This window comes from Pelomonas margarita (assembly GCF_043555875.1).
Classification (GTDB): Bacteria; Pseudomonadota; Gammaproteobacteria; order Burkholderiales; family Burkholderiaceae_C; genus Pelomonas; species Pelomonas margarita.
In genome coordinates this window covers 392,224-448,343 of the sequence record NZ_JBIGHW010000001.1, presented here as the reverse complement: position 1 = coordinate 448,343, position 56,120 = coordinate 392,224, and the positions used below count along the sequence as shown (strand labels likewise).

General features: G+C 69.2%; 49 protein-coding genes and 1 pseudogene (2 of these 50 only partly in view). 23 read left to right on the top strand and 27 right to left on the bottom strand.

Going from position 1 to position 56,120, the window contains the following annotated elements:
- From ACG0Z3_RS02065 to ACG0Z3_RS02055, 3 genes are all read right to left on the bottom strand, one after another.
- Nucleotides 1-873, bottom strand: the 5' portion of a protein-coding gene (locus ACG0Z3_RS02065; protein WP_394394832.1) for a TRAP transporter substrate-binding protein. It extends 210 nt beyond the left edge of the window; only the first 873 of its 1,083 coding nucleotides appear in the window; its start codon is at nt 871-873; the stop codon falls past the left edge of the window.
- A gap of 96 nt (nt 874-969) precedes the next feature.
- Nucleotides 970-2,337, bottom strand: a complete 1,368-nt coding sequence (pmbA, locus tag ACG0Z3_RS02060; RefSeq protein ID WP_394394831.1) for a metalloprotease PmbA — start codon at nt 2,335-2,337, stop codon at nt 970-972.
- Nucleotides 2,338-2,383: 46 nt separating this feature from the next.
- Entirely contained in the window at nt 2,384-3,856 is a 1,473-nt protein-coding gene (locus ACG0Z3_RS02055) for a serine hydrolase domain-containing protein (RefSeq protein ID WP_394394830.1), read from the bottom strand.
- 58 nt (nt 3,857-3,914) lie between these two features.
- Between ACG0Z3_RS02055 and yjgA the strand changes: the two genes are divergently transcribed.
- Both yjgA and mog read left to right on the top strand, forming a co-directional pair.
- Nucleotides 3,915-4,472 (top strand): ribosome biogenesis factor YjgA, encoded by a 558-nt coding sequence (gene yjgA, locus ACG0Z3_RS02050; RefSeq protein ID WP_394394829.1) that lies wholly within the window; start codon nt 3,915-3,917, stop codon nt 4,470-4,472.
- Nucleotides 4,465-5,025 carry a molybdopterin adenylyltransferase gene (gene mog / locus ACG0Z3_RS02045; RefSeq protein WP_394394828.1) on the top strand — a complete coding sequence of 187 codons (561 nt, stop codon included), beginning with the start codon at nt 4,465-4,467 and terminating at the stop codon, nt 5,023-5,025. The genes yjgA and mog overlap by 8 nt, the downstream gene beginning before the upstream one ends.
- Before the next feature lie 12 nt (nt 5,026-5,037).
- On the opposite strand, the gene ACG0Z3_RS02040 is transcribed toward mog, so the two are convergent.
- The 3 genes from ACG0Z3_RS02040 to ACG0Z3_RS02030 form a co-directional block, all read right to left on the bottom strand.
- On the bottom strand, nt 5,038-5,238 hold the full coding sequence (locus ACG0Z3_RS02040; RefSeq protein WP_394394826.1) for a diguanylate cyclase domain-containing protein: 201 nt from the start codon (nt 5,236-5,238) through the stop codon (nt 5,038-5,040).
- Nucleotides 5,239-5,541: 303 nt separating this feature from the next.
- Entirely contained in the window at nt 5,542-6,318 is a 777-nt protein-coding gene (cysE, locus tag ACG0Z3_RS02035; RefSeq protein ID WP_394394825.1) for a serine O-acetyltransferase, read from the bottom strand.
- Nucleotides 6,319-6,361: 43 nt separating this feature from the next.
- Complete coding sequence (locus ACG0Z3_RS02030; RefSeq protein WP_394394824.1) at nt 6,362-7,096, bottom strand: RNA methyltransferase; 735 nt, start codon at nt 7,094-7,096, stop codon at nt 6,362-6,364.
- A 108-nt stretch (nt 7,097-7,204) separates the two neighbouring features.
- Between ACG0Z3_RS02030 and ACG0Z3_RS02025 the strand changes: the two genes are divergently transcribed.
- The 10 genes from ACG0Z3_RS02025 (at nt 7,205) to ACG0Z3_RS01980 (ending at nt 17,837) form a co-directional block, all read left to right on the top strand.
- Nucleotides 7,205-8,164 carry an inositol monophosphatase family protein gene (locus ACG0Z3_RS02025; RefSeq protein WP_394394823.1) on the top strand — a complete coding sequence of 320 codons (960 nt, stop codon included), beginning with the start codon at nt 7,205-7,207 and terminating at the stop codon, nt 8,162-8,164.
- 230 nt (nt 8,165-8,394) lie between these two features.
- Nucleotides 8,395-8,709, top strand: coding sequence for an energy transducer TonB (locus tag ACG0Z3_RS02020; RefSeq protein WP_394394821.1), 315 nt, complete (start codon nt 8,395-8,397; stop codon nt 8,707-8,709).
- Nucleotides 8,710-8,849: 140 nt separating this feature from the next.
- Nucleotides 8,850-11,426, top strand: coding sequence for a DNA mismatch repair protein MutS (mutS, locus tag ACG0Z3_RS02015; RefSeq protein WP_394394819.1), 2,577 nt, complete (start codon nt 8,850-8,852; stop codon nt 11,424-11,426).
- Nucleotides 11,423-12,106 carry an alpha/beta hydrolase gene (locus ACG0Z3_RS02010; protein ID WP_394394817.1) on the top strand — a complete coding sequence of 228 codons (684 nt, stop codon included), beginning with the start codon at nt 11,423-11,425 and terminating at the stop codon, nt 12,104-12,106. Before mutS ends, ACG0Z3_RS02010 begins: the two co-directional genes overlap by 4 nt.
- A gap of 191 nt (nt 12,107-12,297) precedes the next feature.
- The gene (locus ACG0Z3_RS02005) at nt 12,298-13,947 is read left to right on the top strand and encodes a CTP synthase (protein ID WP_394394815.1); all 1,650 of its coding nucleotides are present in this window, start codon (nt 12,298-12,300) and stop codon (nt 13,945-13,947) included.
- On the top strand, nt 13,947-14,804 hold the full coding sequence (gene kdsA / locus ACG0Z3_RS02000) for a 3-deoxy-8-phosphooctulonate synthase (protein WP_394394813.1): 858 nt from the start codon (nt 13,947-13,949) through the stop codon (nt 14,802-14,804). The genes ACG0Z3_RS02005 and kdsA overlap by 1 nt, the downstream gene beginning before the upstream one ends.
- Before the next feature lie 172 nt (nt 14,805-14,976).
- Nucleotides 14,977-16,263, top strand: a complete 1,287-nt coding sequence (gene eno / locus ACG0Z3_RS01995) for a phosphopyruvate hydratase (protein WP_394394812.1) — start codon at nt 14,977-14,979, stop codon at nt 16,261-16,263.
- 145 nt (nt 16,264-16,408) lie between these two features.
- Complete coding sequence (locus ACG0Z3_RS01990; RefSeq protein WP_394394811.1) at nt 16,409-16,717, top strand: septum formation initiator family protein; 309 nt, start codon at nt 16,409-16,411, stop codon at nt 16,715-16,717.
- Nucleotides 16,717-17,328 carry a nicotinamide riboside transporter PnuC gene (pnuC, locus tag ACG0Z3_RS01985; protein ID WP_394394810.1) on the top strand — a complete coding sequence of 204 codons (612 nt, stop codon included), beginning with the start codon at nt 16,717-16,719 and terminating at the stop codon, nt 17,326-17,328. Before ACG0Z3_RS01990 ends, pnuC begins: the two co-directional genes overlap by 1 nt.
- Nucleotides 17,325-17,837, top strand: a complete 513-nt coding sequence (locus ACG0Z3_RS01980) for an AAA family ATPase (protein ID WP_394394809.1) — start codon at nt 17,325-17,327, stop codon at nt 17,835-17,837. Before pnuC ends, ACG0Z3_RS01980 begins: the two co-directional genes overlap by 4 nt.
- Here ACG0Z3_RS01980 and ACG0Z3_RS01975 read toward each other — a convergent pair.
- From ACG0Z3_RS01975 to ACG0Z3_RS01965, 3 genes are all read right to left on the bottom strand, one after another.
- On the bottom strand, nt 17,816-21,274 hold the full coding sequence (locus ACG0Z3_RS01975; RefSeq protein ID WP_394394808.1) for a hypothetical protein: 3,459 nt from the start codon (nt 21,272-21,274) through the stop codon (nt 17,816-17,818). The genes ACG0Z3_RS01980 and ACG0Z3_RS01975 overlap by 22 nt on opposite strands.
- Before the next feature lie 121 nt (nt 21,275-21,395).
- Nucleotides 21,396-22,352 carry an Hsp33 family molecular chaperone HslO gene (hslO, locus tag ACG0Z3_RS01970; protein ID WP_394394807.1) on the bottom strand — a complete coding sequence of 319 codons (957 nt, stop codon included), beginning with the start codon at nt 22,350-22,352 and terminating at the stop codon, nt 21,396-21,398.
- A complete protein-coding gene (locus ACG0Z3_RS01965) occupies nt 22,349-22,873 on the bottom strand; it encodes a gamma carbonic anhydrase family protein (RefSeq protein WP_394394806.1) in 525 nt (174 codons plus the stop codon). Before ACG0Z3_RS01965 ends, hslO begins: the two co-directional genes overlap by 4 nt.
- 41 nt (nt 22,874-22,914) lie before the next feature.
- Between ACG0Z3_RS01965 and ACG0Z3_RS01960 the strand changes: the two genes are divergently transcribed.
- The 8 genes from ACG0Z3_RS01960 (at nt 22,915) to ACG0Z3_RS01925 (ending at nt 30,530) form a co-directional block, all read left to right on the top strand.
- Nucleotides 22,915-23,697: a ferritin-like domain-containing protein gene (locus tag ACG0Z3_RS01960; protein ID WP_394394805.1), complete on the top strand. Its 783-nt coding sequence runs from the start codon at nt 22,915-22,917 to the stop codon at nt 23,695-23,697.
- Nucleotides 23,694-24,611: a DMT family transporter gene (locus tag ACG0Z3_RS01955; RefSeq protein ID WP_394394803.1), complete on the top strand. Its 918-nt coding sequence runs from the start codon at nt 23,694-23,696 to the stop codon at nt 24,609-24,611. The genes ACG0Z3_RS01960 and ACG0Z3_RS01955 overlap by 4 nt, the downstream gene beginning before the upstream one ends.
- Nucleotides 24,612-24,667: 56 nt before the next feature.
- Nucleotides 24,668-25,984: an omega-aminotransferase AptA gene (gene aptA, locus ACG0Z3_RS01950; RefSeq protein WP_394394802.1), complete on the top strand. Its 1,317-nt coding sequence runs from the start codon at nt 24,668-24,670 to the stop codon at nt 25,982-25,984.
- Between the two features lie 72 nt (nt 25,985-26,056).
- Nucleotides 26,057-27,226: an esterase-like activity of phytase family protein gene (locus ACG0Z3_RS01945; RefSeq protein ID WP_394394801.1), complete on the top strand. Its 1,170-nt coding sequence runs from the start codon at nt 26,057-26,059 to the stop codon at nt 27,224-27,226.
- Nucleotides 27,226-28,122, top strand: coding sequence for a DMT family transporter (locus ACG0Z3_RS01940; RefSeq protein ID WP_394394800.1), 897 nt, complete (start codon nt 27,226-27,228; stop codon nt 28,120-28,122). The genes ACG0Z3_RS01945 and ACG0Z3_RS01940 overlap by 1 nt, the downstream gene beginning before the upstream one ends.
- Before the next feature lie 57 nt (nt 28,123-28,179).
- The gene (locus ACG0Z3_RS01935; protein WP_394394798.1) at nt 28,180-29,163 is read left to right on the top strand and encodes a succinylglutamate desuccinylase/aspartoacylase family protein; all 984 of its coding nucleotides are present in this window, start codon (nt 28,180-28,182) and stop codon (nt 29,161-29,163) included.
- Between the two features lie 3 nt (nt 29,164-29,166).
- On the top strand, nt 29,167-30,084 hold the full coding sequence (locus ACG0Z3_RS01930) for a hypothetical protein (protein ID WP_394394796.1): 918 nt from the start codon (nt 29,167-29,169) through the stop codon (nt 30,082-30,084).
- Complete coding sequence (locus ACG0Z3_RS01925) at nt 30,084-30,530, top strand: ribosomal maturation YjgA family protein (RefSeq protein WP_394394794.1); 447 nt, start codon at nt 30,084-30,086, stop codon at nt 30,528-30,530. The genes ACG0Z3_RS01930 and ACG0Z3_RS01925 overlap by 1 nt, the downstream gene beginning before the upstream one ends.
- Here ACG0Z3_RS01925 and ACG0Z3_RS01920 read toward each other — a convergent pair.
- Nucleotides 30,457-31,086: a glutathione S-transferase family protein gene (locus ACG0Z3_RS01920; protein ID WP_394394792.1), complete on the bottom strand. Its 630-nt coding sequence runs from the start codon at nt 31,084-31,086 to the stop codon at nt 30,457-30,459. The genes ACG0Z3_RS01925 and ACG0Z3_RS01920 overlap by 74 nt on opposite strands.
- Nucleotides 31,083-31,994 (bottom strand): glutathione-dependent disulfide-bond oxidoreductase, encoded by a 912-nt coding sequence (gene yghU / locus ACG0Z3_RS01915; protein ID WP_394394790.1) that lies wholly within the window; start codon nt 31,992-31,994, stop codon nt 31,083-31,085. Before yghU ends, ACG0Z3_RS01920 begins: the two co-directional genes overlap by 4 nt.
- Nucleotides 31,995-32,110: 116 nt before the next feature.
- On the opposite strand from yghU, the gene ACG0Z3_RS01910 reads away from it, so the two are divergent.
- Both ACG0Z3_RS01910 and ACG0Z3_RS01905 read left to right on the top strand, forming a co-directional pair.
- The gene (locus ACG0Z3_RS01910) at nt 32,111-32,752 is read left to right on the top strand and encodes a DsbA family oxidoreductase (RefSeq protein WP_394394788.1); all 642 of its coding nucleotides are present in this window, start codon (nt 32,111-32,113) and stop codon (nt 32,750-32,752) included.
- 88 nt (nt 32,753-32,840) lie between these two features.
- Nucleotides 32,841-33,824 (top strand): recombination-associated protein RdgC, encoded by a 984-nt coding sequence (locus ACG0Z3_RS01905; RefSeq protein ID WP_394394786.1) that lies wholly within the window; start codon nt 32,841-32,843, stop codon nt 33,822-33,824.
- Nucleotides 33,825-33,976: 152 nt separating this feature from the next.
- Here the strand turns inward: ACG0Z3_RS01905 and ACG0Z3_RS01900 are convergent, their stop codons facing one another.
- The 15 genes and pseudogenes from ACG0Z3_RS01900 to rimP all read right to left on the bottom strand — a co-directional run.
- Nucleotides 33,977-36,943, bottom strand: coding sequence for an RCC1 domain-containing protein (locus ACG0Z3_RS01900; protein ID WP_394394785.1), 2,967 nt, complete (start codon nt 36,941-36,943; stop codon nt 33,977-33,979).
- A gap of 185 nt (nt 36,944-37,128) precedes the next feature.
- Nucleotides 37,129-37,917, bottom strand: a complete 789-nt coding sequence (locus tag ACG0Z3_RS01895; protein WP_394394784.1) for a substrate-binding periplasmic protein — start codon at nt 37,915-37,917, stop codon at nt 37,129-37,131.
- Nucleotides 37,918-37,982: 65 nt separating this feature from the next.
- Nucleotides 37,983-38,456, bottom strand: coding sequence for a CYTH domain-containing protein (locus ACG0Z3_RS01890; RefSeq protein WP_394394783.1), 474 nt, complete (start codon nt 38,454-38,456; stop codon nt 37,983-37,985).
- Nucleotides 38,446-39,696, bottom strand: coding sequence for a DEAD/DEAH box helicase (locus ACG0Z3_RS01885; RefSeq protein WP_394394782.1), 1,251 nt, complete (start codon nt 39,694-39,696; stop codon nt 38,446-38,448). The genes ACG0Z3_RS01890 and ACG0Z3_RS01885 overlap by 11 nt, the downstream gene beginning before the upstream one ends.
- Before the next feature lie 28 nt (nt 39,697-39,724).
- The gene (locus ACG0Z3_RS01880; RefSeq protein WP_394394780.1) at nt 39,725-40,354 is read right to left on the bottom strand and encodes a methylated-DNA--[protein]-cysteine S-methyltransferase; all 630 of its coding nucleotides are present in this window, start codon (nt 40,352-40,354) and stop codon (nt 39,725-39,727) included.
- Nucleotides 40,351-41,310 carry a tRNA dihydrouridine(20/20a) synthase DusA gene (dusA, locus tag ACG0Z3_RS01875; protein WP_394394779.1) on the bottom strand — a complete coding sequence of 320 codons (960 nt, stop codon included), beginning with the start codon at nt 41,308-41,310 and terminating at the stop codon, nt 40,351-40,353. Before dusA ends, ACG0Z3_RS01880 begins: the two co-directional genes overlap by 4 nt.
- A 94-nt stretch (nt 41,311-41,404) precedes the next feature.
- Entirely contained in the window at nt 41,405-43,414 is a 2,010-nt protein-coding gene (locus tag ACG0Z3_RS01870) for an acyltransferase family protein (RefSeq protein ID WP_394394777.1), read from the bottom strand.
- The gene (locus ACG0Z3_RS01865; protein WP_394394776.1) at nt 43,411-44,523 is read right to left on the bottom strand and encodes an enoyl-CoA hydratase/isomerase family protein; all 1,113 of its coding nucleotides are present in this window, start codon (nt 44,521-44,523) and stop codon (nt 43,411-43,413) included. The genes ACG0Z3_RS01870 and ACG0Z3_RS01865 overlap by 4 nt, the downstream gene beginning before the upstream one ends.
- Entirely contained in the window at nt 44,520-45,401 is an 882-nt protein-coding gene (locus ACG0Z3_RS01860; RefSeq protein WP_394394775.1) for a DMT family transporter, read from the bottom strand. The genes ACG0Z3_RS01865 and ACG0Z3_RS01860 overlap by 4 nt, the downstream gene beginning before the upstream one ends.
- 128 nt (nt 45,402-45,529) lie before the next feature.
- Nucleotides 45,530-47,353: a translational GTPase TypA gene (typA, locus tag ACG0Z3_RS01855; protein WP_394394774.1), complete on the bottom strand. Its 1,824-nt coding sequence runs from the start codon at nt 47,351-47,353 to the stop codon at nt 45,530-45,532.
- Nucleotides 47,354-47,532: 179 nt separating this feature from the next.
- Nucleotides 47,533-48,510 (bottom strand): tRNA pseudouridine(55) synthase TruB, encoded by a 978-nt coding sequence (truB, locus tag ACG0Z3_RS01850; RefSeq protein ID WP_394394772.1) that lies wholly within the window; start codon nt 48,508-48,510, stop codon nt 47,533-47,535.
- Nucleotides 48,503-48,886 (bottom strand): 30S ribosome-binding factor RbfA, encoded by a 384-nt coding sequence (rbfA, locus tag ACG0Z3_RS01845; protein ID WP_394394770.1) that lies wholly within the window; start codon nt 48,884-48,886, stop codon nt 48,503-48,505. Before rbfA ends, truB begins: the two co-directional genes overlap by 8 nt.
- A gap of 64 nt (nt 48,887-48,950) precedes the next feature.
- Complete coding sequence (gene infB / locus ACG0Z3_RS01840) at nt 48,951-51,968, bottom strand: translation initiation factor IF-2 (RefSeq protein ID WP_394394768.1); 3,018 nt, start codon at nt 51,966-51,968, stop codon at nt 48,951-48,953.
- 47 nt (nt 51,969-52,015) lie between these two features.
- Nucleotides 52,016-53,494: a transcription termination factor NusA gene (gene nusA, locus ACG0Z3_RS01835; protein WP_394394766.1), complete on the bottom strand. Its 1,479-nt coding sequence runs from the start codon at nt 53,492-53,494 to the stop codon at nt 52,016-52,018.
- A 128-nt stretch (nt 53,495-53,622) separates the two neighbouring features.
- Nucleotides 53,623-54,126 (bottom strand): annotated as a pseudogene (rimP, locus tag ACG0Z3_RS01830) (ribosome maturation factor RimP); the annotation flags it as partial.
- A 229-nt stretch (nt 54,127-54,355) separates the two neighbouring features.
- On the opposite strand from rimP, the gene fabI reads away from it, so the two are divergent.
- Nucleotides 54,356-55,138, top strand: coding sequence for an enoyl-ACP reductase FabI (gene fabI / locus ACG0Z3_RS01825; RefSeq protein ID WP_394394765.1), 783 nt, complete (start codon nt 54,356-54,358; stop codon nt 55,136-55,138).
- Nucleotides 55,139-55,266: 128 nt separating this feature from the next.
- On the opposite strand, the gene ACG0Z3_RS01820 is transcribed toward fabI, so the two are convergent.
- A protein-coding gene (locus tag ACG0Z3_RS01820) for an Orn/Lys/Arg family decarboxylase (RefSeq protein ID WP_394394764.1) crosses the window boundary here: on the bottom strand, nt 55,267-56,120 show its final stretch. 1,414 nt of this gene lie beyond the right edge of the window; 854 of the gene's 2,268 nt are visible here — the last part of the coding sequence; its start codon lies beyond the right edge, outside the window — the gene reads right to left on this strand; the stop codon is at nt 55,267-55,269.

Below are 56,120 nucleotides of genomic sequence, written 5' to 3'. Positions count from 1 at the left end.
CACCAGCTGCTTCAGCGCGGCCGGGTTCTTGGCGTCGTACTTGGCCTGCATCTCCACATGGGCCAGCGCCGAGGCTGCCTCGACGACGGCCTTGTACTCGGCCGACAGCGCGTCGAATGCCTTGCTGTTGATGAAGAAGTCCAGCTGCGGGCCACCCTCCCACCAGCCGGGGTAGTAGTAGTTGGGCGCCACCTTGTTGAAGCCCAGCTTCAAGTCGTCGTACGGTCCCACCCACTCGGCGGCGTCGATGGTGCCCTTCTCCAGCGCCGAGTAGATCTCGCCGCCGGCAATTTGCTGCGGCACCGCGCCCATGCGCTCCACCACGCGGCCGGCGAAGCCGCCGATGCGGATCTTCAGGCCCTTCATGTCGGCAACGCTCTTGATCTGCTTGCGGTACCAGCCGCCCATTTGCGCGCCGGTGTTGCCGCCGGGGAAGTTGACGATGTTGTAGTTCCGGTAGAACTCGCGCATCAGCTTCAGACCGTTGCCCTCGAACATCCAGGCCGACATCTGGCGGCTGTTCAGGCCGAAGGGGATGGCGCAGCCGATAGCGAAGGTCTCGTCCTTGCCGAAGAAGTAGTACGGCGCCGTGTGCGCGATCTCGACGGTGGCGTTCTGCACCGCGTCCACCACCTGTAGCGCGGGCACCAGTTCGCCGCCGGCATGCACCGAGATCTGGAACTTCCCGCCCGTCATTTCCGACACCTTCTTCGCGAACACGTCGGCCGCGCCGAAGATGGTGTCCAGCGACTTCGGGAAGCTCGAAGCCAGGCGCCAGCGCACCTGGGCTTGCGCCTGCACGACGGCCGGCGCAACGCCGGCAGCCAGCACGCCGGCCAGGCCGGCATGGCGAACGAAGGAACGGCGTTCCATGGTGGTCTCCTGTTTCTGGTTTGCGTAGAAAAAGCCGGGCGATTCTAGGAACGCCAAGCCGCGCCAACCGGCCAGGATTTACCCAGGACGCCGCAGTCAGTTCCCCGCCAGCTTCATCCCCGTGACAAGGAGGGAGCCCACCGTCTTGGTGCCCATCGTGTACTCGTCCGCGCCGATGCCGACGATGTTGTGCAGCATGTCTTTCAGGTTGCCAGCGATGGTCACCTCGTGGACCGGGTAGGCGATCTCGCCGTTCTCCACCCAGTAGCCGCTGGCGCCGCGCGAGTAGTCGCCGGTCACGTAGTTCACGCCCTGCCCCATCAGCTCGGTGACGAGCAGGCCGCGGCCCAGCCGGCGGATCATGGTCGGCAGGTCGTCGCCAGGCGCCGTGGCGCGGCTGGTCATGCGCAGGTTGTGCGAGCCGCCGGCATGGCCGGTGGTCTTCATGCCCAGCTTGCGGGCCGAGTAGCTGGACAGGAAGTAGCCCTGCAGCACACCGCCCCGCACCACCGAGCGGTCACGCGTGACGACGCCCTCGTCGTCGAACGGCGAGCTGCCCTTGCCCTTCTGCACATGCGGGTCCTCGGCGATGTCGATGTGCGACGCCGTGACCGGCTGGCCAAGGCTGTCCAGCAGGAAGCTGGTGCGCCGGTACAACGCGCCGCCGCTGGTGGCCTGCACCAGCCCGCCCAGCAGGCCGATGGCGACGGTGCTCTCGAACAGCACCGGCACCTCGGCCGTCGCCACCTTGCGGGCCTTCAGGCGTGACAGCGCGCGCTCGGCGGCGTAGCGGCCCACGGCCTCGGGCGAGGCCAGCTCGGCTGCGTCGCGCATGGAGCTGTACCAGGCATCGCGCTGCATGTCGTTCCCACGGCCCGCGATGGGCGCGACCGACAGCGAATGGCGCGAGCTGGCATAACCGCCCTGGAAACCGCGCGTGTTGCCCATCCAGAAGTGCGACTGCTGGGCCGACACGGCCGCGCCCTCGCTGTTGGTGATGCGCTTGTCCACGCCCAGCGCGGCGGCCTCACAGCGCAGCGCGATCTCGGCAGCCTGGGCCGCATCGACGGCCCAGGGGTGGAACAGATCCAGCTCGGGCCGCGCGGCGGCGTCCAGCGCCAGGTCGGCTGCATCGGGCAGGCCGGCAAACTCATCTTCAGCCGTGAAGCGGGCGATGTCGTACGCCGCGCGTACCGTGTCGCGAATGGCCTGCGGCGAGAAGTCGGACGTGCTGGCATTGCCGCGGCGCTGGCCCAGATAGACCGAGATGCCCAGCGACTTGTCGCGGTTGCGCTCCACGTTCTCCAGCTTGCCCAGCCGCGCCGACACCGACAGCCCGCAGCCTTCGGACACCTCGGCGCCGGCATCGCTGGCGCCCAGCTTCTTCGCCTCTGACAGGGCGTCTGCTATCCACTGCTGGAACTGCTCGGGGCTGTAAGCGAAACCGTCTTGGGCTTGGGACATGAAAGGCGCTGAATCGGGGTGGGCGGCAATCATAGGGCGCGCCCCGTCAAGGCCTGGCATCGGCCTCGCGCAAGCCCTGCTGGCCGTAGAGCTGCAACGTGACGGCGCCGTCCGCGCCGCGCTGGAAGCCGGCGCGCACGCCGCTGCCGGCGTGGATGAACTGCAGCGGCTCGGGCGCGTCGATGGGCGTCAGCCCATAGCGGTCGCCGTTGGGGAAGACCAGCGTCAGCGCCGCCTGCGCCTGCTCCACGAGCACGCGTGGCCCCGACGCCCCGAACGCGTATCGCCCGGCCAAGCCCTGGACCTCGTCCGCGGTCAAGTGAGCACGGCGCACCCGCGTGTCGTGGAACTGCCCCCAGCCATAGGTGCGCGACACCGCCACCAGCAGCTCATGGCCCAGGCCGCGGCCGCCCTCGCCGTTGGCGAGGTAGACCGCGCCGTCGCCGGTCTGCAGGTTCAGCACCAGGCCGGCGTTGTAGCCGCGCGTGCCGCCGTAGTGGACGAGCACTTGCGCGCGACCCTCGCCCACCAGGCGAAAGCCGTAGGCATGGCCGTGCACGGGCGGCGCGTCGAACAGCGCACGCAGGCTGGCCTGGCGGAACACGGCGCTGCGGCCGTGATAGCCGCGCCAGACCTCGGCGAGCAGCGTGCCCAGGTCACCCGCGTCGGACCACAGCCCCGCCGCGGCGCTCTCCGGCAGGTGCAGCCAGCCGCCCGGCACCCGCGTGCCGTCCTCGGCATGGCCCTCGGCCACATCGGCGCCTGCGGCCTGCAAGGCGAAACTGGCCGTGCGCAACCGGATCGGCTCGAACAGCCAGCGTCGCATCAGCGGCTCGAAGGCCAGGCCCTGCGTGTCCTGCAGCGCGATCTGCGCCAGCGAGTAGCCGCCGCCGGAGTAGCGCAGGTTCGCTCCCGGCACGTCCAGCACCTCGGCCCGGGGCGTGTTGCTGCCACCCGTGCCGGCGACGATGTCGGCCAGCGACGGCACCGGGCCGCCCTGCGCATAGCCCGGATAGCCCCCCGGCGTGATGCCCGCCGTGTGAGCGAACAGCTGGCGCAGCGTCACCGTATGCTCGGCGCTCTGCCGGCCCGGCGGCAGCTGCACGCTGCGCAGCTGCGTGGCGACATCGCGGTCCCAGTCCAGCCGGCCGGCATCCGCCAGGCGCAGCGCCGCCAGCAGGGTGACGGGCTTGGCCAGCGAGCCGGCCTGGAAGCGCGTGGTGCAGCCCACCGCCGGCCGGTCCGCCGCGCGCCGGCCGTAGACGGCCGACCAGTCCAGCACGCCGCCACGCAGCACCGCCACGGCCAGGCCCGGCACCCGCTGCGTGGCCATGCGCTCGGGCAGCGATTGCGCCTGCGTCTCGCCCTCGAACACGACGCTGGGCATCACGCCCTGCTCGACCGCCGCCCGCCGTTCGTCAGCGCCGGCCTGCTGCGCGCAGACACGCCCCGGCGGCGCCGCCTGGGCAGCACTCACGAACGCGGTGCAGGCGAGCAGAAGACGCAGGGGTATCGACATGAGGGCAGCCATTTCGGGGTGGGCGACAATCCTAGGCCTCGCCTGAACACGGCCCCCCATGCAAGAAGACACCCCCGACTTCGAAGCCGACGATGGCTTCGACCGCCCCAGCAAGTCCCAGATGAAGCGCGACATGACCGCGCTTCAGAAGCTGGGCGAAGACCTGCTGGCCCTGCCCGAGAGCCGCTGGGAGCCGCTGGCGCTGCCGGAGATCCTGTACGACGCGCTGAAGGCCTGCAAGAAGATCACCAACTTCGAAGGCCGCCGCCGCCAGATGCAGTACATCGGCAAGCTGATGCGCAAGATCGACCCCGAGCCCGTGCGCGAGGCCGTGGCCGCTTTCAAGCTGGGCCATGCGCAGGACAGCCTCAAGCTGCACCAGTCCGAGCGCTGGCGCGAGCGCCTGCTGGCCAGCGACGACGCGCTGCAGGAGTTCCTGAACGAGCACGCCGACGTCGACATCCAGCAGCTGCGCAACCTCGTACGCGCAGCCCGCAAGGACGCGGCCAACGAGCCCGAAAAGCGCAGCGGCCGCGCGTTCCGCGAGCTGTTCCAGTTCATCAAGGCGTCCGAAGCTCCCGAAGCATCGGAGCCCGCCGACGACGCCGATGAGTGAACCGGTCCGCATCGGCATCGTCTCGATCAGCGACCGCGCATCAACGGGCGTCTACGAGGACAAGGGCCTGCCAGCACTAAAGGACTGGCTGACGAGCGCGCTGCTGAACCCCATCGAGTTCGTGCCGCGCCTGATCCCCGACGAACAGGCTGGCATCTCGGCGACGCTGGTGGAGCTGGTCGACACCGAGGGCTGCCATCTGGTGCTGACCACCGGCGGCACTGGCCCCGCGCCGCGCGACGTGACGCCCGAGGCCACGCTGGCCGTGGCCGACCGCGAGATGCCGGGCTTCGGCGAGCAGATGCGCCAGATCTCGCTGCACTTCGTACCGACGGCCATCCTGTCGCGCCAGGTGGCCGTCATCCGCAAGCAGGCCCTCATCATCAACCTGCCGGGCCAGCCCAAGGCCATCGCCGAGACGCTGGCCGGCCATGCGCAGGCCAGTGGCATCTTCGCGGCCGTGCCCTACTGCATCGACCTGATCGGCGGGCCTTACCTCGCCACGCGCGACGAGGTCTGCAAGGCCTTCAGGCCCAAAAGCGCGCAGCGCTAGCTCAGCCGGGCTTCATCGGGCGACGACGCCAGCGCCGCAGCCACCTCGTCCAGCGGTCGGTTGCTGCCCAGGCCGCCCACCACGCGCCCACAGCACATCGCGCAGCCGCGCCCCGATCTGCACCAGCACCGCGTCCCCGGCGGCGTGGCCGTAGCGGTCATCGATGCGCTTGAAGCCGTCCACGTCCACCAGCAGGAACACGCCGTCCGCCACCACCCGCGCGCGTCGCCATGCAGTGCCTGGATGTAGTTGTCGGGCAAAGCCCCGGCGCGCTGCGCATCGGCCAGGTAGCCCTTGAAGCGGCAGCCATCCCAGCGCGACAGGCCGCCCGTGCTGCCTATCCACGGAAAGCCCTGGCCGTCCTCGGCCATCGCCGAGGCCATCGCGTTGGGCAGGCCCTGGTCCTGGCCGAAATGCTGGAAGGTCATGCCTCCCAAACAGGTGCCGCCAGCGCCCGGAGCCGCGATTCTGCTGCAGACCGGGCCGTGGCTGACAGGCGCGACGGAGGGCTTGCCGCTACTTGACCAGCCGGTTCATCTCGGCCGCGTCGAAGGCCTCGTCGCGCTGCGCATCGCAGGGCACGCAATCGCTGACTGGTTTGCCCAGCTCCGCCGACAGCTTGCACACGGCGCCCCACAGCAGCGCGATCTGGTGCTCATGGCCGGACGCGCTGTCGATGAGGCCGCGCATGGCCTGCGCCACCGGGTCGTCGCCGTGGGCCACGCCATAGGCCGAGAAGCCCATGCGGGCGGCGGCTTCCTCGCGGGCCTGGTCGCTGGCGGCCTCGATGATGCGAGCCGGGTTGCCCACGGCTGTGGCACCGGCCGGCACCGGCTTGGTGACGACGGCACCCGAGCCGATGCGCGCACCGGCCCCGACCGTGAAGCCGCCCAGCACGCAGGCATTGGCACCGACGATGACGCCCGGGCCCAAGGTCGGGTGGCGCTTGGCGCCCTTCACGAGCGACGTGCCGCCCAGCGTGACACCCTGATAGATGGTGCAGCCCTCGCCGACCTCGGCCATCTCGCCGATGACGATGCCCATGCCGTGGTCGATGAAGACCTTGCGGCCGATCTTGGCGCCAGGGTGGATCTCGATACCCGTCAGAAAGCGGCCCCAGTGCGACACCCAGCGCGCCAGCCACTTGAAGCCATGGCACCACAGCCAGTTGGCGCCGCGGTGGAACATCAGCGCATGCAGGCCCGGGTAGCAGGTCAGCACCTCCCAGGTCGACCGGGCGGCCGGGTCGCGTTGCAGTATGAGGGCGATGTCTTCGCGCAGGCGCTGGAACATGGTGTGCTGCCGGAAGGAGAAGGCGGGCCAGTCTAGGCGGCGGTCAATGGCCTGTCCGGCCTGCGGTCTTGATCATCTCGCGCGCGATGCCGCGAAGAAGGTGGACTTCCTCGTTCGTCAGGCAGGCACGGTTGAAGAGCTGATTCAGGCGCGGCATCAGCTTCTTCGGTGCGGCGGGGTCGAGATAGCCGATGTCGACCAGCGCCGTCTGCAGGTGATCGAGCAGACCTTGCACGGCGCGGGCGTCGGCGCGCTCGGGGTCAGGCGTGCGGGCTGCCACCGCAAAGCCCCCGACGGCCTGGCGCAGGTCGTAGGCCAGCAGCTGCACCGCCTGGGACAGGTTCAGCGAACCGTAGTCGGGGTGCGTCGGGATGCTCAGCACCGCGTGGCAGCGATAGACGTCCTCGTTGGCCATGCCGTAGCGCTCGGAGCCGAACACCAGCGCCAGCCGCGGCTGCGCCTCGCGCGCGGCCAGCTCGGCGAAGAGCTGGCGCGGCTCATAGGTCGGCGGGCCGAAGTCGCGCGGCGTCATCGCGGTGGCGCAGGCGTAGTCCACGCCGTCCAGCGCGTCGGCCAGCGTCGGCACGACGCGGGCGCGAGCCAGGATGTCCGCCGCGCCGCTGGCCATGGCCACGGCTTCCTCGTGACAGGCCACGTCCGGAAAGCGCGGTGCCACCAGCACCAGGTCCGAGAAGCCCATCACCTTCATCGCCCGCGCTGTCGCGCCGACGTTGCCGGCATGGCTGGTGTTGATGAGGACGAAGCGTGTGGATTCCACGGGTTTGTACGGAGTCTGCGGCTAGAATCCGGCGATTATCCGGGGCTGCCCAGGCCTCCCCGACGCTCTTTCCCCCTGTCAGCCCCTTCTACCCAGCGAGTGCCCCGCATGCAGCAGACGTCCCTCCATCCCATGCTCAATGTCGCCATCAAGGCGGCGCGCGCGGCCGGCGCCATCATGAATCGCGCCTCGCTGGATCTGGAGGCTCTGCGCATCAACACCAAGAGCCCCAACGACTTCGTCACCGAGGTCGACCACGCCTGTGAAGGGGTGATCATCGAGACGCTGCTGGGCGCCTACCCCGACCACGGCATCCTGGCCGAAGAGTCCGGCCGCACCCACGGCGCCAAGCATTCCGAGTACGTCTGGATCATCGATCCGCTGGACGGCACCACCAACTTCATCCACGGCTTCCCCGTGTACTGCGTGTCCATCGCGCTGGCGTTCCGGGGCAAGGTCGAGCAGGCCGTTGTCTACGACCCGACCCGCAACGACCTCTTCTACGCCACCAAGGGCCGCGGCGCCTTCCTCAACGACAAGCGCCTGCGCGTGTCGCGCCGCACCCGCATGAGCGACGCGCTGATCGGCACCGGCTTCCCGTTCCGCCGCGGCGACAACTTCAAGCGCTATGTGAAGATGTTCGAGGAAGTCATGCAGCAATGCGCCGGCCTGCGCCGCCCGGGCGCCGCCGCGCTGGACCTCTGCTACGTCGCGGCCGGCTACTACGACGCTTTCTTCGAGACTGGCCTGCAGCCCTGGGACGTCGCGGCTGGCTCGCTGATCGTCACCGAGGCTGGAGGCCTGGTGGGCAACTTCACCGGTGAAGCCGACTTCCTGCACCAGCGCGAAGTCGTCGCCGGCACGCCGCGCATCTACGCGCCGCTCGTGCAGACGCTGGCGCCGTACACCCGCGTGATCAAGGAGGAAGACCTCGCCGCCCCGGCAGCCGCCGCCACCGACGCGGCAGCCACCAGCCGAGCGCCGGCGCCGGCCGCCAAGAAGCGCGGCCCCGTGCGCCTCAAGAAGGACACCCCGGCCACGCCCCAGGGCGACGACGCGCCGGTCTGACCTCCGGCCGAGCCGCTCGCCGGCCCCGACACGAAGCCCTCCCCGCGAGGGCTTCGCCGTTTTCGGACGTGAATAAGTTGACGTGGATCACCGCGGGCGGCAAAGCCGCACTAACGCTCGTGACATGTGCACGGCTCGCCCCCTTACCCGAGGGGGGCAGGCTGGCCAGAATGCGAGCCAGCGCGGTGCACGACGCCGCACACAGCAACTTCAACCCAAGAAAGTCCACGATGTTCCTTCGCTCCGCTCTCGCCCTCGCCCTCGTCGCTGCCGCCACGCTGGCCCACGCCGACGTCAAGGTCCTGAAGAAGGTGCCGCCCGAGTACCCGAGCGAAGCCGTCAAGAAGAACATCAGCGCTGGCAGCGTGCGCGCCAAGATGAGCATCGCCGGCGACGGCAAGGTGTCCAACGTGGAAGTTGTCGAAGCCGAACCCAAGCGCGTGTTCGACCGCGCCGCCATCGAAGCCCTGAGCCAGTGGAAGTTCGAAGGCACGGGCGCTGCCCAGACGCACGAAGTCAAGCTGGTGTTCAAGTCTGAGGACTGAGCACGGACCGAGAACAGGCCCTGCGGCCTGTTCGACGCCTTGCGAAGGACAGCGCCATGCAGGGCGCTGACATGAAGCGCAGTAACAAGGCCCGCCATGCGGGCCTTGTGCTTTTGGAGCGCCAGATAATGCGCGGCCCCATGAAAGCCGACACCGTCCCCGACCTCGCCCCGCACACGCCGATGATGGCCCAGTATCTGGGTCTAAAGGCGGACTTCCCGGACACGCTGCTGCTGTACCGGATGGGCGATTTTTACGAGGTCTTCTACGACGATGCCCGCAAGTGCCATGCGCTGCTGGACATCACGATCACCACGCGCGGCCAGAGCGCCGGCCAGCCCGTCGTCATGGCCGGCGTGCCGGTGCATGCGCTGGAGAGCTACCTCGCCAAGCTCATCAAGCTGGGCGAGGCCGTGGCGATTGCCGAGCAGGTGGGCGAGGTCGGCGCGGGCAAGGGGCCGGTGGAGCGCAAGGTGGTGCGCGTCGTCACGCCGGGCACCATCACCGATACCGAACTGCTGGCCGACAAGCAGGACGCCGTGCTGCTGTCGGTCTCCGGCCACGGCCGTCGCCACGGCCTGGCGTGGCTGTCACTCACCCAGGGCGAGATCGTGCTGGCCGAGTGCAGCGACGTGGAGCTGCCGGCCTGGCTGGCGCGGCTGTCGCCGGCCGAGGTGCTGGTGAACCGCGAGGCCCAGCCCGCAGGCGTGATGAAGGCGCGCTTCCCGGTCACCAACCGCCCCAGCTGGCAGTTCGACGCTGCCCTGGGCCAGCGCAAGCTGTGCGAGCAGCTGGGCGTGGCCAGCCTGCAGGGCTTTAACGCGCATGAGCTGACGCTGGCCCACGCGGCCGGCAGCGCGCTGCTCGCGTTTGCCGAGCACACGCAGGGCCGTGCGCTGGCCCATGTGCGCTCGCTGCGCGTGCAGCGCAGCGGCGAGCTGCTGGACCTGCCGCCCGCGACGCAGCGCAACCTGGAGCTGGTGCAGACGCTGCGCGGCGAGTCCAGCCCCACCCTCTTCTCGCTGCTGGACACCTGCAAGAGCGGCATGGGCAGCCGCATGCTGCGCCAGTGGCTGCTGCACCCCAAACGCGACCGCGGCGAGGCCAACGCGCGGCACGACGCCATCGCGGCGCTGCAGGCCGAGGGCTACGAGCCGCTGCGCGACGCGCTGAAGTCTGTCAGCGATGTGGAGCGCATCTCGGCCCGCATCGCGCTTCGCCAGGTGCGCCCGCGCGAACTGACCGGCCTGCGCGCCACGCTGCAGGTACTGCCACAACTGCGCGGCGTGACGCCGGCCGCGCTGCGCGACGCAAATGCGGCCGCGCTGAACCCGCCGGCAGACATCCTCGAGCTGCTGGAACGCGCCATCGCGCTGGAGCCCGCGCTGCTCACGCGCGACGGCGGTGTCATCGCCGACGGTTTCGACGCAGACCTGGACGAGCTGCGCGGCATCCAGAACAACTGCGACGCCTTCCTGCTCGACTTGGAAACACGCGAGCGTGCCCGCACGGGCATCGCCAACCTGCGCGTTCAGTACAACCGTGTGCACGGCTTCTACATTGAGGTGACGCAGGGCCAGGTCGACAAGGTGCCGATGGACTACCAGCGCCGCCAGACGCTGAAAAACGCCGAGCGCTACATCACGCCGGAACTGAAGACCTTCGAGGACAAGGCGCTGTCCGCCAACGAGCGGGCGCTGGCGCGCGAGAAGCTGCTGTACGAGCAGGTGATCGACGCTCTCATGACCCGCCTCGAACCGCTGACCGCGCTGGGCCGCACGCTGGCCGGGCTGGACGCGCTGGCCGCGCTGGCCGAGCGCGCCGTGACGCTGAACTGGTGCAGGCCCGAATTCGTGGCGCAGCCCTGCCTGGAGATCACGGCCGGCCGCCACCCGGTCGTGCAGGCCCGCCTGGCCGAGACCGGCGGGGCCGAGTTCATGCCCAACGACTGCCGGCTGGACGCACGCACGCGGCTGCTCGTCATCACCGGGCCCAACATGGGTGGCAAGAGCACCTTCATGCGCCAGGTGGCGCTCATCGCGCTGCTGGCCGCCGTCGGTTCCTACGTGCCGGCCACGGCCTGCCGGCTGGGCCCGATGGACGCGATCCACACCCGCATCGGCGCGGCGGACGACCTGGCCAACGCGCAGTCCACTTTCATGCTGGAGATGACCGAGGGCGCGGCCATCCTGCATTCGGCGACCGACCAGTCGCTGGTGCTGATGGACGAGATCGGCCGCGGCACGTCCACCTTCGACGGCCTCGCGCTGGCGTCGGCCATCGCCACGCATCTGCACGACAAAACGCGCGCCTTCACGCTGTTCGCAACGCACTACTTCGAGCTGACCGAGTTCCCGGCCAAGCATCCGCTGGCGCAGAACTGGCACGTGTCGGCCGTCGAGAGCGGCGAGGACATCGTCTTCCTGCACGAATTGCAGGCCGGCCCGGCCAGCCGCAGCTACGGCGTGCAGGTGGCGCGCCTCGCCGGCATGCCCGCCAGCCTGGTGCGCCAGGCGCGCGCGACGCTGGAAGCGCTGGAAGCCCGCTCCAACGCGGCCGACGACCAGTTCGACCTCTTCGCCGCGCCGCCCGCCCCGCCGCCGCTGCCCGAACCCAGCGAGCTGCGGCAGGCGCTGGACCTGGTCGACCCGGATACGCTGTCGCCGCGCGAGGCGCTGGAAGCCCTCTACAAGCTCAAGGCCCTCGCCAAGGGATGAGCACGCTGGTCTTCAGCCACGCCAACAGCTTCCCGGCGGGCTGCTACCGCGTGCTGTTCGAACACTGGCGTGCCGCCGGCTGGCGCGTCGAGGCGCTGGACCGCTTCGGCCACGACCCGCGCTTCCCCGTCACCGGCGACTGGCGCCGGCTGCGCGACCAGCTGCTGCATTTCATCGACAACGACGTGAAGCCCGACGGGCAGATCGCGCTGGTGGGCCATTCGCTGGGCGGCATGCTGAGCCTGATGGCCGCGTGCCGCCGGCCCGAGCTGGTCAGCGGCCTGGTGATGCTGGACTCGCCACTGATCGCCGGGCTGCGCGCAGCCGGCGTGGCCGTAGCCAAGACCACCGGCCTGATGCACCGCTACCTGCCGTCCCGCATCGCCCGCGAGAGGCGGCAGAGCTGGCCCAACCGTGAGGCCGTGCGCGCCCACTTTGCCGCCAAGAAAGCCTTCGCACGCTGGGACCCGCGCGTGCTGGACGACTACGTCGCCGCCGGCTTCGAGGACGCCGAGGGCCAGGTGCGGCTGCGCTTTCACCGCGAGGTCGAGGCGCAGATCTACCGCACGCTGCCCCACCACCTGCCGCAACTGCTGCGCCTGCGCCCGCCGCACTGCCCGGTGGGCTTCGTCGGCGGCACTGAGTCGGTGGAGCTGCGCCAGGCCGGCATGGCGGCGTAGCGCGCGCTGGCCGGCGAGCGCTGGCGCTGGATGGCAGGCAGCCACCTCTACCCCTTCGAGGCGCCGGAGGCCACGGCCGCGCTGGTGCTGGAACTGCTGGCCTCGCCAGCCCGGTGACGACGAGGCCGCATCGGCCTCTCGTACAATCGCAATTTCCCACCACAGCAGGCTGTTCTGGCCTGCTGCAAGACATGACCAAATACGTCTTCGTCACCGGCGGTGTGGTGTCCTCCTTGGGCAAGGGCATCGCGTCGGCTTCTCTGGCTGCCATCCTCGAATCGCGCGGCCTCAAAGTCACCCTGATCAAGCTGGACCCGTACATCAACGTGGACCCCGGCACGATGTCGCCGTTCCAGCACGGCGAGGTCTTCGTCACCGATGACGGCGCCGAGACCGATCTGGACCTGGGCCACTACGAGCGCTTCATCACGACGCGCATGAAGAAGGCCAACAACTTCACCACCGGCCAGATCTACATGTCGGTGCTGGAGAAGGAACGCCGCGGCGACTACCTCGGCAAGACCGTGCAGGTCATCCCGCACATCACCGGCGAGATGCAGGAGTTCATCAAGCGCGGCGCAGGTCACGGCACGCCCGACGCGGTGGACGTGGCCATCGTCGAGATCGGCGGCACGGTGGGTGACATCGAGTCCCTGCCCTTCCTCGAAGCCGCGCGCCAGATGAGCCTGAAGATGGGCCCGACCAACGTCGCCTTCGTGCACCTGACCTATGTGCCGTGGATCGCCGCCGCCGGCGAGTTGAAGACCAAGCCCACGCAGCACACCGTGCAGAAGCTGCGCGAGATCGGCATCCAGCCCGACGCGCTGCTGTGCCGCGCCGACCGCCGCATTCCCGACGACGAGCGCGAGAAGATCTCGCTGTTCACGAACGTGCCCGAGTACGGCGTGATCTCGATGTGGGACGTGAACACCATCTACAAGGTGCCACGCGTGCTGCACGAGCAGGGCCTGGACCAGCTGATCTGCACCAAGCTGCAGCTCAACACCAAGGCCGCCGACCTGAAGCGCTGGGACAACCTCGTGTTCGAGGTCGAGAACCCCAAGACGCAGGTCACCATCGCGATGTGCGGCAAGTACACGGACCTGTCGGACTCGTACAAGTCGCTCAACGAGGCGCTGCGCCACGCCGGCATCCACAACCACGCCGGCGTGAAGATCGAGTACGTGGACAGCGAGACGCTGACGCCCGAGACGGTCGCCAGCCTGGGCCAGTACGACGCCATCCTGGTGCCCGGCGGCTTCGGCAAGCGTGGTGTGGAAGGCAAGATCCTGGCCGCCCAGTACGCTCGCGAGCACAAGATGCCCTACCTGGGCATCTGCCTGGGCATGCAGGTCGCCACCATCGAGTACGCCCGCCACATGGCAGGCCTGGAAGGCGCCAACTCCACCGAATTCGAGCCGGAGACGCCCCACCCCGTCATCGCGCTGATCGACGAGTGGCAGGACGCCGACGGCAGCATCCAGAAGCGTGACGCGAACAGCGACCTCGGCGGCACCATGCGCCTGGGCGCGCAGAGCTCCGATGTGAAGGCCGGCACGCTGGCGCACGACATCTACGGTCCGGTAGTCACCGAGCGGCACCGCCACCGCTACGAGGCCAACGAGCACTACCTCGACCGCCTGCAGGAGGCCGGCCTCGTCATCTCGGCCATCACGCAGCGCGAGAAGCTGACCGAGATGGTGGAGCTGCCACGCACCGTGCACCCCTGGTATGTGGGCGTGCAGTTCCACCCTGAATTCAAGTCCACGCCCTGGGGCGGCCACCCGCTGTTCGCGGCCTTCATCAAGGCCGCGCTGGACCACAAGCAAAAGGCATCCTGATGGAACTCTGCGGCTACCAAGTCGGCCTCGACCGCCCCTTCTTCCTGATCGCGGGCACCTGCTCGATCGAAGGCCTGCAGATCACGCTGGACGTCGCCGGCCGACTGAAGGAAGCCTGCGATGCGCTGGGCATTCCGCTGATCTACAAGGGATCGTTCGACAAGGCCAACCGCTCGTCGGGCACGTCCAAGCGCGGCGTCGGCATGGACGCCGGCCTGAAGATCCTGGACGAAGTGCGCCGCCAGACCGGCCTGCCCATCCTGACCGACGTGCATGACGCCTCCCAGGTGGCGGATGTCGCCGCAGTCGTCGACGTGCTGCAGACGCCCGCCTTCCTGTGCCGCCAGACCGACTTCATCCGCGCCGTGGCGCAGAGCGGCAAGCCGGTCAACATCAAGAAGGGCCAGTTCCTTGCGCCCTGGGACATGAAGAACGTCATCGACAAGGCACGCGCCGCCGCGGCGGAGGTGGGCCTGTCGGAAGACCGCTTCCTGGCCTGCGAACGCGGCGTCAGCTTCGGCTACAACAACCTCGTCGCCGACATGACCAGCCTGGCCGAGATGCGCAATTCCGGCGCACCGGTGGTGTTCGACGTGACCCACTCGGTGCAGAAGCCTGGCGGCCTGGGCGGCAGCAGCGGCGGTGCGCGCGAGATGGTGCCGGTGCTGGCCCGTGCTGGCGTGGGCGTGGGCGTGGCGGGACTCTTCATGGAGACCCATCCCAACCCGGCCGAAGCCTTCAGTGACGGCCCGAACGCCGTGCCGCTGAAGCACATGCGCACGCTGCTGGAGCAGTTGGTCGCGCTGGATCGCGTGGTCAAGCAGCAGCCGCTTCTGGAAAACGACTTCTCCTGCTAAGGAGAATCGTTTCGACGAACTGGCATGCATTGACACTTGCCTTCGTCAGAATGATTTCTCTTGCTGATGCGAAGCCGCCGCAGCACCCGTACCCGCCTGATGTTGTGACGCGGTAACGGCTGCTTGGCACACTGTCGCCGCCCCGTTTTTTTACTTTCCTGGAGACCCAAGAATGAGCGCCATCGTTGACATCGTCGGCCGAGAAATCCTCGACAGCCGCGGCAACCCCACCGTCGAATGCGACGTGCTGCTGGAGTCCGGCGTCATGGGCCGTGCGGCCGTGCCGTCGGGCGCGTCCACCGGTTCGCGCGAGGCCATCGAGCTGCGTGACGGCGACAAGAGCCGCTACCTGGGCAAGGGCGTGCTGAAGGCCGTCGAGCACATCAACACCGAGATCAGCGAAGCCGTGCTGGGCCTGGACGCCGCCGAGCAGGCCTTCCTGGACAAGACGCTGATCGACCTGGACGGCACCGAGAACAAGAGCCGCCTGGGCGCCAACGCGATGCTGGCCGTCTCGATGGCCGTGGCCCGCGCCGCTGCGGAAGAGTCCGGCCTGCCGCTGTACCGCTACTTCGGCGGCATGAACGGCAACCAGCTGCCCGTGCCGATGATGAACGTCATCAACGGCGGTGCGCACGCCAACAACAGCCTGGACCTGCAAGAGCTGATGATCATCCCCGTGGGCGCGCCGAGCTTCCGCGAAGCGCTGCGCTGGGGTGCCGAGGTCTTCCACGCGCTGAAGAAGATCCTGCACGACAAGGGCATCTCCACCGCGGTGGGTGACGAAGGCGGCTTCGCGCCCAGCGTTGAAAGCCACGAAGCAGCCATCCAGCTGATCCTGGACGCCATCGCCAAGGCCGGCTACACCGCTGGCGAGCAGATCGCTATCGGCCTGGACTGCGCCGCCAGCGAGTTCTACAAGGACGGCAAGTACGTGCTCGAAGGCGAAGGCGGCATCCAGCTGACCTCGCAGCAGTGGACAGACATGCTGGCCACCTGGGTCGACAAGTACCCCATCATCTCCATCGAAGACGGCATGGCCGAAGGCGACTGGGATGGCTGGAAGATCCTGACCGAGCGCCTGGGCAAGAACGTGCAGATCGTCGGCGACGACCTGTTCGTCACCAACACCAAGATCCTGAAGGAAGGCATCGACAAGGGCATCGCCAACTCGATCCTCATCAAGATCAACCAGATCGGCACGCTGACCGAGACCTTCGCCGCCATCGAGATGGCCAAGCGCGCCGGCTACACGGCCGTCATCTCGCACCGCTCGGGCGAGACCGAGGACAGCACCATCTCCGACATCGCCGTCGGCCTGAACGCCGGCCAGATCAAGACGGGTTCGCTGTCGCGCTCGGACCGCATGGCCAAGTACAACCAGCTGCTGCGCATCGAGGAAGACCTGGGCGACGTTGCCGTCTACCCCGGACGTGCCGCGTTCTACAACCTGAAGTGAACCTGTCGGAAGCCCTCGTCATGCAGGCCGAGCGCCGGGCTGCGCCCAAGCCGACCCGCGCTGGCGATGTGCTCGTGGCTGAACGCTGCGAGCCTCGCCATCCCCTCGCGGGACCGGCCAAGGTCGTTCTTGGACGAGGGGCTCCATGAAAGTGCTCGCCCTGGTCCTGGCGATCTTCCTGATCGCCATCCAAGCCCAGCTCTGGGTGGGCCGGGGCAGCATTCCCTACGTCGCCCACCTCCGGGAGGAGGTGGCGGCCGCGCGCGCCGACAACGACAAGGCGCGCGCGCGCAATGACCAGTTGCAGGCCGAGCTGCGCGATCTGCGCGAAGGCCTGGAGATGGTCGAAGAAAAGGCCCGCTTCGAGCTGGGCATGATCAAAGCGGACGAAGTCTTCGTGCCGCTGAGCCCGGCGCGTGGCGCGTCTGTGGCGCCCGCCGTCTCCACGCGCTGATGCTCGCCGAGCTCTGGGCCGCGCTGCTCGCGCCGGCCTTCACCGCCTTTGGCAGCCCGGCGTCCTGGCTGGAGCTGCTGGCTTTCGTGCTGGCGGTGTGGATGGTGCTCTGCAACATGCGCGTGCGATTGCTCGCCTGGCCGCTGGCCTTCGTCAGTTCGCTGCTGTACTTCGCGCTGTTCTGGGACGGCAAGCTCTACGGCGAGGCCGCGCTGCAGCTGGTGTTCGCAGCGCTGGCCGTGTGGGGCCTGTGGCAGTGGCGCTTCGGGCGCACGCGCGACGGCGAGGTACTGACCGTGCGGCGGCTGGGCCTGCGAGGCCTGCTGAAGCCCGCGCTATTGACGCTTGCCGCTTGGCCGCTGCTGGGCCTGTTCCTGGACCACGCCACCGACAGCCCCCTGCCCTACTGGGACGCCTTCCCCACGGTGGCCAGTCTGCTGGGCCAATGGCTGTTGGCGCGCAAGTACATCGAGAACTGGCCCGTGTGGATCGTCGTCAACGCAGCCAGCGTCGTGCTGTTTGGCCTGAAGGGCTACTGGCTCACCGTCGTGCTGTATGCCGGCTTCATCCCGATGAGCATGATGGGCTGGCGCGCCTGGAGGCGCGCATGATCGTCGCGCTGCTGGGTGCCGAGTGCACCGGCAAGTCCACACTGGCCGAGGCATTGGCCGCGCGCTTTGGCGCTGGCCTCGTCAGCGAGTACCTGCGCGAGTGGTGCGACACCCACGGCCGCACACCACAGCGGCACGAACAGGCGCACATCGCCGCGGAACAAGCCAGCCGGATTGAGTCAGCCCTGAGCGCTCATGACCTGGTGATCTGCGACACCACGCCGCTGCTGGTGGCTGTCTGCAGCCAGCACTACTTCGGCGACGACACGCTGCTCGACGACGCGCTCGCTTATCAGCGCCACGTCGGGCTGACCCTGCTGTGCGCGCCAGACTTGCCATGGCAAGCCGATGGTTTCATGCGTGATGGCCCCGAAGTGCGCGCGGCCATCGATGCCCGCCTGCGCACCACGATGTCGGCGCACGGCGTGCACTGGAGGGACATCTCAGGCAGCGACGACGAACGCCTGGCCGCCGCCGTCGCCGCCCTTCAACGCGCCAGCAGCAGGTAGTCGAACAACTGCGTGCCGCCCGCGCCGCCCAGCGGCACGAGCATGGCCTTGAGCAGCGGCTGCTCGAAGAACGGCGCGAACGCGCCGCGCTGCTCGCTCTCCACCTGCGTGATCAGCCGCTTGAACGGCTCCACCAGCCCGCTCAGCGGCGCCCCGCTGCCGGCCAGCCAGCGCAGGTCGGCCTGCATGGCCGCCAGTGCCTGGCGACGGCGCGTCTCGGCGGCCTGCTTGAGCAGCACCGTCAGGCCCACGAGTACGGCCACATAGAAGCTCACGCCCACGGCGATGGCCGGCGTCAGTGCCCAGTTGTCGAACAGCCGGCTGCGCGCTACCACCAGCAAGGCCAGCACGATGAAGGGCCCGATGACCAGCCGCGCGATCGGGGCGCTGAGCCGGGCCACGACCTGAACGTCCATCCAGTCGTCCAGCAGCGTGTGCATGGGGAAGCCCGTGCCGTCGCCTTGGCGGTCCTGAGGCCGGGCATTGAAGCGCTGCGCCCACAGCTGCCGGTGTTCCTCGCCGAGGGCGCCGGCGAACTGCGCCACCGTCTCTGGCGGGTAGAAGCTGCGCCCGGCGTTCAGGTGCTGCACGAAGCGCGTCAGCAGCACGGTGGCGTCCGCCACCGCCACGATCAGCAGCGGCAACAGCAGCAGCGCGGCATACAGCGTGAGGCTCACCAGGCTGCGGTGCGCTTGGCCGCGCACAGGCACCTCGGGGATGCGCCCCTCGTTCAGCCCAAAGAACAGCAGGCCCATGACTGCCAGCGTAAGCACATACCAGCCCAGCGTGCGCACGAGGCGCGGCCGTGCCTCGGCGCGCTCGCCGTACTCCACCCACAGCTGCCGCACATCGCAGCTGTGTCCCACGCCTGCCGGCCACCGCAGCACGCTGGCATGGCGCCGCCAGCCCTTCAGGAGGCTCGCCAAGCTGTCCTGGCGCTGCGGCTGCGGAAGGCGCAGCCAGCCGGCGTCCGCCTGCAGCTGCTGCTGCGTCAGCGCCCAGGCCCAGTCCAGCGTCCACAGCAGCACGCACAGCGCCAGCAGGTGAATGAGGTGCGACGGCCAGGCACTCACGCCCTCCAGCCAGACCGTGGGTTCGCAATCGGCACAGCTGCCGCCCACCCAGCGGCTGGTGGCGGGCCAGGCCTGCGCCGCCCACAACGCTACCAGCGCGGCCAACGCCAGCAGCAACCCGGCCGCCAGGCGCGGCCGCGCGCTGGCGCGCCATGCCACCAGCCCCACCAGCAGCGCGCCACCACCGGCCAGCAGGCCCATCAGCCGTGCATGGTCGAAGTCCAGCCGCCCGGGCAGCACGAACTCGGACAGGCTGGCCACGGTGCAGAACAGCAGCACCGCATGCAGCACGACGAAGGCCATTGCCGTGGCGCCCATGGGCTGCGACGTCGCGCCGCCGGGCAGCAAGGCCTGCCGCGCCTGGCGCATGGCCGGCGTGGAGGGCCAAACGAGCAACATGCCGCCGATCAGCCCTGCCAACACCAGCGCCACCAGCACCCGCCCAAGCGGCCGCTGCGCCGTGCTGGCCTCAAGCGCGTAGCCGGCCAGCGGCACCATCTGCGAGCGCCCGATTTCGTAGACGGACGTGCGGCGCAGCACCGCGTCCAGCGCCTGCGCCTCCGCCGCTTTGCAGGCCGCGCTGCGGCAACCGGCGCGCCGGGCGGCGGCGTAGGTGCTGGTCTGGTAGATGTCGCGCAGCGGGGGCGTGCCGGCCTGAAGGTCCAGGCCCCCGGCGGCTGCGGGCGCGTGAAAGGCCAGTGGCAGGCTGCTGGCCACCACCAGGTTGCGCGTGAAGGACTGCGTGCGCGGATGCAGGTAGCGAGCATCCATGTCGGTCGTGAAGAACACGCGGTCGGAGAAGGTCTCGTGCAGCGCCTGGAGCACCAGCAACTTGTCGTGCACATCGCTGGCGAAGATGCCGACCGCGCCGATAGGCAGGCGGCCTTCCTCACGCTCGCTGGCCCGCAGCGACTGGCCCAGCCGGCGCAGGTAGTCCAGCTGGTCGCGGCTCTCCGGCCACTCCAGGGTGGGCGTCTTGGCGGCGGGGGCGGCAGCGCTGCCGTCGCGCGTGGTCACGCCGTCCAGGCCCCGGAAGAAATAGACCACCCGCAAGCTCTCGCGCAACTCGTCGGACAGGCACTCCCGCAGTTGCCCCACCAGAGCCTGCGCGTAGATGGAATCGCGCTCCGCCACGACGACGATGCGCCGCTTCTGCTGCAGCCGCAGCCGCAGTTCGGCCACCAGGCCTTCTAGCAGCGCGGCGTCGTTGCCGACCGTGCGCACCATGCGCACCGGAGGCGGCTGGCCCTGCGCACGGGTCAGGCGGCTGAAGTGCTGCGTGAGGAAGGCGTCCAGCCCGTCATCCAGCCGCGTCACATCGCGCTGGTAGGGCTGCAACTCCATCAACGTGCGCTCCGGCGCGGTGGACGAGGGGTTGTAGAACTCGGCCCGCGCCAGCAGCTGATACCCGGCCAGCACATCGGCCGCCAGCCCACGGCCGACCTCCTCGCCACGGCGCGCGCAGCGCACCGCATCCTGCCGCGCCGGCCCGTCGCCCTGGGCGATGCCGGCCGTGTTGTCCAGATCGGCCGCGCAACGCAGGTCGCGCAGCGCAGTGCGCAGGGCGTCGGTGGACGACGGGCCGATGACGGCCAGCCGCGGCAGCGTGTCCTGCGCGTTGGCAAAGCGCAGCGCAGCGCGCTGCAGGGCCTGCGCCCCCATCAGCTGCTCGGTCAGCCGGGCCACGGCGTCCAGCTTGCGCAGCGGCAGCGCCGTCTCGTCCACCCACAGCAACGCGATCTGCGCATAGCGCGAGGGCGGGTTGTCGGTGTCCTCGCGGCGCAGCGACAACAGCTCGTAGGGCACCAGATAGCCCGGCCCCGCCGCCTCGGGCCGTCCCCCGCGCGCGTCCAGCAGCCGGAACTCCAGCAGGCTCAGCCGCTCGGCGTTGTCCGGCACGTAGTCCTGCGCCAGCAGGCCGGCCAGCGTCGCGTAGCGAATGCGCCGCCGCGCCTCCTCGGCGCCGACGAAATCGGCGCCCGGCATCAGCGCCAGCACGACGAGCGTGTCGTCGATCCGGCGGTTCTGGTCGGCGTCCAGACGGGCCAGCAGCTGCTGCGGGTCGCGCAACTGGGGCGTCTGCCGCCCGCAATCGCCGCCCCCCTCCTGTCCGGCCTTGCGCTGGCGCTCACAGCGCTCGGCGCGTTCCAGCTCGTGGCGGCGCAGCGCGGCGAACGGGTCTTCCCACAGCCGCGCGTTGATCTCCAGCACCTCGTCCAGCGGCGCCTGCGCGCGCGCCTTCTCGGCGGGACGCAGGGCCTCGAAGGCCTGCGGCACCAGCTGCGTGCTCGCGACGAAGGCCACCAGCACGGCGACACTGGCCCAGGGAAAGCTGCCCAATACGCCGCCCTTCGCGTCCGCCATCCGCCGCCCCTCGCCCGCTCAAGACATGGCGGGCCACAGCGCGACCGTCTCAGCTGGGCCGGGCGGCGTCAATCACTAGCCGCGGGTTCATCCACAGGAGTGCCTACTCCCGCGCGGCGCGCTACTGCAGCGTGGACGACGCGCCTGCCGCTGGGCCCTGCTCGGTGAACAACGCGCCCACGTCCACTGCGTCGAAGCGGTAGTGGCGGCCGCAGAAATCGCAGCCGATCTCCACATCGCCGCGCTCGGCCAGAACGCTGTCCACCTCCTCGCGGCCCAGGCCGCGCAGCATCTGCGAGACGCGCTCGCGCGAGCAGGTGCAGGCAAAGCGCGGCGCCTGGGGTTCGAAGCGAGTCACCGTCTCCTCCCAGAACAGGCGGCGCAGGATGGTGTCGGCGTCCAGCGTCAGCAACTCCTCCGAGGTGAGCGTGCCGGCCAGGATGCTGATGCGGTTGAACGCATCCGACAGGCCGATGTCGTCCTCGTTCTTGCGGCCCTCCAGGTTGCCCTCGCCCTCCACCGGCAAGCGCTGGATCAGCAGGCCGGCGGCGATGTCACCGTTGGCCGCCAGCACCAGCCTGGTGTCCAGCTGTTCGGACTGCAGCATGTAGTGCTCCAGCACCTCGCTGACCTTTTGCAGCGGCTCGCGCTGGTCGCCATGCAGCGGCACCACACCCTGGTAGGGCTGCTGGCCGGGCAGCCGGTCCTTCGGGTCCAGCGTGATGGCGCAGCGACCCTGGCCGTTGACGTTCACCATGCCCTCCAGCGTCGCGCCGGGTTCCACGGTGCCCACGCACTTGGCCGTGGTGCGGAAGGCCAGGTCGGGCTGCACCTCGGCCACGGCCAGCTTGACCGGGCCGTCGCCGAAGATCTGCAGCACCACGGCGCCGTTGAACTTGATGTTGGCCTGCATCAGCACAGCCGCAGCGCTCATCTGGCCCAGCAGGTCGCGCAACTCGGGCGGGTAGTCCTGGCCGGGCTCGCGCCGCGCCAGCACCTCGCGCCAGGCGTCGGTCAGGCGCACCAGCATGCCGCGCACCGGCAGGCCGTCGAACAGGAATTTGTGGAGTTCACTCATCGGATTCTTTTCAGGCCGGCACCGTAGCGGCGGCCGTTGTTGACGTAATGGGCGGCACTGGCCTTGAGCCCGGCAATCTGCGCCTCGGTCAGCTCGCGCACCGCCTTGGCGGGCGCGCCGACGATCAACGAGCCGTCGGGAAACTCCTTGCCCTCGGTCACCAGCGCGCCGGCACCGACGATGCAGTGACGGCCGATGCGGGCGCCGTTCAGCACCACGGCGCCGATGCCGATCAGGCTCTCGTCGCCCACCGTGCAGCCATGCAGCATGACCTGGTGGCCCACCGTCACACGCTCGCCGATCACCAGCGGGAAGCCGGTGTCGGCATGCAGCACCGAGCCGTCCTGGATGTTGCTGCCGGCGCCGATGCTGAGCGCCTCGGTGTCGCCGCGCAGCACGGCGTTGAACCACACGCTCACGTCCTCGCCCAGCGTCACGCGGCCGATGACCTCAGCGCTGTCGGCCACGAAGGCCGTGTCGGCCACGTCGGGGATGTGCTCGTCGAGCTGGTAGATCGCCATCGCGGGCCTCCCATCAAAAGACGGATTCTAAAATTGCCGCGATGTCCGACCTCCGCCTGGCCACGCTCGGCCCCCTGCTCACCGCCGATGCGCCCGCCAAGGCTGCCGCCACGCTGGCGCTGTCCACCGACCTGCCGGTGGACACCGAAGCCGTCATCCCGGCGCCTCACGGCGTTCCCGGCCGACCGGCCCGGCCGCAACTGGTCGAGCACATCCGTCTCAAGCCACCGTCCATGCGCACGCCCGCCGGCATCGCCGCGCTGGTGCACAGCATCGCCCACATCGAGCTCAATGCCATCGACCTGGCGCTGGACATCTGCTGGCGCTTTCCCGGCATGCCCGAGGCCTTCTACCGCGACTGGCTGCGCATCGCACAGGAGGAGGCCACGCACTTCACGCTGCTGCGCAACCACCTGCTGAAGCTGGGCTTCGACTACGGCGACTTCGACGCCCACAACGCGCTGTGGGACATGGCCGAGCGAACGAAACACGACCTGCTGGCCCGCATCGCGCTGGTGCCGCGCACGCTGGAGGCCCGCGGCCTGGACGCCTCTCCCGGCGTGCGCGCCAAGCTCATTGGCGCGGGCGACCACGCCGCCGGCGCCATCCTGGACATCATCCTGCGCGACGAGATCGGCCACGTGGCCGCGGGCAACCGCTGGTACCGTTTCCTGTGCGAGCAGCACGGACTGGACCCCATCGCCACCTACGCCGAGCTGGCCACGCGCCACCAGGCCCCCCGGCTGCGCGCGCCCTTCAACCTGGAGGCGCGCCGCGCCGCCGGCTTCGACGACGCGGAACTCGCCGCGCTGACCGCCCCATGAGCCGCATCCAGGCCAACCTGCTCCTCACCCTGGTCGCGCTGATCTGGGGCTCGGCCTTCGTCGCACAGAACCAGGCCATGGCCCACATGGGCCCGTTGCTGTTCACCGGCGTGCGCTTCCTGGTGGGCTCGCTGGTCGTGCTGCCGCTGGCCGTCATGGAATGGCGCCGTCTGGGCCGCGCCGGCCAGCCGCTGTCGCGCGGCGACGGCGGGCACATCGCGGTGCTGGGCGGCCTGATGACGCTGGGCGCCGTCATGCAGCAGGTGGGCATCCAGTTCACCAGCGTCACCAACGCCGGCTTCCTGACCGCGCTGTATGTGCCGCTGGTGCCGGTGCTGGGCTGGCTGCTGCTGCGCCAGGGGGCGCACTGGTCGGTGTGGCCGGCCGCGTTCGGCTGCCTGGCAGGCGCCTTCCTGCTGTCGGGCGCGCACACGCTGAGCATCGGCCTGGGAGACCTGTGGGTGATCGGGTCCGCCATCCCATGGGCCGTGCATGTGCTGATGGTGGGCCGATGGGCGGACCGCATGGGCGCCCCCTTCCTCGTGGCCTGCGGGCAGTTCGCCGTCTGCGGCCTGCTGTCGCTGGGCGCGGCGGCCGTGATGGAGCCGCTGCGCTGGGACGGCGTGCTGGCCGCCACCGGGCCCATCCTGTACACGGGCGTGCTGTCGGTAGGCGTGGCCTTCACCGCACAGGTCGTCGCGCAGCGCTACGCCCATGCGGCCGACGCCGCCATCATCCTGTCGTCCGAAACGCTGTTCGCCGCCGCCTTCGGCTACCTGCTGCTGGGAGAGCGCCTGGCCGCCGCCGGCCTGCTGGGCTGCGCCCTGATGCTGGCCTGCATCGTGCTGGTGCAACTGCTGCCGCTGGTGGGAACCCTGAGACGTCGTCAAATTCTGACTGCTCCGTCAAATTAGCTCTTAGACTCGTTCAGCCTTGATCCCGTCCACCCCGCGCTGCACAGGAGCCCCGCATGAGCGCTGACGTTTCCAAGCTGGATGCCTACTGGATGCCGTTCACGGCCAACCGGCAGTTCAAGCAGGCGCCACGCCTGCTGACGCAGGCCGACGGCATGTTCTTCCGCGACGACAAGGGCCGCGAGGTGCTGGACGGCATCGCCGGCCTGTGGTGCGTCAATGCCGGCCACAACAGGCCACGCATCGTGCAGGCCATCCAGCAGCAGGCCGCCGAGCTGGACTTCGCTCCGCCCTTCCAGATGGGCCACCCCAAGGCCTTCGAGCTGGCCGAGCGGCTGGCGGCGTTGACGCCGGCCGGGCTGAACCGCGTTTTCTTCACCAACTCCGGCTCCGAGTCCGTCGAGACGGCGCTGAAGATGGCCATCGCCTACCACCGCGTGCGCGGCGAGGCCAGCCGCACCCGGCTGATCGGCCGCGAGCGCGGCTACCACGGCGTCAACTTCGGCGGCATTTCGGTGGGCGGCATGGTGGCCAACCGCAAGATGTTCGGCAGCCTGCTGGCCGGCGTGGACCACATCCGCCACACGCACGACCCGGCCCGCAACGCGTTCTCGGTCGGCATTCCGCCGCACGGCGCGGAGTTCGCCGACGACCTGGAGCGCCTGGTGCAGCTGCACGACGCGTCCACCATCGCGGCCGTCATCGTCGAGCCGGTGGCCGGCTCCACCGGCGTGCTGATTCCACCGGCCGGCTACCTGCAGCGCCTGCGCGACATCTGCGACAAGCACGGCATCCTGCTGATCTTCGACGAGGTCATCACCGGCTTCGGCCGCACCGGCAACCCCTTCGGCGCGCAGACCTTCGGCGTCACGCCCGACCTGATGACGGTGGCCAAGGGCATCACCAATGGCTGCGTGCCCATGGGCGCGGTCTTCGCGCAGCAGAAGATCCACGACGCCTTCATGACTGGGCCGGAGCACCTGATCGAGTTCTTCCACGGCTACACCTACTCGGCCCACCCGCTGGCCTGCGCGGCCGGCATCGCCACGCTGGACACCTACGCCGACGACAACCTGCTGACCCGCGCCGCGCGGATGCAGGACGAGTTCGCCGCCGCGCTGCACTCGCTGCGCGACGAGCCCAATGTCATCGACGTGCGCAACATCGGCCTGGTTGGTGGCGTCGAGCTCAAACCCCTGGACGGCCAGCCGGCCAAGCGGGCCTTCAACATCTTCCTAGACTGCTGGGAGCAGGGCCTGCTGATCCGCACCACGGGCGACACCATCGCGCTGTCGCCGCCGCTCATCATCGAGAGCAGCCACATCGAACGCATCATCGACACCCTCAGAGGCGCCCTGCGCCGCGCCGCCTGAGCGGGAGGGGCCGGCCACCGAGGCGCCATGCGGCGCCCTTATGCTTCGGCCCGCCCGGAATCCGCCTCTCCCATGTCCCTGCTCCGTCACGCCCTTCCCCTTGCCCTCGCCCTGCTGGGCGCCCTGCCCGCCCAGGCCCAGAAGCTCTCCTACCTCGGCCAACAGATCGTGCCCTCGTCGGCCATGTTCGGCGGCTTGCCACTAGGCGGCCTGTCCAGCATCGACCGCGTGGCCGCCACCGGCCACTACCTGGCCATCAGCGACGACCGCAGCGACCGGGCGCCGGCACGCTTCTACGAGCTGGCGCTGGACCTGGACCAGTTCCGCCGCAGCGCCGACCCCGGCCATGCGGGCGTGCGGTGGATCGCCATGACCACGTTGCAAGACAACAACGGCCAGCCCTTTGCGCGCAACGCGGTCGACCCGGAGAGCCTGCGCCTGGACGCCAGCCGCCAGTTGCTCTACTGGGCCAACGAAGGCCAGCGCAGCAACGCCGGTATGCAGAACCCGACGCTGCGCCGCGCCCATCTGGACGGGCGCCCAGCCGGCGAGTTCGCGGTGCCGGCCTACTTCAACCCGACCGGCAGCGTGGGCGGCCTGGCCGAGGGCGACACGGGCGTGCACAACAACCTCGCCTTCGAGAGTGTGGCCCTCACGCCCGACGGCCGCACGCTGTGGACCATGGGCGAGAACGGCCTCGCACAGGACAGCCTGCCCGCCACCGTGAACCATGGCAGCCGGGCGCGCCTGCTGTCCTTTGACCTGGAGACCGGCAAGCCCGGCGCCGAGTACCTCTACGACGTCGGCCCGGTACCCTTCGCACCGGCCCGCGCCGGGGACTTCGCTACCAACGGCGTGCCGGAGATGCTGGCGCTGTCGGCCACCGAGTTCATCGTCGTCGAGCGCGCCTACGCGGTCGGCGCGCAGACGCCCGGCATCGCAGCGCTGAACGGAAAACCCACCAGCAACACCATCCGGCTCTACCGCGTCGACACCCGCGGCGCCACCGATGTGTCTGGCTGGCCCAGCATCAAGGGCCGCGACGTGGTGCCCGTCAGCCGCACGCTGCTGCTGGACCTGTCCACGCTGACGCACGACGACGGCAGCACGCTGGCGCTGGACAACATCGAGGGCATCACCTTCGGCCCGCTGCACCACGGCAAGCGCACGCTGATCCTGCTGTCGGACAACAACTTCAACCCCGCCCAGTTCACGCAGTTCATCGCTTTGACACTGGACTGATGAACCCGCTGCCCTGGCGCTCCTACCTGCTGCTGGCCACCAGCATGAGCCTGGTTGGCAGCTATGTGGGGCTGTCCAAGCTGCTGGTGGCAGCCTTCCCCATCTTCCTGCTGGCGGGGCTGCGCTTCGGCTTCGCCGCGCTGCTCATGCTGCCCTGGCTGCGCAAGCCGGCCGACGAGGCGCCGCTGGACGCGCGCTCGCGGGGCCTGCTGTTCCTAGAGTCCTTCCTCGGCAACTTCCTGTTCTCCATCTGCATGCTGTTCGGCCTACGGCACAGCTCGGCGGTGGTGGCGGGCGTCATCATGGCGGGCATCCCGGCGGCAGTCGCGCTGCTGAGCCGCGTGTTCCTGCGCGAGCAGCTCAGCCCGCGCACGCTGGCAGGCATCGCCTGCGCGGTAGGCGGCATCGCGCTGGTGGCCACCGACAAGCACGGCGGCGCCGAGACCAGCGCGCTAGGTGCGCTGCTGCTGATCGCCGCCGTGCTGTGCGAGGCCAGCTACGTCGTCATCGGCAAGCAACTCACCGCCGGCTTGAGCGCCAAACGCATCAGCGCGCTGATCAACCTGTGGGGGCTGGTGTTGGTCACGCCGCTGGCGCTCTGGCAGGCGCTGAGCTTTGACTTCGGCGCGCCGCGCCTGCAGGACTGGGGGCTGCTGGGCTACTACTCGGCCACGGCCAGCGTGTTCACGGTCTGGCTGTGGATGGCCGGGCTGCGCGGCCTGCCGGCCGCCAAGGCCGGCGTGTTCACGGTGTTCCTGCCGGTCAGCACGGCGCTCGTGGGGCTGGCGCTGGGCGAGGCGCTGTCGGGCCGGCAGGCGCTGGCCTACGGCCTGGCCTTGCTGGGCGTGCTGCTGGCCACCTGGCCCGCGAAGGCTGAAGGCGCTGCGCCTCGTTAGGATGGCGGGCGTTCCCGGATGCCGCCACGGCTCCTCACTGCTCACGCCCCGACCGCCATGTCCAGCACGCCCACCCACCTCCGCATCCATCAATACGCCGGCCTGCAGCCCGGCCCGCGCCTGCTTGTCACCAGCGCCGTGCACGGCAACGAGATCCACGGCACCCGCGCGATGGCCGAGATCATGCGGCAGCTGGACGCGGGAGAGTTGACGCTGCGGCGCGGCACGCTGACGCTGGTGCCCATCGTCAACCCGCTGGCCCACCAGCTGAACCGCCGCGAGGGCGACCGCAACCTCAACCGCAACCTGCGCCCGCCGGTCGTCGCGCAGGACTTCGAGGATCGCATCGCCCGAGTGCTGTGCCCGCTGATCGCGCAGCACAACGGCATCCTGGACCTGCACAGCTTCCAGGGCAACGGCCCGGCGTTCGCGATGATCGGCCCGCGCAACAACAGCGGCGAGCTCGAGCCCTTCGCGCAGGAAGCCACCGAGTCGGCGCTGGCCGCCGCCCTGGGCGTGACGCGCATCGTCGAGGGCTGGCTGTCGACCTACGCCCTCGGCATCGCCCGGCGCCAGCAGCGCAGCCACGATGGCTCGCGCCGCGCGTCGCTGATCTCCGACCCGCACTACGGCGTCGGCACCACGGAGTACATGCGCTCCACCGGCGGCTGGGCCATCACGCTGGAATGCGGCCAGCACCTGGATCCGAACGGCCCAGAGGTGGCGCGCCTGGCCATCCTGCGCACGCTGGTGTTCCTGGGCATGCTGGACGCCAGCGCGGTCGAACCCCACCGCCCTGCGCAGCCGCCCGAGGTGCTGCAGCTGCACGACGTCATCGACCGTGAGGACATGGGTGACCAGTTCGCCCGCGAGTGGGCCAGCTTCGACGCCATCGAAACCGGCCAGCTGATCGGCACGCGCGCCAGCGGTGAGGCGGTGCTGGCGCCGGGCGCGGGGCGCATCGTGTTCCCCAACGTCAAGTCGCAGCCGGGCACCGAGTGGTTCTACCTGGCCCGCCCCAGCGACCGCCAACTGCCCTGAGCCATGCACGCCCGGCGGCGGACATGGGCATGCGGGCTGGCGCTGCTGGCCGCGCTGGCTGATGCCGCCATGGCCGGGCTCGCCGCGCCGCCGGCGCCGCTGGTCGTCACGCTGCCCTACATGGAGCGCGAGGCGCCACACCGCGCCTATGCCGACCAGCTGCTGGCGCTGGCGCTGCACCTCTCCAGCGACCGCTACGGCCCCTACCAATTGGTGCAGCAGCGCGAGGACACCGTCATCCGCCGCCAGCTCGCCGAGCTGCAGCAGGGCCACCTGTCGGTGGCCGTTGCCATGCCCACACAGGAGTGGCTGGACGGCGCGCTGCCGGTGCGCGTGCCCATCATGCGCGGGCTGGCCAGCTTCCGCTTCTTCCTGGGCCGCGACAGCGAGCGGTCGGCCTACGCCGCGGTGCGCAACGCCCATGACCTGCGCGCGCTGAGCATCGGCCAGGGGCCCGGCTGGTCCACCGCCACGCTGCTGCAGCAAGGCGGCTTCAAAGTCGTCTACGGCGGCGCGCATGCGACGCTGATCCCCATGCTGCGCGCCGGGCGCTTCCAGCTGCTGATGCGCAGCATCTACGAGGTCGGACCCGAGCTGCAGGCCCAGAGCGCCAGCCAACCCGGCCTGTTCGTCGTAGACGACTTCGCCGTGTTCACCTACATGCCCATGTACTTCTTCGTGGCGAAGCACCAGCCACAGCTGGCCCAGCGCCTGGCCTACGGGCTGAAGAAGGCCTATGCGAACGGGCAGTTGGACCGGCTGTTCCAGCGCTTCTTCGGCGACAGCCTGAAGCTGCTGGCGAGCCGCCGGCTGCGCCTCATCCACCTGCCCAACACCAACATCGACAGCAGTTTCTTCGATCAGGACCGGCCCTACCTGCTGCCGGCCGTGGTCGCACAGGAACAGGCCGCGAGGCGCTGATGCGCAGGAGACGACTGCCCTACGCCCTGTTGGTGCCACTGGTCATCACTTCCGGCCTCGCATCACGTGCCCACCCTGGGTTGCTGCCGGCCGCGATCGGCCCCTACCCGGGCGACGCGCTGTGGGCGCTGCTGGTGTTGCTGCTGATCGCGCTGGCCCGACCGGGCTGGTCGGTGGCGCGGGTGGCCGTCGCGGCGCTGGCGACCTCGTTTGCGGTCGAGTTCAGCCAACTCTGGCAACCCGACTGGCTGAACGCACTGCGCCACACAACGCCGGGCCATCTGGTGCTGGGCAGCACCTTCCACGCCCCGGACTTGCTGGCCTACACGATCGGCGTAGCGCTGGGTGCGGTGCTGGACCGACTGCTGCTGCTCAGCCCATGGTGCCGCGCGCCTGCATCGCCTCGCGCCAGCGGCGCAGCTCGGCGTGTTCGTCTACCGGCCTGAGCCGGATGGCGCGCGCGAAGTCCACAACGACGACGGCCGTAATGTCGGCCAGGCTGAAGCGCCCGGTCGCAATGAAGTCACGCCCCGCGAGGTGCGCGTCCAGCGCCGCAAAGAAAGTCCGTGCGCGCGCCACGCCGCGCTCGGCCAGCGCCGGGATCTGCGCGTAGTCGGCCGGCCCGGTCAGCGCACGGCCGGCCATGGCCGGGCTGCCGTTGCGAAAGCCCTCGGCAATCGCCATCAGGCCCTCTTGCTCGATGCGGGCCTGCCAGCCGGCAATCTCGGCCTTCTCCAGCGGCGTGCGACCCAGCAGCGCCGGCTCGGGAAAGCGCGCCTCCAGGTAGGCCGCGATGGCGGCGTTGTCCGTCAACACGGGGCCTTCCTCGGTCACCAGCGCCGGCACCGTGCACTGCGGGTTGATGCGCCGAAAGTCCTCGCCCAGCTGCTCGCTGCTCTTCAGGTCGACCTGCACCGTTGCGTGCGGTACCCCCTTCTCGGCCAGCAGGATGCGCGCCCGGCGCGGGCTGGGCGCAGTGGCGCAGTCGTACAACGTGATCACGCCGCGCCGCCTTCCAGCGCCTTGTCCTGCGTCCTGAGCGCGAAGTCGCTGGCGTCGTGGCGCTCGTGCAGCTGGTTGTGCGGCTCGCCCCAGGTGCGGTTGACCTTGCGCCCCCGCTGCACTGCCGGGCGCGCGGCGATCTCGTCGGCCCAGCGGATGACGTGCGGGTACTCGTGCACCGACAGGAATTCGCCCGCGCCGTACAGCTGGCCCTTCACCAGCGCGCCATACCAGGGCCAGGTGGCGATATCGGCCACCGTGTAGGCCTCGCCCGCGAGGTAGCGGCGCTCGGCCAGCAGACGGTTCAGCACGTCCAGCTGGCGCTTGACCTCCATCGCGTAGCGGTCGATGGGGTACTGCTGCTTGGTCGGCGCGTAGGTATAGAAATGGCCGAAGCCGCCGCCCAAGAAGGGCGCGCTGCCCATCTGCCAGAAGAGCCAGCTCAGGCACTCGGCACGCGCCGCGCCGCCGGCAGGCAGCAGCGCGTTGCCGAACTTCTCGGCCAGATAGACCAGGATAGCCCCGGACTCGAACACCCGCACCGGCGGCACCTCGGCGCCCGCACTGCGGTCCACCAGCGCCGGGATCTTGGAGTTGGGGTTGGCCTCGACGAAGCCGCTGCCAAACTGCTGGCCCTCATTGATGCGGATCAGCCAGGCGTCGTACTCGGCACCGGCATGGCCCAGCGCCAGCAACTCTTCCAGCATCATCGTGACCTTCTGGCCATTGGGCGTGCCCAGCGAGTAGAGCTGCAACGGATGCCGGCCCACCGGCAACGCCTGCTCATGCGTGGCGCCGGCCACCGGCCGGTTGATGTTGGCGAACTGGCCGCCGCTCGGTTGGGCCCAGGTCCAGACCTGGGGCGGCACATAGGCGGTGGCGGCGGGGGTGGCGGCGTTGTCAGACATGCAGGGCTCTCCGTGGCAGGGCCCGCACGGTAGGCGATGCGGGCCGGCCCCCGGGACTGTATGGGCTTGCGCGCAGGCCGCAGAATTCGGCGCCCGCCACGCTGCCTGCCCTGCTCATGCGCATTGATTTCATCTCCGACGTCGTCTGCCCCTGGTGTGCCATCGGCCTGTACTCGCTGGAGGCCGCTGCCGCCCGCATTCCGGGCCTGACGCTGGACCTGCACTTCCACCCCTTCGAGCTCAACCCGGGCATGGGCCCCGACGGCCAGGACATCGAGGAACACCTGGCCGAGAAGTACGGCGCCAGCCCGGCGCAGCTGGCCGGCACCCGCCAGGCCATCCGCGAGCGCGGCGCCGAGCTGGGCTTTCACTTCGCGATGGAGGCACGCAGCCGCATCGTCAACACCCGCGACGCTCACCGTTTGCTGCACTGGGCCGAGGAGGCCTTGGGCAACGCCACGCAGCGCACGCTCAAGGTTGCGCTGCTCAAGGCCTATTTCAGCGAAGGCCGGGACGTGTCGGACACGGCCGTGCTGCTGGACATCGCCGTAGCCGCCGGCCTGCCCGAAGCCGGTGCGCGCGAGCTGCTGGCCAGCCGGCGCTACGACGCCGACGTCGCCGCCGCCGAGGCCGAGGTGCAGCGCCAGGGCATCCACTCGGTGCCCGCCATCGTCGTGAACCAGCGCCACCTCATCCAAGGCGGCCAGTCAGTCGAGGTGTTCGAGCGACTGCTGCGCCAGGTGCTGGACGCCGGTTGAGCCCGGCGCCGCAGCCGCCCTCTGAGACAATGCGGCACAGCCCATCCACGAAGCCCGCCACCGGCGGGCTTCTCGTTTCTCAAGCGCCATGTTCAAGAACCTGATCACCTACCGCATCGGCGAAGGCTGGCAGACCGACGCCGCCCAGCTCGCCGAGCAACTCGCCAAGGAACCCTTCCTGGCTTGCGCCCCCACCCAGCCGCTGGCCGTGGGCTGGGCGCCGCCGCGCGGCGTCGAGCACGCGCCGCTCGTCGAGGTCATCGACGGCCACTGGCTCATCAAGCTCAAGCGCGAGGCCCGGCTGTTGCCCTCCTCCGTCGTGCAGGAGCGCGTGGACGAGCTGGCCGAGCACATCGAAGAAACCACCGGCCGCAAGCCCGGCAAGAAGGCCAAGAAGGACCTGAAGGAACAAGCCCAGCACGAGCTGCTGCCGCGCGCCTTCACCAAGACCTCGGCCACGCAGGTGTGGATCGCGCCGGGCCAGGGCCTGCTGTTCGTGGACGCTGGCTCCAGCAGCCGCGCCGACGAGGTCATCACGCTGCTGATCCAGGCCAGCCCGGGGCTGTCACTGCAACTGGTGCAGACCGCCGAGAGCCCGGCTGCCTGCATGGCCGCGTGGCTGCTGGACGGCGTGACGCCCGAGGGTTTCAACATCGAGCGCGAGTGCGAGCTCAAGGGCAGTGACGACGAGAAGCCCGTCGTGCGCTACGCCCGCCACCCGCTGGACATCGACGAGGTACGCGCCCATCTGACCAGCGGCAAGATGCCCACGCGCCTGGCGCTGAGCTACAAGGAACGCGTGGCCTTCACGCTGACCGAGGGCTTTGCGATCAAGAAGATCAGCTTCCTGGACCTGGCGTTCGAGGGGCGCCCGGAGGCCAGCGGCGACGAGGCCTTCGACGCCGACATGGCGCTGGCCACCGGCGAACTGAGCGGGCTGATCCCGGCGCTCATCGAAGGCCTGGGCGGCGAGCATGACTTTGCCGCCGGGGGGACAGCGCCTGCCGCGGCTGCGCCGACACCGGCTGCCCTGTCCACCGAACCCATGATTGAAGGCGAAGCGCCCTGGTGAGTCCCCCGCGTTTGCCGCTGCACGTGTGGCGGTGGATCGACGTCGTGACGCTGCGCAAGGGTGACCGCAAGCATCGGGCCGGCAACAAGGGTCCGGCTCAACGACATCCCATCGGCAGCTGACACCCGCGACACGACGCCCCGCCCCGCCCCTCACTTCGGCTCCACCGCCTGGAAGTTCACCACCGTCACTGGTGTGCTGCGGTCGGTGGTGCTGCCGTCGCCCAGGCGGCCGGCGTTGTTGAAGCCCCAGCACTGGGCGCCGCTGGGGGTGAGTGCGCAGCTGAAGTTGCTGCCCGCACCGATGGCCACGGCGCCACTGCCCAGGCCTGTGACGGCCACCGGCACGTTGCTGCGGGTGGTGCTGCCATTGCCCAGCTGACCGTTGCTGTTGAAGCCCCAGCACAACACGGCGCCGGCCTGCGTGAGCGCACAGGTGTGGTACGAACCCGCATTCACCGCGGCCACACCACTGCCCAGGCCAGAAACAGCCACCGGCACGCTGCTGCTGGTGTTGCTGCCCTGACCCAACTGGCCCGACAGGCCCAGGCCCCAGCAAACCAGCCCGCGTGCACTGGTGATGGCGCAGCTGTGTTCGCCGAAAGCGTCCAGCGCCACGACGCCGGCCTCCAGGCCCTGCACCGCCACGGGCGCGGTGCTGTTGGTGGTGGTGCCGTTGCCCAGCTGGCCGCTGAAGTTGCCACCCCAGCACCGCACCGCGCCAGCACTGGTGAGCGCACAGCTGTGGTAGGCGCCGGTGCTGATGGCGAGCACGCCCGAGGACAGGCCCACCACGTCCACCGGCGTGCGGCTGTTGGCGATGCTGCCCTGACCCAGTTGGCCGTTGCTGCCCGCGCCCCAGCACTTCACGGCACCAGCGCTGGTCAGCGCGCACATGTGTTCCCAGCCTGCGCTGATGGCCACCACGCCGCTGCCCAGGCCCGACACCGCCACCGGCGTGCTGCGATTCACGTTGCTGCCGTCGCCCACCTGGCCAGAGCCGTTCAGGCCCCAGCAGTGCACGGCCCCAGCCTGGTTCAGCGCACAGGTGGAGTAGGCCGCCGTGGCGACGCTGACGATGCCCGTCTCCAGGCCGAACACGTCCACCGCCGTGCTGCTGTTGGTGTTGCTGGCGTTGCCCAGCTGGCCTGTGCTGTTGAAGCCCCAGCACTTCAGGCCGCCACTGAGCGTGTTGGCGCAGGCGTGGCCGTCGCCGCCGGCGATGCTGCGGGCCGGCGGCAGGGTGCTGACCTGGGCCGACACGGTCTGGCTCAGGCTGGCCGTGGCCATCTGGCCCAGCGCGTCGGTCACCGTCAGCGTCACGGTGTAGGTGCCTGCGGTGGTGTAGGTGTGGCTGACGGTGCTGCCACTGCCGGTGCCGCCGTCGCCGAAGGTCCAGGCGTGGCCAGTGATGGCGGGGCTGGCCTCGCCGCCGCTGAGCTGGGCGGCGTAGTTCACCGTCAGCCCATTGCTGCTGGCCTGGATGGCCACGCTGGGCGCCAGGGGCAGGCTCAGGCAGGAGCTCAGCGCGGGCGCGGTGGCGCCGACCACCAGCTCAGTGCGGGCCTCGGCCAGCGTGGGGTCGGCCGGGGTCAGACGCAGCGACAGCGTGCTGTTCAAGGGCAGGTTGCTGAACTGGAAGTTCGGGCTGCTGTTTTGCAGCATCTGTGGCGGGCCCAGGCGCTCGCTGCCGCGGAACACGCTGACCAGCACGGCGTTGCGGCGGTATTCGGCCCAGCCCTGCACGCAGCCTTGCAGCGTGAAGCGGCTGTCGTTGACCACCAGGTCGGGGAAGGTGGTGGCGGCCGTGGCGACCTGGGTGGTAACCGTGGTGTCAGGCGTGCCGTAGTCCAGCGCCGCCACCAGGCGGGCCCGCAGCAGGCCTGCGCCCTGGGGCACGTCCACGGCGTAGCTGCCGTCGGTCTGCACGGGCACGGTGACGGTGCTGGCCCGCTCGCCGCTGATCTGCACGCGGTAGTTGGCCAGCGAGCCACTGCCCAGTACCACACGGCCCGTCACCCGTACCGAGGCCGGGGCCACCAGGCAGCGCGGCAGTCGCTCGGTGCCACCGGCGGCGCCGCTGCTGAGGGTCAACGTGTCCAGCACCAGGCCGCGGCTGTCCAGCAGCTGCAGCCGTACTTGGGAGCGTGCGCGCACGGGCAGCGTCTCGCCGTTGGTGGCAGACCTGCCGTTGTAGTCCACCCCGAAGGCCCAGACCTGGCTCAGGGCCGTCAGGGTGCAGCGCGTGCCGGTGGTGGTGGTGGTCAGGTCGATGAAGCTGCGGCTCCACACCTGGTCGGCGTTCCAGGTGCTGAAGTGGCTGACCACGCCTTCGTAGTAAGGCGCGCCGGTGGCGGCGTCGGTCTTCAGCGTGGCCGTGCCTTCACGCGTCCAGCGACCGCTGCTTTCGTTCAGGTGGTACAGCGGAAAACTGGCCGGCAGGCTGCCGTTGGCACCCGCGGCCGCGGTGGCCGGGATGCGGATGGTGGCGGCCTTGCCGCTGCCCAGGTTCAGCGCGGCACCGGTGGCGTCGCTGAAGTTCACCGTCAGCGCACCCAGCGATTCGATGGGCTCGCCGCTGGTGGCGTCCACCAACAGGCCGGGCATGCGGGCGATGTCGGCACTGGGGTCGATGGGTGTCAGCGCCACGGTGGCGCTGCCACTGGGCGCCTGTCCGTCGGCGCGCACCAAGCTGCCGGCGGCCAGCTCCACGCGGGCGGCCGAACCAGGCACACGCAGCACCGCGGCCTGCGTGGGGTCGAAACTCTGCGTGCTGGCCACGGGCAGCAGCACCATGCGGGGCGCCACCTGGGCGTTGTCGGCGGCGGCGGGGGCGGCCTGGAAGCCGGCCGTGTATCCCGCCTTGTCCACCCGCAACACGGCAGGCGTGGCCACGTCCAACGTCAGCGCGAACTGGCCGTTGGCGTCGGTCTGAATCGTCTGGGTGGTGCCGGCCGCGGTGCTGGCCGACAACACCTTCACGGTGGCGCCCGCCAGCGGGAAACCCTGGTCGTCGACCACGGTGCCGGCGGCCTGCACAGTGGTGACGACGGCAGTGGGCGGTGTGCTTTCGGCGTTTCCGCCACCGCCACAGGCCGACAGCACAAGGGTGGCAAACAAGAGGACCCAGCCGGGTGTGTGCCGACGGAACAGCCGACCGAGATCAGAAAAAAACGTGTGCATCGCGACGCCTCATGTAGGAGATCGCGAACACCGTAGCGTGCGACCGTCTCAGCAACGTCTCAGCCACACGGCCACAAAGCCTCCTCAGCGCCTGCGACAGCCTGACCGCAGCGCTGCAACAGCTAGCGGAGGTCTTCCACGCGAGGCCGCAGGCCGTAGTGGCGGAACAACTGCTCCACGCCCCCCTCGCGCAGCAGTGCCTGATGGGCCTGCTGCAGCGCCGCCTGCTCGGCCTCGCTGAAGCCGCCACTGGCGGCCAGCCACACGTCGCCCGAGTCCAGCGCCAGCCCGACCTGGAAGTCCCCGGGGATGCGGCCGCTGGCGCGCACCTTGTCCATGCAGACCAGGTCGCCGCCGTACAGCGCATCCACGACGTCGCGCTCCAGCATGCGCAGCATGTCGTCCACGCTGCTGGCCTGCATCAGCAGGCTGGGCGTGAAGCCGTGGCGCTGCAGCTGTGCCAGGTTGGGAGAGCCACGCAGCACCACCAGCCGCAGCTGCCGGGCCTGCTCCAGGCTGGTCACTGGCGGGAACCGGCTGCGGTTGATGAACACGAAGTGCTGCACATACAGCTTGAGCAGCCACTGGAAGGCGCCCTCACGCTCCGGCGTGCGCGTCAACGGCAGGATGGCCACGCGCGGCTGAGCAGCCGCAATGGCCCGGGCGCGGGCCCAGGGGAAGAACTCCACCTTGACCGGCTGCCCGCAGCGCCTGAGCACCTGCTCCACCAGGTCGACCAAAACGCCGGGTCGCTCAGGCTGTCCTTGGACGGCGAACGGCGGCAGATCGCCACTGACCACCCGCAGCGCCGCCACCCCGGCGGCACGCGTGCGGCCCGGCCATAGCGCCCCCCCCAGCAAGGCCAGCAGCCAGCGGGCACGGGCCCGGTTCGCAAGCGGCATGTTCAACATGGCGCCCATGCTGCCGCGAGGCGACGGTCACCACAACTGCGGGGAACGCGCAGCGGCTCTCAGCGCTACGCGACGGGCCAACTGCCGTAGGGCTGCACGGCCAGGTTGGCGTTGACGTAGCGGGCGTCACCCGTGACCTCCGCCCCCAACCAGCCGGGCCGCGTGAAAGCCTGCGCCTCGGATTGCAGCTCGATCTCGGCCACCACCAAACCGGCGTTGGCGCCGAGGAACTCGTCCACCTCCCAGGTCATGCCGCCGATCTCGCACAGGTGGCGGATCTTCTCGACGACAGGCCCGTCGGCCAGCGTCAGCAGCTGCTGCGCATCGGCTACCGGTACCTCGTACTCGAACTCGGCGCGCGTCGCCCCGGTCGTGGCGCCCTTGATGGTCAGGAAGGCGCGCTCACCGGCCACGCGCACGCGCACGGTGCGAGCCGGGTCGCGGCTCAGGTAGCCCTGGCTGAAGCGGGTCTGGCTCGCCGCCTGCTGGCGCCAGCCGTCACCGGCGACGAGGAACTTGCGTTCGATCTCAATGCCCATCGGTGTCCCCTGCGGCGCGGGCGGCGGCCTCGCGCAGCTTGTCCTTCTTGCTCTTGCGGGTGGTGCTCTTGATGCCGCCCGTGGCCTGCGCCTCGGTGGCCACGGCCTGGGGCTCGAAGCCGGCCATCCGCTCACGCGGCACGCGCTGGCCCTGGCGCTTCTCGATGAGGCGGAAATGGCTCTCGGCGTTCTCGGCACTGTCCGCGCAGATGAAGCTGATGGCCACACCCTGGGCGCCCGCGCGGCCGGTGCGGCCGATGCGGTGCGTGTAATCCGCCGCGGAGCGCGGCAGCTCGTAGTTGACGACAGCCTCCAGCGCGTCCACATGCAGGCCACGCGCGGCGACGTCGGTGGCCACCAGCACCGTCACACTGCCGTCCTTCAACGCGGCGAGCACGTCGGCACGCGCGCCCTGGCTCAGCTCGCCATGCAGAACGCCGGCCTTGAAGCCATGGGCGAACAGCTTGTCGGACACCAGCTCCGCCGTGTAGCGGCTGGCCACGAATACCAGCGTGCGAGCCCAGCCCTGGTCGCTCAGCAGCTGGCGCAGGGCGGGCAGGCGCTGGGCGCGGTCCAGCTGCACGGCGCGCTGGGTGATCTGCGGCGGCGCTTCCTCGATGTGGATACGCACCGGCTCGCGCAGCAACTGGCCGGCCAGCTCCTCGACGGCGGGCGGAAAAGTGGCCGAGAACAGAAGCGCCTGGCGCCGCGCCGGCAGCTGCTCCAGCACGCGCTGCAGCTCGTCGGCAAAGCCCTGGCCGAGCAGACGGTCGGCTTCGTCCAGCACCAGGCATTCCACGCCGGCCAGCGTGAGGCCGTTGTGGTCCAGCAGGTCCAGCAGCCGGCCCGGCGTGGCCACCATCACGTCGCAGCCGCCGCGCAGCGCCATCAGCTGCGGGTTGATGGAGACGCCGCCGAATGCCAGCGCGATGCGCGGCCGGTGCAGCAGGCGCGCCGCCAGCTCGCGAAGCAGTCCGGCCGTCTGCACGGCCAGCTCGCGCGTGGGCGCCAGCACCAGCGCGCGCGGCCCGGGCCGGGGCGGTGACGCCACCAAGCGCTGCAGCAGCGGCAGCACGAAGGCGGCCGTCTTCCCCGAGCCGGTCTGGGCCAGGGCCAGCACATCGGCACCGGCCAGGATGGGGGGGAGCGCCGCCGCCTGGACGGCGGTGGGGGCGTGGTAGCCCTGGTCACGCACGGCGCGCAGCAGGGCGGGCGACAGGCCCAGGGTGGCAAAAGACATGCAGCGATTGTCGGCGCGACAGCCGAGGTCAGAACAAGGGCTGCTGATCACCGGCCAGCTGGCCGACGGCGCGCGCCTCGATGAGCAGCAGGCGCCGCTTGGTCTCGATGCCGCCGGGTGCCGAGAACCCGGTGAGCGCGTCGCCCTGCCCGCCTCGGGCAGCAGGGCGACGCGCGGCAGGATTGGGGGCGCCAATGACGCGATGGCAGGGCACGATGGGCGCGAACGGGTTCGCCCCTTCAGCGCGGCCAACCGCGCGCGCCGCACCGGGCTGGCCTAGCGCCATGGCCAGCTCGCCGTAGGTGCGCGTCTGGCCGGGCGGGATGGCGCGTGTCAGCGCATGCACCTGGCGGCGGAAGGCGGGAATGCCGCGCTCGTCCAGCCGCACGTGACCCAGGTCCACCGGATGGCCGGCCAGCAGGGCCTGCACCCCGGCGATGGCCTCAGCCACCGCTGCCGGCAAGGCCGCACAGGGCTGCGCCAGCGGGAAGCACTGCTGCAGCTGCGCCAGCGTCACGGGCGGCAGACGGCAGGCCACGATGCCTTGCCCGCTCCACACCATGCCGCAGGGGCCCAGCGTGGTGTCGAACACCGTGCAGCCCAACGGCTCATCGGCCGGGCGCGCGGGCAGTTCAGCGAGTTCGGGCAAACCCGTCAAGCCCCTTGCGCGGCCACCAGGCCACCCAGCCGGGCGGCCGTGGCCTGCGCGGCCACCTCGCGCGGCGGCAGGCCCTTGAGGCGGTGATCGCTCCACACCTGGCGCCAGCGCCTGGCGCCGGGCGTGCCGTTCCACAGGCCGAGCGCATGGCGCATCGCGTGCGGCCACGAACGGCCAGCGGCATGCAGGCGGTCCAGGTAGCCCAGCCATTGCGCCTCCACCTGCTCGCGATCGGCTGCCGGGTCCGGCTGGCCGAAGAAGCGCGAGTCCCACTGCGCCATGCTCCAGGGCTCGTGATAGGCCTCGCGTCCCACCATGACGCCATCCACCACGGCCAGCTGGGCTGCGATCTCGTCGGGCGTTTTCAGCCCGCCGTTGATGGCGATGGTGAGCTGCGGGAAGTCGCGCTTGAGCTGGGCAACGATCTCATAACGCAGCGGCGGGATCTCGCGGTTTTCCTTCGGCGACAGTCCTTGCAGCCAGGCGTTGCGGGCGTGCACGATGAACACCTCGCAGCCCGCCGCTGCGACGGTGCCGACGAAGTCGCGCACGAAGTCGTAGCTTTCGTTTTTGTCGATGCCGATGCGGTGCTTGACGGTGACGGGCAGCGTCGTCGCATCGCGCATGGCCTTCACGCCATCGGCCACCAGCTGCGGCTCGTTCATCAGGCAGGCCCCGAACGCGCCTTTCTGCACACGCTCGCTGGGGCAACCGCAGTTGAGGTTGACCTCGTCATAGCCCCAGCGCTCGGCCAGCTTCGCGCAGGCGGCCAGATCCTGCGGCTCGCTGCCGCCCAGCTGCAGCGCGACCGGGTGCTCCTCGGCATTGAAGTCGAGGTGCCGGCCCTGGTCGCCATGGATGAGCGCGCCGGTGGTCACCATCTCGGTGTACAGCAGCGCGTGGCGCGTGATGAGGCGATGCAGATAGCGGCAATGAGCATCGGTCCAGTCCATCATCGGTGCAACGGACAGGCGCCAGGGAGAAACAGCAGGGGCAGACATCGCCATCGATTGTCCCTCGCTCATGCGCCCGGCCCTGCCGTCGGGGCCATCAGCGGTCAGCCGCCGACGCCGGTACGGCACTGGCCACCAGGGGCAGCAGCCGTTCAGCGAGCTGCGGCGCGAGCACGCGTGCGAAGAGTTCGCTCAGGTGCGTGCGGTCGCGGAACATGAGCGTATCGCCATGGCGCGTGGGGCAGCGCTCGGTGGTGCAGATGGCGTCGGAGAGGTCGATGTAGACGGCGCCCAGGCTGGCCGACACGCGGGCCTCGGCTTCGGCCAGCGCAGCGAACCGTTCGTCATGCGCAGCGGTCGAATAAGTGCAGGCCCCTGGCGGCACCCAGCCCCACCAGGCCACGCGAGCCCAGCAGGTGGGCACGTCCAGCCCGGTGTGCGGGGTGTCGCGGATGTAGGCGACTTTGCTGCCCAGGCCTTGCAGACGCTTCACGGTACTGGCCAGGCCGGCCTCCCAACGCGCCAGTTCCACATCGCGGTAACCCGCCGAGCTGGCCATGACGATCATCTGGGGGCGCAGGCGCTCCAGGCGCTCGAACATGCGCGCGCGCCATTGCTCGCACTGCGCGAAGCGGGAGCGCGTGACGTAGAAGTCGACATGGGTATCGACCGAAGGGCACACGGCCTTGGTGAGGGCGACCAGGCGCCAGCCCTGGGCCTTGGCCAAGGTCTCCAGGGCCGGGAGCCATTGGGCGGCATGAGAGTCGCCGAAGAGCACCATCGTCGTCGCCGAGGTGGTGTCCCCGAACTCGCAGGGCGGCTGGTCCACGGCATCGAAAAGCACGAGGCAGCCGGAGGAATCGACCAGTTGCCACTTGGAGGCCTGCACGTAGGACGCGTCCTCCCCGCCCTTGTGGATGTGGCCGCGCATCCATTGCGCAGCACCGGCCACCGCCAGGCAGGCGCCCACGCCGAAGAGCATCACGCGTACGGGCGAGGCGCCTTGCCACAGGCGCCGCATGAACATCTGCTCGACGCCGCGATAGGACAGCCAGCCCAGAAGCACCGAGATCAGCACGAGCGAGGCACGCAACAGCGGCCCGGACGTGGGGGTCCAGACGGCTGCGGCAATGAGCACGGGCCAATGCCAGAGGTAGACCGAGTAGGAGCAGTCCCCCACCCAGCGCAGCGGGCGCGCCTCAAGCAGGCGCCCCACCCAGGAGTCCTGGCCACGCTCCGCAGCCAGCAACAGCCCGACCGATGCCGCCACCGGAATGACAGCCCAGAAGCCGGGGAACTGCAGGCTGCCGTCAAAGCACAGGTTGGCCGCAGCGAGCGCAGCCAGGGAAAGCAGCGTCACACCCCGCAGGGCGGCAGGGCTCAGCGAGCGCGACCAGCCCGGCCGCATGGCCACGAGCATGCCCGCCCCGAACTCCCACACCCTCATGGGCGTGAGGAAGAACGCGTACTTGAAGTGCACGAGTGACACCACGATGCAGGCCACCAGGCTCATCGCACTGGCTGCCACGATGAGGACCATGACGCGGCGGCGCGGATCCGCACCGCCAAGCCCCCGGCAGACAGCCAGCATCAGCAGCGGCCAGAACAGGTAGAACTGCTCCTCGACGGCCAGCGACCACAGGTGCAGAAGCGGGTTGGCCTCGGTATGGCCGCCGAAATAGTCGGTCGGCCGGCTGGCGAACCAGAGATTGGCGGCATACAACGCCGAAGCGCGGGCCGAGGACAGGAGTTCGTCCTGCTCATGGGGTGCATACAGGACCCGGATGCCCAGCAACACCACGAGGATGAGCAGCACCGCCGCGGGCAGCAGGCGCCGGACACGGCGCGCGTAGAAGGCCCACAGGTCGATATGGCCGGTGGCCTGCAGCTCGCGCAGCAGCAGGCCGCCGATCAGGTAGCCCGAGATGACGAAGAAAACGTCGACCCCGATGAAGCCGCCATGGAACCCTGGCACCTCGGCATGGTTGAGCAGCACCAGCAGGATGGCAATGCCACGCATGCCCTGCAAGCCGAGGTTGTAGGCATGCCGAGCTGGGGCTGCGGCGTGGCCACCCGCGCTGGCCGCAGGCGCCAGCGCGGCGGTCACGCCAAGTCCTTCAACGGATGCGCCGCAGGGGCCCAGGGGCTCACGAAGAACGCCGCCACCTCGGCGGCATCGACCTCCGCCACGCGCGCGGGCTGCCAGCGCGGGCTGTGGTCCTTGTCGACCGCCAGCGCGCGGATGCCTTCCACCGTCTCGCTGCGTGCAGCGCCGCGCAGGTGGAAGCAGTGGTGCACAAGGTCGCGCTCCAGGCGCAGGTCGTCGGCCAGGCTCAGCGTGCGGCCGCGCCGCACCAGTTCCAGCGTGACGGCCATCATCAGCGGCGAGCGCTTGAGCAGCGTGTCATGCGTGCGGCGGGCCCAGTCGTCGTCGCCCGCCTGGGCCAGCGAGGCGAGGACGGCCGCCACGCTGGGCTGGCCGAAATGCGTGTCGATGCCCGGCGCAGCGGCGCGCGGCTCGGGAGCCAGCTCGACCCGCTCCATGATGGTAGCCACCACGTGCTCGGCACTGGGCTGGCCGCCGCGGCGCAGCTCCTCCAGCAGGGCTGGCCAGTGCTCGGTGCGCACGAAGACGTCGCCCAAGCCCCACTCGATGGCATCGCCGGCCGTGATGGCCTCACCGGTCAGCGCCAGCCATTCGCCGACATGGCCCGGGCACTGAGCCAGGAACCAGCCACCGCCGACGTCAGGGAACAGGCCGATGCCGGTCTCCGGCATGGCCAGCCGCGAGGCCTCGGACAGCACACGCAGCCGCGCGCCCTGGCTGATGCCCATGCCACCGCCCATGACGATGCCGTCCATCAACGCGATGTAGGGCTTGGGGTAGGTGTGGATCAGGTGGTTGAGCCGGTACTCCTCGGTGAAGAAGGCGTCCAGCGCAGGGTCACCGGCGAGCGCGGCCTGGTGCAGGAAGCGGATGTCACCCCCGGCGCAGAAGGCCGGCGGCTTGCCCTCGCGGCCGGCGCCAAGCACGGCCACGGCCTGAATCTCGGGGCGGGCAGCCCAGTGCGTAAGCAGCGCCACCATGTCGCGCACCATGGCCAGCGACAACGCGTTCAGCGCCTGCGGCCGGTTGAGCGTGATGAGGCCCAGGCAGCCATTGACCTCGGCCAGGATTTGGCCATCGGACACGAGGGGCGGGATGAGGTCGTTCATGCGGTCTTGGTGACAGAGGATTCGGAAGACGGCGCCAGCAGCTCATTGGCGATCAGCGCCAGCAGCACGAGGCTACCGCCGATCAGCGCTGCGCTGCCAGGGTGTTCGCCCGCGAACGCCCAGGCCCACAGCACGCCCAGCAGCGTCTCGGCAAGGCCCAGCAGCGCGATCTCGTGGCCGGGCAGTTCGCGCGCCAGGCGCACGGCCAGCAGGCAGGGAATGGCGAGCTGGAAGACGCCGAGGAAGGCAAGCAGGCCCAGGTCGTGCGCGCCGGCCTGCAGCGGCCAGGCCAACGGCAGCGTCGCCACCATCGAGATGAGGGCGCCGATGAGGACGGCAGGCAGCATGTCGGCGCCACCGCCGCGCCGGCCCACCTTCTGCAACAGGCACCAGTTGGCCGCAGCCGCCAGCGGCACGCCCAGCGCCACCAGCACGCCCAAGAGGCTGCCACCGGCGCCAGCCTGCTGACCGAACATCCAGGCGATGCCGATGCCGGCCACGACGATGGCGGCCCAGGTGCGCGCCGGGATGTGCTGGTTCAGGAAGAAGCGGGCGAACAGCGCGGTGAGCAGCGGCCCCAGCGACATGGTCACCAGCACGTTGGCCACGCTGGTCAGCGACAGCGCCACCATGAAGGCCGTGAACATGACGGCCCAACAAAGCCCAGACGCCCAGACCGCCACGCCCCACAGCGCCGGCAGCAGCGCCCTGCCCCGCATGAAGCCCAGGATGACGACCAGTGCCAGCGCGTTGAACGCGCTGCGCCAAAACGTGATCTCGAAGCCCCGCACCGCCTCCAGATGCCGCGTGACGACGCCCGCCGAGCTCCACATCAGCGTGACCAGCAGCATCAGCAAAACAGCGCTTCGGTGGCTCACAGCAGAGCGCCCCTTTCGGGGCGCGGGCAATCAACTGGCTAGAGCCACCCTCTCGGAGGGGGGCTGGGGGGAGCTAAGCATTCAACCGCGCAACGCGCGGAAAACGGGCGGGAGCGTGTGGCTCGCGCTCAAGCGCGAGATGCACGCTTCCGCTCGTTTTCAGTGAGGAAGCGCTTGCGGATCCGCACGCTCTTCGGCGTGATCTCGACCAGCTCGTCGTCGTCGATGAAGTCCACGCCGTATTCCAGCGTCAGGTCGATAGGCGGCGTGATCTTGATCGCGTCTTCCTTGCCGGAGACGCGGAAGTTGGTCAGCTGCTTGGTGCGCGTCGCGTTGACGACCAGGTCGTTGTCGCGGTTGTGGATGCCGACGATCATGCCTTCGTAGACCGGGTCGTTGGGCTTCACGAACATGCGGCCGCGGTCGTCCAGCTTGCCCAGCGCGTAGGTGAAGATCTCGCCTTCGTCCATCGAGATCAGCACGCCGTTCTTACGGCCGCCGATCTCGCCCTTGTGGGCTTCGTAGCCGTCGAAGATCGACGAGATCAGCCCCGAGCCACGCGTCAGGTTCATGAACTCGTTGGCGAAGCCGATCAGGCCACGCGCGGGGATGCGGTATTCCAGGCGCACGCGGCCGTTGCCGTCCGGCTCCATGTTCAGCATCTCGCCCTTGCGCAGGCCCAGCGCCTGCATGACGCCGCCCTGGTGGGTTTCCTCGACGTCGGCCGTCACCAGCTCCATCGGCTCGCTCTTCACGCCGTCGATGTCCTTGAACATCACGCGCGGCTTGGAGACGGCCAGCTCGTAGCCCTCGCGGCGCATGTTTTCCAGCAGGATGGTCAGGTGCAGTTCGCCGCGGCCGCAGACTTCGAAGATGCCGTCTTCATCGGTCTCGGAGACGCGCAGCGCCACGTTGTGCTGCAGTTCCTTCTGCAGGCGGTCCCAGATCTGGCGGCTGGTGACGAACTTGCCTTCGCGGCCGGCCAGCGGGCTCGTGTTGACGCAGAAGTTCATCGTCAGCGTCGGCTCGTCGACCTTCAGCATCGGCAGAGGTGCCGGGTCGGTCACGCTGGTGACGGTGACGCCGATGCCGATGTCCTCGATGCCGTTGATCAGCACGATGTTGCCCGGGCCGGCTTCGGTGACCTGCACGCGGTCCAGGCCGTGAAAGGTCAGCACCTGGTTGATGCGGCCGTTGACGCTCTTGCCGTCCGGGCCTTCCATGACGGCGACCTGCATGCCGGGCTTGATGGTGCCCTGGCTGATACGGCCCACGCCGATGCGGCCGACGAAGGTGGAGAAGTCCAGTGCCGAGATCTGCAGCTGCAGCGGGGCGCTCGCGTCGCCCGACTGGGCCGGCACGTGTTTGAGCACCGTGTCGAACAGGGCCGACATGTCGGGGCCCCACTGCTCGCCCGGCGCGCCTTCAGTCAGCGAGGTCCAGCCGTTGATGCCGGAGGCGTAGACGACCGGGAAGTCCAGCTGCTCGTCGGTGGCGCCGAGGTTGGCGAACAGGTCGAACGCGGCGTTGATGACGGCGTCGGGCTTGGCACCGGGCTTGTCGACCTTGTTGACGACGACGATGGGCTTGAGACCCAGCGCCAGCGCCTTCTTCGTGACGAAGCGGGTCTGCGGCATCGGGCCTTCCTGGGCGTCGATCAGCAGCACCACGCCGTCCACCATGGACAGCGCGCGTTCGACTTCACCGCCGAAGTCCGCGTGTCCGGGCGTGTCGACGATGTTGATGTGCGTACCGCCCCACGACACCGCGCAGTTCTTGGCCAGGATGGTGATGCCGCGCTCCCGTTCGATGGCATTGCTGTCCATCACGGTGTCGACGACCTTCTCGTGGTCGGCGAACGTGCCGCTCTGGCGCAGCAGTTGGTCAACCATGGTGGTTTTGCCATGGTCGACGTGGGCAATGATGGCGATGTTGCGGATCGGGGTGGTCATGGTGATGCTTCTCAAAAAACCGGATCAGGCGGAAGCTGTGAATGGTTCCCGCGCGGCCGAGCAGCCTGCGGCGATGCTGCCAATCAAGGCGCAAAGCACAGCCGTAGCGGGGCTACGGCGAGCATTTGCAACGCTGAGTGGCGGCATTGCCGCGGGATGAGCGGGCGTGGGGGAGCCGTTCATGGCTTCTCCAGCAGAGCCTGGACCTCCGGTGGGGTCAACAGGCGGTCGGCGATCAGTTCGCCAGAGGTGATGTGGGCGCTGCCGAGGAAGGCGCGCGGCTCGGGGCCGTAGACGCGCACGCGCTCGGCATCCGGCGCTTCGACGCGGCGGCGCAGGCCAGACAGGAATCGCACGGCGTCTGGCATGTCCAGGCGCAGCTCGGGCGCGTCGGCCAACAGGCAGTCGGGCGAGGTCAGCAGGCCCGCGCGCTGGTCGTCGGGCAGCGCCTCGATCTGCGCCAGCGTGACGGCGCCGGCGAGCGTCAGGCCGCCGGAGCCGGTGCGGCGCAGCGCCGCCAGCGACGCGCCCACACCCAGCGCCGCGCCGATGTCTTCGGCCAGCGTGCGGATGTAGGTGCCTTTGGTGCAGCGAACGTCGAGCGTCACGGTGCCAGGGTGCATGGCGACGATGTCGATGGCATGAATCGTCACGCGACGGCTCTTGCGTTCGATCTCGATGCCCTGGCGCGCGTACTTGTACAGCGCCTTGCCCTCATGCTTGAGTGCCGAGTACATCGGCGGCATCTGGTCGATCTCGCCGACAAAGGCGCGGCTGGCCGCCTCGACCTGCTCGCGGGTGATGTGGTCGGCGGCCTGCCGCTCCAGCACTTCCCCTTCGGCATCACCGGTCGTCGTGCGCACGCCCAGCGCGAGCGTGGCGAGGTAGCGCTTGTCGGCGTCCAGGCTGAGCTGGCTGAACTTGGTGGCGCCGCCGAAGCACAGCGGCAGCAGGCCGGTGGCCAGCGGGTCGAGCGTGCCGGTGTGCCCGGCCTTCTCGGCGCGCAGCAGCCACTTGGCCTTTTGCAGCGCGTCGTTGCTCGACAGGCCCAGCGGCTTGTCGAGCAACAACACGCCATGCAGCGGGCGGCGCTGCACGCGCACCCGGGGCGGGCGCGCCGCCTCGGTCGGCTCGGCGTTGACGCCCGGCTCAGTCATTCGTTTCCTCGCCGTTGTCGGCCGCGCGCGTCGCGTTGGCCTTGCTGATCAGCGCACTCATCTCGGCCGCACGCTCGGTGGTGCGGTCGAACTGGAAGTGCAGCGTCGGCACGGTGTGGATCTGCAGGCGCTTGAACAGGCCGTTGCGCAGGAAGCCGGCGGCCTCGTTCAACGCCTCCTGCGTCTCCTTCGGCTCGCCGATCAGCACCGAGAAGAACACCTTGGCGTGGGCGTAGTCGGGCGTCACCTCGACGGCGCTGATGGTCGCCATGCCGATGCGCGGGTCCTTCAGCTCGCGGATGAGCTCGGCCAGATCGCGCTGGATCTGGTCGGCGACGCGGAAGCTGCGGTTGGGGATGGCGCGTTTGTGTCTCATGGTGCGGTCTCCTGAAAGAACGAACCCCGCCCCGAGGGGCGGGGTTCACCCTCGGTACGGAGGATCAGAGGGTGCGGGCCACTTCCTTGATCTCGAAGAACTCCAGCTGATCACCTTCCTTGATGTCGTTGTAGTTCTTGAGCTTGATACCGCACTCGAAGCCTTCCTTGACCTCGCGTACGTCGTCCTTCTCGCGGCGAACCGACTCGACCTCACCGGTGTAGATGACCGTGTTGTCCCGCAGCAGGCGGAAGCGCGCGTTGCGACGCACCAGGCCGCTGGTGACCATGGAGCCGGCCACCGTGCCGATCTTGGAGGCCACGAACACGACGCGAATCTCGGCCGTGCCCAGCGCTTCCTCGCGCTGCTCGGGCGCCAGCATGCCGGACATCGCCTTCGTCACATCGTCCACGGCGTCGTAGATGATGCTGTAGTAGCGCAGGTCCACGGCGTTGCCTTCGGCCAGCTTGCGCGCACCGGCATCGGCACGCACGTTGAAGCCGATGATGACCGCCTTGGACGCGATGGCCAGGTTGACGTCGGACTCGCTGATGCCGCCGACCGCCGCGTGGACGATCTGCACCTTGACCTCGGCGTTGCTGAGCTTGAGCAGCGAGGCGGCCAGCGCTTCCTGCGAACCCTGCACGTCGGCCTTGACGATGAGCGGCAGCACCTGGGCCTGGCCCTCGCCCATCTCGTTGAACATGTTCTCGAGCTTGGCAGCCTGTTGCTTGGCCAGCTTGACGTCGCGGTACTTGCCCTGACGGAAGGTCGCGACCTCGCGGGCGCGGCGCTCGTCGGACAGCACCATGAACTCGTCGCCGGCCTGCGGCACTTCCGTCAGGCCCTGGATTTCCACCGGGATTGACGGGCCAGCCTCGGTAGTGGCCTTGCCGTCCTCGTCCAGCATGGCGCGCACGCGGCCATAGGTGGAACCGGCCAGCACGACGTCGCCGCGCTTGAGCGTGCCGCTCTGCACCAGCACGGTCGCGACCGGGCCGCGGCCCTTGTCCAGCTTGGCTTCGATGACCAGGCCCTTGGCCATAGATTCCACCGGCGACTTGAGTTCCAGCACTTCGGCCTGCAGCAGCACCTGCTCCAGCAGGTCGTCGATGCCCTGGCCGGTCTTGGACGACACGCCCACGAACGGCGAATCACCACCGAACTCTTCCGGCACGACCTGCTCGGCCACCAGCTCGCTCTTCACGCGCTCGGCGTTGGCATCCGGCTTGTCGATCTTGGTCATCGCCACCACGATGGGCACGCCAGCGGCCTTCGCGTGGTGGATGGCTTCCTTGGTCTGCGGCATGACGCCGTCATCGGCCGCGCAAACAAGGATGACGATGTCCGTCGCCTTGGCGCCGCGAGCCCGCATGGCCGTGAAGGCCGCGTGACCCGGGGTGTCCAGGAACGTGATCATGCCGCGCGGGGTTTCCACGTGGTACGCGCCGATGTGCTGCGTGATGCCGCCGGCTTCGCCTGCGGCCACACGACTGCGGCGGATGTAGTCCAGCAGCGAGGTCTTGCCGTGGTCGACGTGACCCATGACGGTGACGACCGGCGCGCGCGGCAGCGACTCGTGCTGCTGCTCGGCGGCGGTACCCTCTTCTTCGAGGAAGGCGTCCGGATCGTCCAGTTTGGCGGCCATCGCCTTGTGGCCCATTTCCTCGACGAGGATCATGGCCGTTTCCTGGTCCAGCTGCTGGTTGATGGTGACCATCTGACCCAGCTTCATCAGCTGCTTGATGACCTCGGCAGCCTTGACCGACATCTTGTGCGCCAGGTCGGCGACCGAGATGGTCTCGGGCACGTGGACCTCGATGGTCTGCTGCTCGACCGGCGGCGTGAAGTTGGAGCCACCGTCGTCGCGGCCACTGCGGCCACCACGGCCACCACGGGCAGGCGCGCGCCAGTTGCCACCGCCGCCCGGGCGGCCGGCGCCGGCAGGGCCGGAACCGATGGTCTTGAGGCCGCGCTTCTTGGCGGCGTCGTCCGCCCAGCTGGACGACAGCTTCTCGGACTTGACCGACTTCTTGTCGCCCGGCTTGCCGGCGCCAGCGCTCGGCGCGGCAGCGGCCGGCGCCGGAGCGCCCGCCTTCTTGTGGATGGTGCCCTTGATGCCAGCGCCTTCGGCGGGCTTGGGCTCTTCGGGCTTCTTCGCGATGAGCACCTTCTTGGGCGCATTCATCATCGCGCGGATCTTGGCGGCCTCGTCCTCGGCGGCCTTGCGGCGGCGGGCGAGGTCGTCCTGCTTCTGCTTCTCTTCAGCTGCCGCATCGACGGCCTTCACCACGCGCAGCGCAGGCTTGACAACCTCCGGAGCCGGGGCTGGTGCTGCCACCGGTGCCGCAGCGGCTTCGGGCGCCGGCGGCGCAGCAGCCACGACGGGCTCCGGTGCCGGCGCGGCCTTGGGCGCGCGCTTGGCGGCCGCCGCGCGGTTGATGGCAGCAGCTTCCGCAGCCGCAGCAGCGGCGCTGCGCTGGCGGGCCTCGGCCTGCTCGTCAGCGGACTTGCCGACCGGCTTGGCGGCTGCCGCAGCTGCGGCTGCAGCAGCGGCCGCTGCAGCTTCCTCGGCCGCCTTTGCAGCAGCAGCCTCGGCTGCAGCCTGCTCGGCAGCACGGCGGGCTTCGGCCGCTTCACGAGCAGCACGCTCGGCTTCCTCGCGGGCCTTCACCTTGGCCGCCAGCTCTTCCTCCTGCGCACGCAGCGCAGCAGCTTGAGCGTGAGCCTCTTCCTCGCGGCGCAGCAGCTCGGCATCGTCGGGCCCTGCCGTGGCCTCGTCGTCACGCTTGACGAAGGTGCGCGTCTTCTTGACCTGGACCTGGATGGTGCGGGCCTTGCCGGAGGCATCGGCCTGCTTGATCTCGGTGGTCGACTTCTTGACCAGCGTGATCTTCTTGCGCTCGGCACCTCCGGTGCCGTGGGCGTTGCGCAGGTGGTCGAGCAGGCGTTCCTTGTCGGACTCGCTCAGCGAATCGTCGACGGAAGACTTCTTGACGCCCGCGGCTTGCAGCTGCTCCAGCAGCGTGCTCGCCGGCTTGCTCAGCTCGGCAGCGAATTGGGCGACGGTAGTCACGGCCATGTGGGGATCCTTCAAATTACTTTCGGTGCGGCGCGGTAGGTCGTTGATCAGGCGTTGAACCAGTGTTCACGGGCCTTCATGATCAGCGCGCGCGCAGCTGCCTCGTCCATGCCGGACAGGTCGACCAACTCGTCCACGGCCAGATCGGCCAGGTCGTCGCGGGTGTTGATGCCGCCAGCCACCAGCTTGGCCAGCAGTTCGGGCGACACGCCTTCCAGGTCGCGCAGGTCCTGGGAGACTTCCTCGACCTTTTCTTCCTTGGCGATTTCCATCGTCAACAGCGCGTCCTTGGCACGGGTGCGCAGCTCGGTGACGGTGTCTTCGTCGAAGGCCTCGATCTCCAGCATTTCCTGCATGGGCACGTAGGCCACTTCTTCCAGGCTGGTGAAGCCTTCGGCGATCAGGATGTCGGCGACTTCCGCGTCCACGTCGAGCTTCTCGACGAACAGCGCACGGATGCTTTCGGTCTCCTGCTCCTGCTTGGCGGCGGATTCCTCGGCAGACATGATGTTGATGCGCCAGCCCGTCAGCTCCGATGCCAGGCGAACGTTCTGGCCGCCGCGGCCGATGGCGATCGCGAGGTTCTCCTCGTCAACCACCACGTCCATGGCGTGACGTTCTTCATCGACCACGATGGACTGCACGTTGGCCGGGGCCAGGGCGCCAATGACGAACTGCGCCGGGTCCTCGCTCCACAGCACGATGTCCACGCGCTCGCCGGCCAGCTCGGTCGTCACGCCGTTGACGCGCGAACCGCGCACGCCGACGCAGGTGCCGATGGGGTCGACACGGCGGTCATGGCTGACCACAGCGATCTTGGCGCGGCTGCCGCTGTCGCGGGCGCAGCTCTTGATCTCCAGCAGCCCCTGCTCGATTTCCGGCACTTCCTGCGCGAAGAGTTCCTTCATGAACTCGGGCGCCGAACGCGACAGCATGATCTGCGGGCCGCGCTGCGTCGGGTCCACGCCCAGGATGACGGCGCGCACGCGGTCACCGGTGCGCAGGTTCTCTTTCGAGATCATCTCGCTGCGCTTGAGGCGACCTTCAACACGGCCGGACTCAACAATGATGTCGCCCTTGTCCAGGCGCTTGACGGTGCCGACGAAGATCTTCTCGCCGCGCGACATGAAGTCGTTCAGCAGCTGCTCGCGCTCGGCGTCGCGGATCTTCTGCAGGATCACCTGCTTGGCGGCCTGCGCCCCGATACGGCCGATGGGCACGGACTCGACGGGCTCCTCGATGTGGTCATCCACCTCGATGTCCGCGATCTGGTCCTGGGCTTCAAACAGCAGGATCTCGGCGTCGGCGTTCTGCAGGCCGGCTTCGTTCGGCACGACATGCCAGCGACGGAAGGTCTCGTACTCGCCCGATTCACGGTCAACACTGACGCGGATGTCGGCCTCAGCGCCGTAAAACTTCTTGGTAGCAGAAGCCAGCGCGGCTTCCACCGCACCGAACACGACATCACGCTCCACGCTCTTCTCGCGCGAGATCGCATCCACCAGCATCAACATTTCGCGGTTCATTGCTTGAGACCTCCGTCAACCTTGTCTTGGCCGGGCGCCGCCTCGGTGGGCTCGCCCGCTTGTTTCTTCGCCGGTGCCTTTTTCGGCATCCCCTTCGGCTTGATCACGCCCCGCTGGCCGGGCTTTCTGTCGGGCGCCGGCTCGCCGCCGCGCCCCTTGAAACTGAACATCGGCACCAGGCGCGCATCGCGCACCTCGTCAAGCGTGAAGTCGAGCGCGTGCTCGGCGCCGTCTTCATCGAACACCAGACGCCAGGCCTGGTCGTTCTCCGCGCCGGGCTGGGCGCTGACGACGCCGCGGTACTTCTTGCGACCCTGGAAAGGGGCTTTGAGCGTGATGTCGATTTCTTGGCCGGCAAAGCGCGCGTAATGCCCGGCATTACGCAGCGGCCGATCCAGCCCTGGCGAGGACACCTCGAGCCGGCTGTAATCGAACGCCTCGACCTCCAGCACATACTGCAGCTGGCGCGTCACCTTTTCGCAGTCATCCACCGTGATCAACTCACCGGCCTCGGCCTCAGCCGCCAGCCTGTCGATCGTCACGCGCAGCAATCCGCCGGCACTGCGTTCGCAGTCCACGAGTTCGTAGCCGAGGCCGGCGACGGTGGTCTCAACAGCGGTTTGCCAACTCATGCGTGAAATGAAGTCCTGATCCGAAGCGAAGAAAAACGAAAAGCAAAAAAAATGGGCTGGATGAATCCGCCCACCTCTTTCACCAGATCCAGCCTCGGGGGATATCGTCCGGGGCGGTTTGTCATTTCCAGTGAAGCTCGGATTGTACTGTGCAAGCTCCATGCCGGCAAGCCGCCGCTTCAGCACATGCCAGAATCGCAGGCTGTTTGAGACCTCACAGGAGACCAGAATGGGCTTTCTCGCCGGCAAGCGGCTGCTGATCACGGGCGTGCTGTCCAATCGTTCCATCGCCTACGGCATTGCGCGCGCCTGCCACCGCGAAGGCGCCGAGCTGGCGTTCAGCTACCAGGGCGAGCGCTTCAAGGAGCGCATCACGGAATTCGCCGCCGAGTTCGGCTCCACGCTGGTCTACGACTGCGACGTGACCAGCGACGAGCAGATGGAGGCGCTGTTCTCCCAACTGGGCGAAGTCTGGCCGGAGTTCGACGGCTTCGTCCACTCCATCGGTTTTGCGCCCCGCGACGCGATTGCGGGCAATTTCCTGGACGGCATGACGCGGGAAAACTTCCGCATCGCCCATGACATCTCGGCCTACAGCTTCCCCGCCATGGCCAAGCTGGCGGCACCGCGCCTGCGCCCCGGCGCTGCGCTGCTGACGCTGAGCTACCTCGGCGCCGAGCGCTATGTACCCAACTACAACACGATGGGCCTTGCCAAGGCTGCGCTGGAAGCCAGCGTGCGCTACCTGGCCCATGACCTGGGCGCCAAGGGCGTGCGCGTGAACGGCATCTCGGCCGGCCCGATCAAGACACTCGCCGCCTCGGGCATCAAGGACTTCGGCAAGCTGCTGAATCAGTTCGCTGCCTCCGCACCCATCCGCCGCAACGTGACCATCGACGACGTCGGCAATGCCGCCGCCTTCCTGCTGTCAGATCTCGCAGCCGGCGTCAGCGCCGAGATCATGTATGTGGACGGGGGCTTCAGCCACGTGGCACTGACCAGCGACGAGTAAGTCGCGCCGCACCATCGGCAAAAAAAGGGCCCAACGATGGGCCCTTTTTTCGTCACCTCGGTTTCGTCACCTCGGTTTCGTCACCTCGGTTTCATCACCTCGGTTTCATCACCTCGGCAGTTGCCGACTCACTGCTTGACGCAGTCCACGTAGTAGCGCCCGCGCCCGGTGTCCTCATCCACTTCGTGGACCAGGCCGTGCACATCGGTCGCGAAGCCCGGGAACCTGGCGTTGAAGCTGCGCGTGAACTTCAGGTAATCGACGATCTTCTTGTTGAAGCGCTCGCCCGGGATCAGCAGCGGAATGCCGGGCGGGTAAGGCGTGAGCAACGATGTCGTGATGCGGCCTTCCAGATCGTCGATGGCCACCCGCTCGGTCTTGCGCTGCGCGATGTGGGCATAGGCGTCAGTCGGCGTCATGGCCGGCTGCAGGTTGGACAAGTACATGTCCGTCGTCAGCCGCGCGATGTCACCCTCAGCATAGGCTTGGTGGATGCTCTGGCAGAGATCGCGCAGGCCCATGCGCTCGTACTTCGGGAACTTCGCGCAGAACTCCGGCAGGATGCGCCACAGCGGCGCGTTCTTGTCGTAGTCGTCCTTGAACTGCTGCAGCGCCGTCAGCAGCGTGTTCCAACGGCCCTTGGTGATGCCGATGGTGAACATGATGAAGAACGAGTAGAGACCCGTCTTCTCGACAACAACACCGTGCTCGACGAGGAACTTCGTCACGACCGACGCCGGGATGCCGGTGGCGGCAAAGCGCCCTTCCATGTCCAGCCCGGGCGTGATGATGGTGGACTTGATCGGGTCCAGCATGTTGAAGCCTTCGGCCAGGCCTCCGAAGCCATGCCAGTCCTCATCGGCATGCAGCATCCAGTCGGCCGACACCGGCTCGCTACCCTCTTCCGAGCGCAGGTAGTCTGGCCCCCAGACCTTGAACCACCAGTCGTCGCCGTAGTCGCCCTCGACCTTGCGCATCGCAC

Bases quoted from the DNA above. Each gene is read 5' to 3' on its own strand.
- pmbA (WP_394394831.1), bottom strand. From the start codon at position 2,337: ATGTCCCAAGCCCAAGACGGTTTCGCTTACAGCCCCGAGCAGTTCCAG.
- ACG0Z3_RS02055 (WP_394394830.1), bottom strand. From the start codon at position 3,856: ATGTCGATACCCCTGCGTCTTCTGCTCGCCTGCACCGCGTTCGTGAGT.
- yjgA (WP_394394829.1), top strand. From the start codon at position 3,915: ATGCAAGAAGACACCCCCGACTTCGAAGCCGACGATGGCTTCGACCGC.
- mog (WP_394394828.1), top strand. From the start codon at position 4,465: ATGAGTGAACCGGTCCGCATCGGCATCGTCTCGATCAGCGACCGCGCA.
- cysE (WP_394394825.1), bottom strand. From the start codon at position 6,318: ATGTTCCAGCGCCTGCGCGAAGACATCGCCCTCATACTGCAACGCGAC.
- ACG0Z3_RS02025 (WP_394394823.1), top strand. From the start codon at position 7,205: ATGCAGCAGACGTCCCTCCATCCCATGCTCAATGTCGCCATCAAGGCG.
- ACG0Z3_RS02020 (WP_394394821.1), top strand. From the start codon at position 8,395: ATGTTCCTTCGCTCCGCTCTCGCCCTCGCCCTCGTCGCTGCCGCCACG.
- mutS (WP_394394819.1), top strand. From the start codon at position 8,850: ATGAAAGCCGACACCGTCCCCGACCTCGCCCCGCACACGCCGATGATG.
- ACG0Z3_RS02010 (WP_394394817.1), top strand. From the start codon at position 11,423: ATGAGCACGCTGGTCTTCAGCCACGCCAACAGCTTCCCGGCGGGCTGC.
- ACG0Z3_RS02005 (WP_394394815.1), top strand. From the start codon at position 12,298: ATGACCAAATACGTCTTCGTCACCGGCGGTGTGGTGTCCTCCTTGGGC.
- kdsA (WP_394394813.1), top strand. From the start codon at position 13,947: ATGGAACTCTGCGGCTACCAAGTCGGCCTCGACCGCCCCTTCTTCCTG.
- eno (WP_394394812.1), top strand. From the start codon at position 14,977: ATGAGCGCCATCGTTGACATCGTCGGCCGAGAAATCCTCGACAGCCGC.
- ACG0Z3_RS01990 (WP_394394811.1), top strand. From the start codon at position 16,409: ATGAAAGTGCTCGCCCTGGTCCTGGCGATCTTCCTGATCGCCATCCAA.
- pnuC (WP_394394810.1), top strand. From the start codon at position 16,717: ATGCTCGCCGAGCTCTGGGCCGCGCTGCTCGCGCCGGCCTTCACCGCC.
- ACG0Z3_RS01980 (WP_394394809.1), top strand. From the start codon at position 17,325: ATGATCGTCGCGCTGCTGGGTGCCGAGTGCACCGGCAAGTCCACACTG.
- ACG0Z3_RS01975 (WP_394394808.1), bottom strand. From the start codon at position 21,274: ATGGCGGACGCGAAGGGCGGCGTATTGGGCAGCTTTCCCTGGGCCAGT.
- hslO (WP_394394807.1), bottom strand. From the start codon at position 22,352: ATGAGTGAACTCCACAAATTCCTGTTCGACGGCCTGCCGGTGCGCGGC.
- ACG0Z3_RS01965 (WP_394394806.1), bottom strand. From the start codon at position 22,873: ATGGCGATCTACCAGCTCGACGAGCACATCCCCGACGTGGCCGACACG.
- ACG0Z3_RS01960 (WP_394394805.1), top strand. From the start codon at position 22,915: ATGTCCGACCTCCGCCTGGCCACGCTCGGCCCCCTGCTCACCGCCGAT.
- ACG0Z3_RS01955 (WP_394394803.1), top strand. From the start codon at position 23,694: ATGAGCCGCATCCAGGCCAACCTGCTCCTCACCCTGGTCGCGCTGATC.
- aptA (WP_394394802.1), top strand. From the start codon at position 24,668: ATGAGCGCTGACGTTTCCAAGCTGGATGCCTACTGGATGCCGTTCACG.
- ACG0Z3_RS01945 (WP_394394801.1), top strand. From the start codon at position 26,057: ATGTCCCTGCTCCGTCACGCCCTTCCCCTTGCCCTCGCCCTGCTGGGC.
- ACG0Z3_RS01940 (WP_394394800.1), top strand. From the start codon at position 27,226: ATGAACCCGCTGCCCTGGCGCTCCTACCTGCTGCTGGCCACCAGCATG.
- ACG0Z3_RS01935 (WP_394394798.1), top strand. From the start codon at position 28,180: ATGTCCAGCACGCCCACCCACCTCCGCATCCATCAATACGCCGGCCTG.
- ACG0Z3_RS01930 (WP_394394796.1), top strand. From the start codon at position 29,167: ATGCACGCCCGGCGGCGGACATGGGCATGCGGGCTGGCGCTGCTGGCC.
- ACG0Z3_RS01925 (WP_394394794.1), top strand. From the start codon at position 30,084: ATGCGCAGGAGACGACTGCCCTACGCCCTGTTGGTGCCACTGGTCATC.
- yghU (WP_394394790.1), bottom strand. From the start codon at position 31,994: ATGTCTGACAACGCCGCCACCCCCGCCGCCACCGCCTATGTGCCGCCC.
- ACG0Z3_RS01910 (WP_394394788.1), top strand. From the start codon at position 32,111: ATGCGCATTGATTTCATCTCCGACGTCGTCTGCCCCTGGTGTGCCATC.
- ACG0Z3_RS01905 (WP_394394786.1), top strand. From the start codon at position 32,841: ATGTTCAAGAACCTGATCACCTACCGCATCGGCGAAGGCTGGCAGACC.
- ACG0Z3_RS01895 (WP_394394784.1), bottom strand. From the start codon at position 37,917: ATGTTGAACATGCCGCTTGCGAACCGGGCCCGTGCCCGCTGGCTGCTG.
- ACG0Z3_RS01890 (WP_394394783.1), bottom strand. From the start codon at position 38,456: ATGGGCATTGAGATCGAACGCAAGTTCCTCGTCGCCGGTGACGGCTGG.
- ACG0Z3_RS01885 (WP_394394782.1), bottom strand. From the start codon at position 39,696: ATGTCTTTTGCCACCCTGGGCCTGTCGCCCGCCCTGCTGCGCGCCGTG.
- dusA (WP_394394779.1), bottom strand. From the start codon at position 41,310: ATGATGGACTGGACCGATGCTCATTGCCGCTATCTGCATCGCCTCATC.
- ACG0Z3_RS01865 (WP_394394776.1), bottom strand. From the start codon at position 44,523: ATGAACGACCTCATCCCGCCCCTCGTGTCCGATGGCCAAATCCTGGCC.
- typA (WP_394394774.1), bottom strand. From the start codon at position 47,353: ATGACCACCCCGATCCGCAACATCGCCATCATTGCCCACGTCGACCAT.
- truB (WP_394394772.1), bottom strand. From the start codon at position 48,510: ATGACTGAGCCGGGCGTCAACGCCGAGCCGACCGAGGCGGCGCGCCCG.
- rbfA (WP_394394770.1), bottom strand. From the start codon at position 48,886: ATGAGACACAAACGCGCCATCCCCAACCGCAGCTTCCGCGTCGCCGAC.
- infB (WP_394394768.1), bottom strand. From the start codon at position 51,968: ATGGCCGTGACTACCGTCGCCCAATTCGCTGCCGAGCTGAGCAAGCCG.
- nusA (WP_394394766.1), bottom strand. From the start codon at position 53,494: ATGAACCGCGAAATGTTGATGCTGGTGGATGCGATCTCGCGCGAGAAG.
- fabI (WP_394394765.1), top strand. From the start codon at position 54,356: ATGGGCTTTCTCGCCGGCAAGCGGCTGCTGATCACGGGCGTGCTGTCC.